At 69.2% G+C, this 57,671-nt stretch carries 45 protein-coding genes and 3 pseudogenes (1 of these 48 running past the window's edge); 32 read left to right on the top strand and 16 right to left on the bottom strand.

Annotation, left to right across the window (positions count from 1 at the left end; all coding sequences use genetic code 11):
• The 4 genes and pseudogenes from NFU81_RS41205 to NFU81_RS06140 form a co-directional block, all read left to right on the top strand.
• Positions 1 to 272, top strand: a pseudogene (locus NFU81_RS41205) (replication-relaxation family protein); its annotated part reaches 124 nt to the left of the window's first position; the annotation flags it as partial.
• Between the two features lie 274 nt (positions 273 to 546).
• Positions 547 to 1,185 (top strand): hypothetical protein, encoded by a 639-nt coding sequence (locus NFU81_RS06150; RefSeq protein ID WP_251485799.1) that lies wholly within the window; start codon positions 547 to 549, stop codon positions 1,183 to 1,185.
• 257 nt (positions 1,186 to 1,442) lie between these two features.
• On the top strand, positions 1,443 to 2,384 hold the full coding sequence (locus tag NFU81_RS06145) for an undecaprenyl-diphosphate phosphatase (protein ID WP_251485798.1): 942 nt from the start codon (positions 1,443 to 1,445) through the stop codon (positions 2,382 to 2,384).
• A 296-nt stretch (positions 2,385 to 2,680) separates the two neighbouring features.
• Positions 2,681 to 3,259, top strand: a complete 579-nt coding sequence (locus NFU81_RS06140) for a hypothetical protein (RefSeq protein WP_251485796.1) — start codon at positions 2,681 to 2,683, stop codon at positions 3,257 to 3,259.
• Between the two features lie 397 nt (positions 3,260 to 3,656).
• Here NFU81_RS06140 and NFU81_RS06135 read toward each other — a convergent pair whose 3' ends face one another.
• Complete coding sequence (locus NFU81_RS06135; RefSeq protein ID WP_251485794.1) at positions 3,657 to 4,448, bottom strand: alpha/beta fold hydrolase; 792 nt, start codon at positions 4,446 to 4,448, stop codon at positions 3,657 to 3,659.
• A gap of 328 nt (positions 4,449 to 4,776) precedes the next feature.
• On the opposite strand from NFU81_RS06135, the gene NFU81_RS06130 reads away from it, so the two are divergent.
• The 6 genes from NFU81_RS06130 to NFU81_RS06105 all read left to right on the top strand — a co-directional run bounded on the left by NFU81_RS06130 (position 4,777) and on the right by NFU81_RS06105 (position 9,949).
• A complete protein-coding gene (locus tag NFU81_RS06130) occupies positions 4,777 to 5,367 on the top strand; it encodes a hypothetical protein (protein ID WP_251485793.1) in 591 nt (196 codons plus the stop codon).
• A gap of 759 nt (positions 5,368 to 6,126) precedes the next feature.
• Positions 6,127 to 6,489 (top strand): DUF6415 family natural product biosynthesis protein, encoded by a 363-nt coding sequence (locus tag NFU81_RS06125; RefSeq protein ID WP_251485792.1) that lies wholly within the window; start codon positions 6,127 to 6,129, stop codon positions 6,487 to 6,489.
• 288 nt (positions 6,490 to 6,777) lie between these two features.
• Positions 6,778 to 7,107, top strand: a complete 330-nt coding sequence (locus NFU81_RS06120) for a hypothetical protein (RefSeq protein ID WP_251485791.1) — start codon at positions 6,778 to 6,780, stop codon at positions 7,105 to 7,107.
• 10 nt (positions 7,108 to 7,117) lie between these two features.
• Complete coding sequence (locus NFU81_RS06115; protein WP_251485789.1) at positions 7,118 to 8,974, top strand: alpha/beta hydrolase; 1,857 nt, start codon at positions 7,118 to 7,120, stop codon at positions 8,972 to 8,974.
• Positions 8,975 to 8,987: 13 nt separating this feature from the next.
• Complete coding sequence (locus tag NFU81_RS06110) at positions 8,988 to 9,437, top strand: hypothetical protein (RefSeq protein ID WP_251485788.1); 450 nt, start codon at positions 8,988 to 8,990, stop codon at positions 9,435 to 9,437.
• A complete protein-coding gene (locus tag NFU81_RS06105) occupies positions 9,437 to 9,949 on the top strand; it encodes a hypothetical protein (RefSeq protein ID WP_251485787.1) in 513 nt (170 codons plus the stop codon). The genes NFU81_RS06110 and NFU81_RS06105 overlap by 1 nt, the downstream gene beginning before the upstream one ends.
• Positions 9,950 to 10,138: 189 nt before the next feature.
• Here the strand turns inward: NFU81_RS06105 and NFU81_RS41200 are convergent, their stop codons facing one another.
• Positions 10,139 to 10,360, bottom strand: a complete 222-nt coding sequence (locus NFU81_RS41200; RefSeq protein ID WP_422665151.1) for a DUF6233 domain-containing protein — start codon at positions 10,358 to 10,360, stop codon at positions 10,139 to 10,141.
• A gap of 265 nt (positions 10,361 to 10,625) precedes the next feature.
• Between NFU81_RS41200 and NFU81_RS06100 the strand changes: the two genes are divergently transcribed.
• The 3 genes from NFU81_RS06100 (at position 10,626) to NFU81_RS06090 (ending at position 13,104) form a co-directional block, all read left to right on the top strand.
• Positions 10,626 to 10,889, top strand: coding sequence for a hypothetical protein (locus tag NFU81_RS06100; RefSeq protein ID WP_251485786.1), 264 nt, complete (start codon positions 10,626 to 10,628; stop codon positions 10,887 to 10,889).
• 2 nt (positions 10,890 to 10,891) lie between these two features.
• The gene (locus NFU81_RS06095) at positions 10,892 to 12,514 is read left to right on the top strand and encodes an alpha/beta hydrolase (RefSeq protein WP_251485784.1); all 1,623 of its coding nucleotides are present in this window, start codon (positions 10,892 to 10,894) and stop codon (positions 12,512 to 12,514) included.
• 128 nt (positions 12,515 to 12,642) lie between these two features.
• Positions 12,643 to 13,104 (top strand): hypothetical protein, encoded by a 462-nt coding sequence (locus tag NFU81_RS06090; RefSeq protein WP_251485783.1) that lies wholly within the window; start codon positions 12,643 to 12,645, stop codon positions 13,102 to 13,104.
• 1,290 nt (positions 13,105 to 14,394) lie between these two features.
• Here NFU81_RS06090 and NFU81_RS06085 read toward each other — a convergent pair.
• Positions 14,395 to 15,486 (bottom strand): PP2C family protein-serine/threonine phosphatase, encoded by a 1,092-nt coding sequence (locus NFU81_RS06085; protein ID WP_251485781.1) that lies wholly within the window; start codon positions 15,484 to 15,486, stop codon positions 14,395 to 14,397.
• Between the two features lie 339 nt (positions 15,487 to 15,825).
• Between NFU81_RS06085 and NFU81_RS06080 the strand changes: the two genes are divergently transcribed.
• The gene (locus tag NFU81_RS06080; RefSeq protein ID WP_251485779.1) at positions 15,826 to 16,263 is read left to right on the top strand and encodes a BP74-related protein; all 438 of its coding nucleotides are present in this window, start codon (positions 15,826 to 15,828) and stop codon (positions 16,261 to 16,263) included.
• Positions 16,264 to 16,920: 657 nt separating this feature from the next.
• Positions 16,921 to 17,562: a hypothetical protein gene (locus tag NFU81_RS06075; protein WP_251485776.1), complete on the top strand. Its 642-nt coding sequence runs from the start codon at positions 16,921 to 16,923 to the stop codon at positions 17,560 to 17,562.
• A 32-nt stretch (positions 17,563 to 17,594) separates the two neighbouring features.
• Here NFU81_RS06075 and NFU81_RS41195 read toward each other — a convergent pair whose 3' ends face one another.
• Positions 17,595 to 17,843 carry a transposase gene (locus NFU81_RS41195; RefSeq protein WP_422665155.1) on the bottom strand — a complete coding sequence of 83 codons (249 nt, stop codon included), beginning with the start codon at positions 17,841 to 17,843 and terminating at the stop codon, positions 17,595 to 17,597.
• 392 nt (positions 17,844 to 18,235) lie between these two features.
• Complete coding sequence (locus NFU81_RS06065; protein WP_422665154.1) at positions 18,236 to 19,036, bottom strand: ISL3 family transposase; 801 nt, start codon at positions 19,034 to 19,036, stop codon at positions 18,236 to 18,238.
• Between the two features lie 412 nt (positions 19,037 to 19,448).
• Here NFU81_RS06065 and NFU81_RS06060 point away from each other — a divergent pair, with 412 nt between their 5' ends.
• Both NFU81_RS06060 and NFU81_RS06055 read left to right on the top strand, forming a co-directional pair.
• A complete protein-coding gene (locus NFU81_RS06060) occupies positions 19,449 to 20,477 on the top strand; it encodes a hypothetical protein (protein WP_251485771.1) in 1,029 nt (342 codons plus the stop codon).
• Positions 20,478 to 20,876: 399 nt separating this feature from the next.
• Positions 20,877 to 21,920, top strand: a complete 1,044-nt coding sequence (locus tag NFU81_RS06055; protein ID WP_251485769.1) for a pentapeptide repeat-containing protein — start codon at positions 20,877 to 20,879, stop codon at positions 21,918 to 21,920.
• Between the two features lie 197 nt (positions 21,921 to 22,117).
• Here NFU81_RS06055 and NFU81_RS06050 read toward each other — a convergent pair whose 3' ends face one another.
• Positions 22,118 to 22,624: a DUF6233 domain-containing protein gene (locus NFU81_RS06050; RefSeq protein WP_251485767.1), complete on the bottom strand. Its 507-nt coding sequence runs from the start codon at positions 22,622 to 22,624 to the stop codon at positions 22,118 to 22,120.
• A gap of 639 nt (positions 22,625 to 23,263) precedes the next feature.
• Positions 23,264 to 25,291 carry a SpoIIE family protein phosphatase gene (locus NFU81_RS06045; RefSeq protein ID WP_251485766.1) on the bottom strand — a complete coding sequence of 676 codons (2,028 nt, stop codon included), beginning with the start codon at positions 25,289 to 25,291 and terminating at the stop codon, positions 23,264 to 23,266.
• 1,086 nt (positions 25,292 to 26,377) lie between these two features.
• Here NFU81_RS06045 and NFU81_RS06040 point away from each other — a divergent pair.
• A complete protein-coding gene (locus NFU81_RS06040; protein ID WP_251485765.1) occupies positions 26,378 to 27,667 on the top strand; it encodes a replication-relaxation family protein in 1,290 nt (429 codons plus the stop codon).
• Positions 27,668 to 27,989: 322 nt separating this feature from the next.
• Here NFU81_RS06040 and NFU81_RS06035 read toward each other — a convergent pair whose 3' ends face one another.
• Positions 27,990 to 30,902, bottom strand: coding sequence for an NACHT domain-containing protein (locus NFU81_RS06035; RefSeq protein ID WP_251485764.1), 2,913 nt, complete (start codon positions 30,900 to 30,902; stop codon positions 27,990 to 27,992).
• An 83-nt stretch (positions 30,903 to 30,985) separates the two neighbouring features.
• Between NFU81_RS06035 and NFU81_RS06030 the strand changes: the two genes are divergently transcribed.
• Positions 30,986 to 31,195, top strand: coding sequence for a hypothetical protein (locus NFU81_RS06030; protein WP_251485763.1), 210 nt, complete (start codon positions 30,986 to 30,988; stop codon positions 31,193 to 31,195).
• Positions 31,196 to 31,231: 36 nt separating this feature from the next.
• On the opposite strand, the pseudogene NFU81_RS41085 reads toward NFU81_RS06030, so the two are convergent.
• A pseudogene (locus NFU81_RS41085) lies at positions 31,232 to 32,113 on the bottom strand (helicase associated domain-containing protein); the annotation flags it as partial.
• 819 nt (positions 32,114 to 32,932) lie between these two features.
• Here NFU81_RS41085 and NFU81_RS06020 point away from each other — a divergent pair.
• From NFU81_RS06020 to NFU81_RS05980, 8 genes are all read left to right on the top strand, one after another.
• Positions 32,933 to 35,785, top strand: coding sequence for an HD domain-containing protein (locus NFU81_RS06020; RefSeq protein WP_308208269.1), 2,853 nt, complete (start codon positions 32,933 to 32,935; stop codon positions 35,783 to 35,785).
• A gap of 364 nt (positions 35,786 to 36,149) precedes the next feature.
• On the top strand, positions 36,150 to 37,688 hold the full coding sequence (gene casA / locus NFU81_RS06015) for a type I-E CRISPR-associated protein Cse1/CasA (protein WP_274038196.1): 1,539 nt from the start codon (positions 36,150 to 36,152) through the stop codon (positions 37,686 to 37,688).
• The gene (locus NFU81_RS06010; protein WP_251485754.1) at positions 37,685 to 38,455 is read left to right on the top strand and encodes a type I-E CRISPR-associated protein Cse2/CasB; all 771 of its coding nucleotides are present in this window, start codon (positions 37,685 to 37,687) and stop codon (positions 38,453 to 38,455) included. Before casA ends, NFU81_RS06010 begins: the two co-directional genes overlap by 4 nt.
• Positions 38,452 to 39,714, top strand: a complete 1,263-nt coding sequence (cas7e, locus tag NFU81_RS06005; protein ID WP_274038195.1) for a type I-E CRISPR-associated protein Cas7/Cse4/CasC — start codon at positions 38,452 to 38,454, stop codon at positions 39,712 to 39,714. Before NFU81_RS06010 ends, cas7e begins: the two co-directional genes overlap by 4 nt.
• Entirely contained in the window at positions 39,711 to 40,574 is an 864-nt protein-coding gene (gene cas5e / locus NFU81_RS05995) for a type I-E CRISPR-associated protein Cas5/CasD (protein WP_251485751.1), read from the top strand. Before cas7e ends, cas5e begins: the two co-directional genes overlap by 4 nt.
• Entirely contained in the window at positions 40,541 to 41,194 is a 654-nt protein-coding gene (gene cas6e, locus NFU81_RS05990) for a type I-E CRISPR-associated protein Cas6/Cse3/CasE (RefSeq protein ID WP_251485749.1), read from the top strand. Before cas5e ends, cas6e begins: the two co-directional genes overlap by 34 nt.
• 41 nt (positions 41,195 to 41,235) lie before the next feature.
• A complete protein-coding gene (locus NFU81_RS05985) occupies positions 41,236 to 42,918 on the top strand; it encodes a Mu transposase C-terminal domain-containing protein (RefSeq protein ID WP_251485746.1) in 1,683 nt (560 codons plus the stop codon).
• Positions 42,918 to 43,691, top strand: coding sequence for an AAA family ATPase (locus NFU81_RS05980; RefSeq protein ID WP_251485743.1), 774 nt, complete (start codon positions 42,918 to 42,920; stop codon positions 43,689 to 43,691). Before NFU81_RS05985 ends, NFU81_RS05980 begins: the two co-directional genes overlap by 1 nt.
• 1,038 nt (positions 43,692 to 44,729) lie before the next feature.
• Here NFU81_RS05980 and NFU81_RS05975 read toward each other — a convergent pair.
• From NFU81_RS05975 to NFU81_RS05955, 5 genes are all read right to left on the bottom strand, one after another.
• A complete protein-coding gene (locus NFU81_RS05975; protein ID WP_274038194.1) occupies positions 44,730 to 45,872 on the bottom strand; it encodes a caspase, EACC1-associated type in 1,143 nt (380 codons plus the stop codon).
• Positions 45,869 to 46,303: an effector-associated constant component EACC1 gene (locus NFU81_RS05970; protein WP_251485739.1), complete on the bottom strand. Its 435-nt coding sequence runs from the start codon at positions 46,301 to 46,303 to the stop codon at positions 45,869 to 45,871. Before NFU81_RS05970 ends, NFU81_RS05975 begins: the two co-directional genes overlap by 4 nt.
• Positions 46,304 to 46,435: 132 nt before the next feature.
• The gene (locus NFU81_RS05965) at positions 46,436 to 47,176 is read right to left on the bottom strand and encodes a hypothetical protein (RefSeq protein WP_251485736.1); all 741 of its coding nucleotides are present in this window, start codon (positions 47,174 to 47,176) and stop codon (positions 46,436 to 46,438) included.
• Positions 47,177 to 47,449: 273 nt separating this feature from the next.
• Positions 47,450 to 48,340, bottom strand: a complete 891-nt coding sequence (locus NFU81_RS05960; RefSeq protein ID WP_251485734.1) for a hypothetical protein — start codon at positions 48,338 to 48,340, stop codon at positions 47,450 to 47,452.
• Entirely contained in the window at positions 48,330 to 49,067 is a 738-nt protein-coding gene (locus tag NFU81_RS05955) for an RNA polymerase sigma factor (RefSeq protein WP_251485732.1), read from the bottom strand. Before NFU81_RS05955 ends, NFU81_RS05960 begins: the two co-directional genes overlap by 11 nt.
• A 470-nt stretch (positions 49,068 to 49,537) precedes the next feature.
• On the opposite strand from NFU81_RS05955, the gene NFU81_RS05950 reads away from it, so the two are divergent.
• Positions 49,538 to 50,389: a helix-turn-helix domain-containing protein gene (locus NFU81_RS05950; RefSeq protein WP_251485730.1), complete on the top strand. Its 852-nt coding sequence runs from the start codon at positions 49,538 to 49,540 to the stop codon at positions 50,387 to 50,389.
• 186 nt (positions 50,390 to 50,575) lie between these two features.
• Positions 50,576 to 51,049: a hypothetical protein gene (locus NFU81_RS05945; protein ID WP_251485727.1), complete on the top strand. Its 474-nt coding sequence runs from the start codon at positions 50,576 to 50,578 to the stop codon at positions 51,047 to 51,049.
• 257 nt (positions 51,050 to 51,306) lie between these two features.
• On the opposite strand, the gene NFU81_RS05940 is transcribed toward NFU81_RS05945, so the two are convergent.
• Entirely contained in the window at positions 51,307 to 51,504 is a 198-nt protein-coding gene (locus tag NFU81_RS05940; protein WP_251485724.1) for a DUF397 domain-containing protein, read from the bottom strand.
• Between the two features lie 2,019 nt (positions 51,505 to 53,523).
• Between NFU81_RS05940 and NFU81_RS05935 the strand changes: the two genes are divergently transcribed.
• The 3 genes from NFU81_RS05935 (at position 53,524) to NFU81_RS05925 (ending at position 56,428) form a co-directional block, all read left to right on the top strand.
• Positions 53,524 to 53,787 carry a helix-turn-helix transcriptional regulator gene (locus tag NFU81_RS05935; RefSeq protein ID WP_251485722.1) on the top strand — a complete coding sequence of 88 codons (264 nt, stop codon included), beginning with the start codon at positions 53,524 to 53,526 and terminating at the stop codon, positions 53,785 to 53,787.
• Positions 53,788 to 53,948: 161 nt separating this feature from the next.
• Positions 53,949 to 54,824, top strand: coding sequence for a DUF6083 domain-containing protein (locus tag NFU81_RS05930; RefSeq protein WP_251485721.1), 876 nt, complete (start codon positions 53,949 to 53,951; stop codon positions 54,822 to 54,824).
• 68 nt (positions 54,825 to 54,892) lie between these two features.
• Positions 54,893 to 56,428, top strand: a complete 1,536-nt coding sequence (locus tag NFU81_RS05925) for a UvrD-helicase domain-containing protein (RefSeq protein ID WP_251485720.1) — start codon at positions 54,893 to 54,895, stop codon at positions 56,426 to 56,428.
• A gap of 23 nt (positions 56,429 to 56,451) precedes the next feature.
• On the opposite strand, the pseudogene NFU81_RS05920 reads toward NFU81_RS05925, so the two are convergent.
• Positions 56,452 to 57,573, bottom strand: a pseudogene (locus tag NFU81_RS05920) (ISL3 family transposase); the annotation flags it as partial.
• Positions 57,574 to 57,671 lie beyond the last annotated feature (98 nt).

Here is a 57,671-nt window from a genome sequence, read left to right as displayed (position 1 = left end):
ACGCGGCCAGGCGGCTGCTGGAGCGCGATGCCGATCAGATGGGCGGCAGCGCCCGGGGCGTCGGCCGCGGCGGGGCGCCGCACGCGATGGCCGTCAATGCCACGATCATCGCCATCATCCGGGGCGGCATCGGCGGCATCACCTCCTGGCGCACCGAGGTACCGCACCCGCTCAGCAGCACGGGCAAGCGCAACGTCCGCGCCGACGCGGTCCTGTGCGCCCCCGACGACGGGCTGCCTCTGCTGATGCTCGAGGTCGACCGCGGCACCGAGCCGGTCTCACGCGTCGCCGCCAAGCTCGCCTCCTACGTCGCGTTCTACCGGCGCAGCGTCAACGACCCCGGGGAGCCAAGCGACTGGACGGCGCGCATGACGGGAACCGGCCAGGTGCCGTTCTGGGAGACGCTCTACCCCGATACCGGCCTGCCCGGCTGGCCGCCGCTGGCCATGGTCTTCACCGGCGCCGGCCCCCGCGCGCTGGCCAACCGGATGCGGGATGTCGCCCACCTGTCCCGGGAGCGCTGGGCAGCCGAGGAACGCGCCGACCGTGACGGCAGCGACGGCTACCCTCGATTTCACCGAGCGGGTGCCGCTGGTGCTCACCACCCTGGAGCGGTTGCAGCAGCACGGACCGTACGGACCGGCCTGGTGGCGCGTCGCACAGCACCTCACCGGGTTCGAGCCGCTGCTCCAGGCGCTCACCGACGCCCACACACCGGCGGCCTACCGGGAGCGCCAGGAGCAGCGGGATGCCGAGCGCTGGCAGCGCGGGGAAGTCGAGCGGGCAGCGGCCAACGCCGCAATGCAGCGCATGTGGGACGACGATCCGGACGACGACGAAGACGAGCTGGAAGAGGCGCTGTGCGCGACGCCGGACTGCGGATGGCCCCTGAGCGTGCTGCCCACCATGGACGACGAAGCCACCGCCCCTGTCCCCATCCCGCCCGAGGACGGGGCGTACTGCTGGGTGTGCCGGTTGAGCCGGGACTACTGGGAGAAGCCCGGCCTGCGCGGCGCGCTGCGCAGGATGTGGAACGCACCCAGCTATCCGCCGTTTATTAGACACTCCCGGTGGCGGCTGACCAGCTCCGGTCGGCCGCTGGCCTGCAGGCCGTGCCGCCCTGACGGCCATCACCGTCCATATCGATCCCCCCGCTGTCGAGGACCTGCACGCCGTACTCGCTGACCAGGGCGCTCTCTGAACGGCCTGCTGCGTGCCGCTTCCTGACGAGTGCGCAGGGTGGGGGCTGGGCTACTCACAGAGACTGAGGCCATGTGGCCGCCATGCGCCATTCGGTGGGAATTCACCCGCTCTCTCTTGCTTTCCTCCTTGCCCTCTCTTACGTTCACCTGGACTGTCTACAGCGATGTAGACACTAGTGGTTCTGTGTCACCGCGCCCATGGCAACTCCGCCTGCCACCCCTTGCCCTTGAGGACGTCCAGTGTCTGATCTGTCCTATCTCCAAGCGGTCACTATCGGCGCCCTGCAGGGCGTGACGGAGCTGTTCCCGGTGTCCAGCCTGGGCCATTCCGTGCTGGTGCCGGCCTGGATCGGCGGCTCCTGGCAGCATCTGGTGACCGAGAACGCCAGCAAGGATTCGGGTTCCTCCCCGTACCTGGCGTTCATCGTCGCGCTGCACGTGGCGACCGCCCTGGCCCTGCTGACGTACTTCCGCAAGGACTGGGTGGCCATCATCAAGGCGCTGTTCACGACCTTGCGCACCCGTACAGTGACCACGTCCACCGAACGGCTCGCCTGGCTCCTGGTCGTGGGCACCATCCCGGTCGGCCTGACCGGCCTGGCCCTGGAGCACACCTTCCGTACGCTGTTCGCCAAGCCGGAGGTCGCCGCGGCCTTCCTGACCGTCAACGGCGTGATCTTGTACGTCGGCGAACGCCTCCGCCGCGGCGCCGTGGCCCGCGCCGCTGCCCCCGAGCCGGCCTTGAGCGCCGGGCCGGGCGCGGCCACCAAGGGCGACATCCAGGCGCGCGCGCCGAAGCGCCGGCTGGATACCCTCAGCTACCGCGAGGCCGGGGTCATCGGCCTGTTCCAGACGCTGGCGCTGTTCGCGGGCATCAGCCGGTCAGGCATCACGATGGTCGGCGGGCTGCTGCGCGGGCTGGACCACGAGGACGCGGCGAAGTTCTCGTTCCTGCTGGCCACCCCGGTCATCTTCGCGGCCGGCGTCCTCAAACTGCCCACCCTGGCGGGATCGGCCGGCGACCACATCCACGGCCAGGTCGCCGTGGGCTTCCTCACCGCCGGCGTCTGCGCGTACGCCGCCGTGCGGTTCTTGTCCCGCTGGTTCACCACCCGCACGCTGACCCCGTTCGCGATCTACTCCCTCGTGGCCGGCATCGGCAGCATGATCTGGTTCGCATGACGTGTCGGGCGTCGTGTCCGGCGCCGCAGCCTCGATCGCCTCGCCTACCCGCGGCGCGCGCTTCCCACCGGTTGGGCGGACGAGCGTGTCACTGGGCACGGTGTCTGTGCATGGCACACACCAGCCGGGACCAAAAGGTGCCGCTGCCGGTCGTCCTGGAGTTGGCGGGATGCCGGCGGGGGAGTGGAGCGGGCGCGGGGCGCGGTTGCTGGGGTTGTCTGGTGAGGTGTCCGAGGCGGAGATGGAGGCGCCGCCGGCACCTGCTTGCCGAAGCCCGCCGGCGCATCGCCCGCGAGTTGCGCGGCCGCCGCGCCGAACCCGGCCTGGACGACCAGATCACCGACGCGGCGATCGGCGCGCACTGCGTCGACATCACCCCGACCCCGGTGGCGGGTCGCCGGTCGCGGCCGCCCGGGCACACCGCCTACACCGCCACCTGGCACCCGCCGCTGCCCGCCCGGCCAAGCGGCACCGAGGCGGGGGAGGACGCCGTGCCGCAGCTGAGCGTCCACGCCCGGGCGGTGGCCACCAGCATCAGCCTCCAGGCCCTCCTGCGGACCTCAAGGACCCCGGCCGGACCCGTCCGACCGGCCCCCGCCGCACCCGCGGGCAAGCCGTTGCCGACCGACCAGGCGACCGCCGTGGCGCTGTATGAGCAGCTGGTCTTCGCCGACCCGGCCGGAGCGGACGACGACGGCCAGGAGGGCCAGGAGCAGCAGCTGGTGCTCTTCCCGGAGCGGCTGGAGTGGCTGCGGGAGCTCCAGCGGCGGGTCGGTGAGCTCGCGCGGGATGTGCCTAAGGCGAAGGCGAAAGTGCGACGTGGCGGGACCGGCAGCACTCCGCTGCACCGGCCGGGCTGCCGGCCGCGTCGCTGAACCGGCTGGAAGCCCACGTGGCCGTGGCCGGCCGCCGGGACCGTGGGGAGTTCTCCGTATGGGCTGAGCAGTTCTATAGGGGAGTTGTCGGGCGTTCGCTCCACCCTTGCCGGACAGGCTCTGGTCCAGCTCAGAGGGTGGATGCGCCCACCGCCGGCGAAGGGGCTGAGGCAACCCCAGAAGCAACCTCAGAGGCAACCGCAGCAGCAACCCCTGGCGGGCCTACGTCGCGATGCGCAGCGGCCGGTCCGGTCGGCAAGAGGGGCACGGGGCGGCTCGTCGCGCTCGAGAACGGCGCGGGCCTGCTCGGTGCTGGCGGGCCGGGCGAGGCCGCGGGCCGTGTGGCAGTCGCCGCGCGCACGATGCGGGCCGGGCTGCGCGGGCGGCCCTGGCGCTTCTACGGCTGGTGCGAGGTGGTGGTGAGGAAGTCCAGGACGAGGGGGCTGGCGTGGGTGCGGCCTTCCTCGAAGTAGGCGTGGCGGGCTCCGGGGATCAGGTGGAGTCGGGCGTCGGGGATGCGGTCGGCGAGCAGGGGGGCGTTGGCGGTGGGGTTGAGCAGGTCGTCGGTTCCGTGGATGACCAGGGTGGGGGCGCTGATGCCGGGCAGGAGGTCCCAGGCGTTGTGCCGGCTGCTGGCTGCGAGGTGGCGGCGCCGGGAGTGGGCGGGCATGCGGGGGTCGCCGAGGGTGTGGTGCGGGCCGGGGTGGTCGGCGAGCCAGCGGGGTGTGTACATGAGCTCCAGCAGGGCTTGTCTTGCGGCTTCGGGTTGAGGCTGGGCCAGGGCCTGGCGGACGTCGTTGTCGCGTTCGATGCTGTGTGGGCCGCCGGGTGAGGTGCAGCCGAGGATCAGGGCGCTGACTCGGTGCGGGTGGCGGGCGGCGAGTTGCTGGGCTACACGGCCGCCCATGGATGTGCCGTAGATGGCGGCCCGGTCGATGCGGAGGTCGTCGAGGACCGCGATGACGTCCTGGGCGAACAGCTCGGTGCTGTGGGGGGTATCGGGCTTGTCGCTGTCGCCGGTGCCGCGGTAGTCGAGGGTGAGGGTGCTGCGGACGGGGTGGAAGTCGGCGCGGACCGGGTCCCACCAGTGGTGGTTGTTGGCCTGGCCCGCCAGCAGGACCAGCGGCGCCCCTTGGCCTTGGAGCTGGTAGGCGATGCGGGTCCTGTCGGGCGTCGTCGTGTACTTCATCGGCTGGTTCCCTCAACTCCGGTGTGGGCGGGAACGCTACTCCGCTCGGGTCTTCGAGTGGCCGTGAACCTCTGGTGGTCACGGCCGCCGGAGAAGTGGCGGCAGCAGATCGCTGCCGCTGGCCACGGCCCGGCAGGCACCGGGTGTCAGTGGAATGCTGACATCCATGACGATGGATCACGCGGACCGTCCGGAAGACGCTGGAGGCTGCCGAGCGCCTTCTTCGGGCTCGCTTCGGCGGCGGGGAGTACCTGGATCCGGTGGCGGTGATGTCCGCGGTGCGGACGCGGGCGAATGCGGCCCCATCCAGCGGGCAGGTTCGGAGGAGGTGCTGGCGGCGCTGACGCAGATCGAGGATGCCCAGGCCGATCTGGACGCGCTGGAACGGGATCTGATCCGGGCCGCCCGGCGCCGCCGTGCCTCCTGGCAGCGGATCGCCGACGCGCTGGGGCTGGCCACCCGTCAGTCCGCGGAGACCCGCGCGCTGCGACTGGAGCGGGCCACCACCCGCACCGGCGGCAGGGACGTCGGAGCCCAGCGCCTGGAACACGCGCGTCAGCGTTCCGCTGACACGTGGTGTGAGCTGCACCAGGACCGGTTCCGGGAGGTCGGCGAGCGCCTTGTCGGCATCTCAACGGCGTGGCCGGCCTTGCGGGACGACCCGATGCTGCACATGCTGGCGGCCATGCTGGCCGCGGGCGCCACCGGGCCCCAGCTCGCCAGAGCACTGGACAACCTGCGCCCGGTCCTGGCCCCACACGGCCAGGACCGCCTGGAGCCGACCGGGCCGGGAGCCGCCGAAGCGGCCGATGCCCTCGAGGCGGTGCTCGCCCTGCTCGCCGAGGTCGCTGCCAGGCGGGAGGCGGTCCGCACGACCCGCGATGCTCCCGGCAGCAGGCCTGCAAGCAGGCGCCGCTGAGGATGGCGGCCGGGGCCAGCCTGCTCGCCGACCCCGGCGTCGGCCAAGGCGACCCGGTAGGAGCGCCACGTCCTCATCAGCGTGCGGCGCGGAAGCCCCGGCGGACGAACTGCAGGGAGAAAGCGGCCCGCCACCAGGGAGCGGCGGTGCACGCCTTCCGGCTGTGGTCGCGCCTGTACCCGGGGACCGGCCGGGAGGGGTACGTGCCCGTCGCGTTCGTGTTCACGGGCAGGACCGCGGCGCAGCGGGAGAGCCGGATGCGGCGTCTGGAGCAGGCCGCCCGCGCCTGCTTCGCCGGCACCCGCTACCCGGGGCGGGACGCGGGCATCACGGCCGTGAACTACCACCAGGCGGTGCCCGTGGTCGTCACCGAGCTGGAGCGGATCATCGCCGACCCGGCCGGGGCCGGCGGCGCGGTGTGGCGCAGGCTCGGGCTCGATGAGTGGCAGACACTGCCCGATGCCCTGGACAACCCCGACGGCGACCGGCTGTACGCCGTCCAGTACGAGCGGGCTCGCCGCCGTGAGGCGGAGCGCGAGGCCGCGGAGCGGGAGGCGCAGCGGCTGGTGTGCCGCCGGTGCGGGGCGAAGTTCACCGACGACCGCTGGCAGATGGTCCGGCAGTCCTCCTGGGCCGGCGAACAGGACCGCCTGTGCGGGCCGTGCGCGAAGGACGACGCCGACCGCGGACTCGCCCGGTTCCTCCACGGCGCAGGCCCGGAGGAGGCCACCACCGGCGCCCCGGTGCGGACAGCACCCGATGGCCACCCCCCTGCACGACCCCATGGGACTGATCGAGGCCGCCCTGCCGTTCGACCGCGCCCCGCACGAGGCGCTCATCACGGCCGTGCTCGCGTGGACGGCGCCGGGCCTCCCCCCGCGCGACTACGAGCAGATCGCCCTGCAGCTGACCGGGCACGCACGCGGGGTTGCCGCCGACGTCGCCCGCCGCGCCGCTCGCCTTCCCCCGGACGACGGCCGCCGGATCCTGGCCGAGGTCGTCCTGGGGGAGGCGAGCCATCGGCTGTCCGTGCCGGTGAAGGGCGCCGCCGGCGTCCAGGGCCGCGCACACCTGCTCCGCGCGCTGTATGAGCGGCTGGACGGCCTTGCGGGGTCGCGGTGATGGACGTGGGGGTTCAGGGGCCTTCGGGTGGCGGCGCGGGTGGCGGACGATATGAGTATGACTACTCATATCGCAGGAATGAAAACTCACAGTAGTGTGTGGCTGATGTTCCATCAGGGGTCACAAGTGACCGGGGAGGGGTGGGTGCTATGTCGTTCGAAACGGAATGGGCCCAGATCAAGCAGGAGGTATCCGGCGGGCCGGTGTTGACGCTGGCGCACGCCGACGCCGGAGGCGGCGGGGGCACGCCGGACGTCACGGGGGGTGACGCGGGGGGTGGCGTCGAGCATGGCGGCGTGGAAGGCGGCGGCACAGGGCGTGGGGACCCTGGCCGACAACCTGACGAAGGCGGGCCACGAGTTGCTGAAGGCCCGCCAGGGCATGGACACCAGCTTGCAGTTCTACGACACGACCTTCGACATGCTGATGGCCCAGGACGAACTGCACGCCACGTGGAGCGGGTACGTCCAGAACCTGATGAGCCGGTGCGACGCCCTTAAGGGGCAGTTGACGGCCGCGGGCGGAGCCCTTTGCGTCAGCGACAAGATCACCGAGGCCGAGTTCGACAAGCTGGACGACGGCTACAAGGACACGCCGGCCGCCTGCGGTCAGGACTAGGGGCCGGCCGGTGGACTTACCAGCTCTGAAGTTCCTCAAGACCTCGCAGCTCGAGGACCTGGCCGACGGCTATCACGCGCTGAGCGCCGGGGCCGGCCAGGGCAAGGACGACATCGAGAACAGCATCAGCGCGAAGATGCGCGTCGCGAAACTCGCGGGCCTCGGCGCAGACGCCGCACACAAGCAGCTCAGCGAGGTGGCGGAGAACTTCCACTACATACAGGTGGAATGCGGCCTGGTCAGTACCGCGCTGCGGGCGTTCGTCTCGGACATATCCCCGGCCAAGGCCAAGTTCGACGCGGCTATCGCGGACGCTGCGGCCCACAAGTTCACGGTGGCGGACAGCGGCTTCATCACCTACCCCGCAGGGGGCGGAGAGGAGGGCGAGCCGGCCACGGGCGGCACGGCGATGGGTCTCGCGGATCCTTCGAACCGCGCGGTGGCCCGCCAGAACGCGGACTTCGACCCCAACCCCCACCACGCCGTGGCCCAGGACATCGCCGACCGGATCTGTGACGCCCTGCGGGAGGCCACGGCGGCCGACGACAGGTGGGCGCCGCAGTTGCGCAAGCTGATGGCCGACGACGACCTGACGGTCTCCCCGGAGGACTGGGCCGACGCCCAGAAGGACATGGCAGGCGTCGACAAGGACGCCAAGACTTATCTCAGCCACCTCAAGCCCCCGCCCAAGGGCGGTCGGCCCGAGGACAACGCGGACTGGTGGAAGAGCCTGTCACCGCAGGACCAGGCCGACTACCTGGCGGCCTACCCGGGCAGGATCGGCGCACTGGACGGCCTGCCCGCCGACGTCCGCGATGAGGCCAACCGCACGGTCTTATCCGAGACCCGCGGCGACTACCAGGCCAAACTTGACGCGATCGGTCCGGAGCCGACGGAGTACGAGAACATCATGGACCCCTCCGGGCGTGGGGTGAAAACCGCCGAGTGGCTGTACTGGAAATCGCAGTACGACGCGTTACAGCCCGTGCCGAACCGGTTGAAGGGAATGGATGCCATCCAGGACCGTTTCGATGCGACCGGCACTTCAGGCGCCAACGGCACTGTCGGCCTGCCCGAGGCGTACCTCCTCGGTTTCGACCCGGAGGGAAAGGGCGACGGCAAGGTCATCCTCGCCAACGGGAACCCGGACACCGCCGAACACACCGCCATATACGTACCCGGCACGACGACGAAGATCGACAAGATCGGCGGCGACATCAACCGGGGGGTGAGCCTCTGGCAGGCGAGCAGCGAGACCGATCCGAACGCCAAGATCTCCACCATCACCTGGTTCGACTACAACGCTCCGAACAACATCCCGGCCGCCATCCACGACTCCTACGCGCACGACGGAGCGCCCGCGCTGCGAGGCTTCCTCGACGGCAACGCCGCGGCCCACGAAGCAGCCACCGGAGGCAGAGCGCACACCACCCTCATCGGCCACAGCTACGGAAGCACGCTCATCGGCGACACCGCCAAGTACAGCTACCCGCACCACGACGGGGCCGTCGACCCGCTGCCCGTCGACGACGTGGTCGCGGTCGGCAGTCCGGGCATGCAGGCCAAGCACCCCGGAGACCTCGGCCTCGATCCCACGCACATGTGGGCCGAGGGCGGCGGCGGCCTGGACCACCTCGTTCGCGACGGCGGACGCTTCACGGGACTCGGCGGCGGCGGGAACATCCCCACAGACCCGGCCTTCGGCGGCAACGTGATGTGGTCCGACGCGGACAACCACAGCGCGTACTGGGACTCGCACAACGGCCAGCCGTCGGTCAGCCTGCAGAACCAAGCGGACGTCATCGTGGGCCAGTACGACCACGTCCAGATCATGTATGCGTCGCCGTACGGACCACCGCGGCAATGAGGAGAGGAGCGATGTGTCCGACACACTCGGGTACGAACCGCGAGTTCGTCCCACCGGTGAAGTGGCAGCGGAGATCGCCGCACTGTCGAGCTCCGTCCTCGACATAGTGCACGTCCAGGGAAGGATCACCGAGGGCGCTCCCATGGAACTGCCCTGGGACGAAGGGGACGACCCCGCCAGATACTGCAACATCACGCATTTGTGGTCACTGTACGGCGTGGACGACACGGTACTGGAGGCGGGAATGACCGCTCTCGCCGACCGCCTGCCGGAAAACGGCTGGACCGTGGCGAAGAACGGCCCCGACTCCAGCAGGAGCAGGAATCATCAGATCCTGGCCGTCCATATGGCGACCCGCGCCCAACTCGAAGCCACCAAGAGGAAAGGCATCAACGGGCGGGAGCCGCTGATCCTCTTCTCCGTCTACTCCCGCTTCTTCATCCCCGTACAGGAGCCACTTTGATGCAGACCACAACCGGCGCACGGTACGCCTGGCGGAGCGCGGCGCTCGTGTGTGTCCTCGTGGCGGCCGCTGGCTGCGGCGGGAACGGCACACCGGTCCGCGACGCGCAGGCCGTCACGGACGAGGTCGCCACGCAGTCCGACGCGGTCCTCACCATGACGCAGGTCAAGGGCAAGGTCTCCGGAAGCGGCGCCACCGAGGTCTCCTGCAACTACGACAACGACGACGACCCGAACCGCGAGATGCTGAACATGTGGTCGCTGCACGGGCTGGACAACACCGTCCTCGGCAAGGCGATGGCCAACCTGGCTGCGGGACTCCCCGAAAAGGGCTGGAAGGTCGTGAAGAACGGCCCGGACAGAAGCATGAGCAGGAGCCAGGAAATACAGGCCGTCCACCTGGCCACGAAGACGCAGCTCGACGCCACCTGGCAGAAGAACCTCCAACGCGGCGATCCGATGATCGTCTTCCACGTCTACTCGCGCTGCTTCCGCAAACCGAGCGACAACTGACAGCAGGCGTAGCCGACTCTCAGGCGATGCCTGGTCGCCCCAGGGCGACCCGAACGGGCCGCCCGCGCCGTCGGTGTGCGGGTGATGCGCACTGCGGTCGGCGGAGCTGTGACTGAGCGCTGTCCCCCCACATCGTGCTCGCGGTGAACCTGGTATCCGCCAACCTTCGTTGATCCGGTCCCTCGCCATCTACGCGGCCCTTCTCAGCGGCAGGTCGGGTCGGCACGTCGGGCATGGTGCGGCGTCGTCGCGCGTCAGGACGGCGCGGGCCTGCTCGGTGCTCGCCGGGCGGGCGAGATCGCGGGCGGGCCGGCAGGGGCGTGCCGGGCCGGTGGGTCGCCGGGCGGTGCAACCGGCAATGCCGGGGCCGGCAGCCCACTTGTCCGGGCCGAGGCCGTCTACGAGGACCATCAGCGGATCTTGAACGGCGAGCACGACTTGGGACCTGCCGCAGCCACCTACCACCAGCGCGTCGTGGTGGGGCGCACTGCCGCCACCGCGGCTCTGAGCAACGCGGATATCAGTCCAGACGGGTCATCGCCTGCCCGCCAAGGCGAGCAAATATCGGTGACTGGCAGTGCGCGATCTCTCACATACGTACGATCGTTGCGATTGTTGGTACTGGTGGGGGGATTGGGTCATGACTGATCTAAATGTGAAACCAGACGAGTTACGCGTGTCCGCACAGATGGCCGACGCCATCAACAGCCAGGCCATGCACGCCCAGATCAACCAGGCCGTCACTGACACGGACACCGCCGCGGACTTGCTGAGCAGCTGGTCGATCCATGCAGAGCTGGACGAGTTGGCCAACACCTGGCGACCAGCGCTGAAGGGCCTCCAGGACCGGATGTCCGCAGGCGCCGACGCGCTTCGCGGCTGCGCCACCACGCACGAGTGGGACGACACCCTCCTCGGCCGCGACTTCGAGGGGCTCTAGACATGCCGGAGCTGTACTCGCAATTGTGGAACCTGGACCTCGACGGCATCTCGCAGGCCGCGAAGAACTGGCACAACCTCTCCGCGGAGCTGGAGAGCGCACACACGCAGCACCACAGGCAGGTGACGCTCCCGCTGAAGAAGGCCGGCTGGTCGGGTGAAGCCGCCACCTCCGCCTTCCTCTTCCTGAACGGGGTAGAGACCCGACTCGAGATCGGCCGAGTCGAGGCGGAGCTGATAAGCACCGTGCTCAGCACGGTCCACCAACGCATGGCGAAGGCCAAGAGCGACCTCCGGGCCGTGATCACGGAGGCAGAGGGCTACGGCTACACCGTCACCGGCGACGGCACCGTCTACCCCCCGCCACACACCTCCCGGTACGAGGCCGAGGAAGGCGCCGGGCAGCTCACCGCATACCGCGACCGGGTCGAGTCCGCAATCGCCGCCGCCCGGCAAGCTTCGGACGACGGGCGGAGCGCACTGACGGCCCTGCATGGCGACGTCATGGCCCAGTACCGCCCGCACGCACTCAACGAGGCGTCCCTCGATGCCCAGGCCGCCCTGATGTACTTGGGCATCGATCCGCCGAAGCCCCCGAAGGACCCGAAGTCCGCGGCCGCGTGGTGGAAGGGCCTCACCGCTGAGCAGCAGCGCGACTACACCCTCTACTACCCCCAGCTCATCGGCAACGTCGACGGGCTGCCATCGACAGTACGGGACAATGCCAACCGGCTGTCGCTGGACGAGCAGCTCGACGACCCCGAGCTACTGACCGGACACGACTACGGAGTCGGGACCAGCGCCGTCATCGACCCCCGGTACACGGCGATGATGAAGCTCAAGGACGCGCTGGACGCCAACGACGGCGCGGCGCCGGGCAAGGAGCTGTACCTCCTCAGCGTCAAGGGCGCGGGCGACGGGCAGGTGGTCATCGCCCAGGGCAACCCCGACACGGCAACCCACACGGGCGTCTACGTTCCCGGTACGTCGACGACGCTCAGTGGCGTCAGTGGATCGCTGAACCGCATCAACCTTCTGCAGCAGGCAGCCGAGGGCGCCCACCCGGACGGCAGCGTGTCCACCGTGTTCTGGCTGGGCTACGACGCACCCGAACTAGACCAGACCGTCACCACCCGCACGCGAGCCGAGGCCGGCGCACCGGACCTGCAGCACTTCATCGCCGGCACACGCGCGGCCCAGGGCCCCGACCACCACCACATCACGGTGATCGGACACAGCTACGGCTCGACGGTCGTGGGCACCGCCGCCAATACCGGACAGCTGGGCGCAGACGACATCGTCGCGGTGGGCAGCCCCGGAATGAACGGTTACGCCCACGACTTCGGCATACCCCGGGACCACGTCTACGTCGGAAAATCCGACAACGACCCCATAGCCCACTACCTCTCCGGACTCTCCCTCGGCGAGGACCCGGCCTCACCGAAGTTCGGCGCCAGCCAATTCCAGGTGGCACAGGGCGACCACAGCAGCTACTTCGACAGAGGAAGCATCGGCTTGGAGAACATGGGCGCGATCATCGCCGGCAAGGAACCCACCCTCGTGCACCCGGCCCCGGTCCGCGATCCCATGGACCCCCTGCACCCTATGTACCCCGCGGTGCCCTGACCCCCGCCCCCGCTCGTACATCCCGCACGTACATCAGGAAAGACGAAAGCAGGTGCCCCGCCATGAGGGGAATCCGTTGGTCCCGGCTCGCCCTCGCTTTCGCCTCACTCATACTCCTCGAGGGTTGCATGACATCGAACGACGGTGACACGAACGCCCCGCTGCCCCGGATGAGCCGACAGGACGCTCAGACCTGGGCCGCGCACTTCGCCGAATCCATGGCTCGCAGTGCTGGAGCGCCGATCGACGCCACCAGCGTCAAGCCACAGTTCTCGGACTGTGTGGGCAAAAACGATGAAGTCGCCCACGATGGACGCTTTTACCTCACATACCGGGCGGAAGTGCCGCTGCCAGCACACAAACAGGGCAGCGCCGGCGCGAGAATCCGGGACGACCTCCAGAAACGAGGCTACGAGATCACCAGCTTCCGCGACGACGACACCGTGGACCCCGCGGTCGTACTCGAGGCTTACAACCCGGACCAGGACTTTTCCATAAGAGTCGCGGGCTACAAAGCCCCCGAAGTTCTCAACCTCGGAGTCTTCACGCCCTGTCTCCTCCCCCCAGGAGTCAAGCAGGAACAGCTGTGACCGCCAGCCCAGCCCAGGGCGGGATCGGGCGGGTTGGGTCTCCTGCTGGCTCGCACCGGTTCGTGCGGTGCGAGCGGTGGGGGCGGGCAGGCCACAGGGGCGGCCAGGGCGGCTGCGGTGACCACCGCCACCGCCACCCATGATCCGAGCGGCCGTGGTCGTCGCGGTGCCACTGGCCGGGGGAGGCCAGGGGGGCCGATCCCCTGCCGCGCCCCCATGGATGGACTCCCCCGGGCAGGCCCTGGGGGAGGTGTCGGTACGGGGTCGGCGGTTGCACTCCGGGCGCGGCCTGGGGGAACTGCGCCGGTCCCGGCCGGGCCGGTTGAACCCGCCGCGCAACGCCCGCCGGCACTTCCGGGGAACCCGGCCGCGGACCTTGCGGCGAACCCCGCAGCGCAGCGTCTGTCGGCCGGATGCCGGGGGTGGCGGCTCTTCCCCCGGCGCCGGGAGGGGTCCACAGGGAAGTAGTCGGCGCCCGCCGTCCCGCCGATCCCGGCGCTGACCTGCTGTTACGCCCGCTTCGCAAACGGATCCGACGCGACCAGGGGCGCGACCAGCCGGGGTGCGGCGACCACCGGGAGCGGCACCGGAACCGGCTGCAGTGGCGGCTGCCGGGGTCCCCGATCTGCCGCTAGGCGCTAGATCCCAGGTCAGAGCGTTGGGCCTAGCGGCATGGGGTGCTAGGTCTAGCGGCACCGCTAGCGGCAGGACCGGCCGTGGTGAAGATGATGGTCGGCAGCTCCGTGCGACCGCGAGCAACCGCCAGCTCGGGCACGGCCGGCGGCGCGGCCGGGCCAGGCGACCCCGGCCGCGCCCCCTTGTCTGGTCGCAGGGTCGCAGGACCGGCCCCCTTGTCCACCCGCACCATCCAAGGCCGGGCCGGGCTGCCTGTGCCGGGTGTCGGTGGGGTGGGAAGCGGAATGCGGCGGAAGCGTGCGGCAGCTAGATGCGCAACTAGAGGGGCGACTAGGGGCGCAACTAGCGCCAACCCCCAGGTACACAACCCCCTGGGAAAGGGAGTCTGACCTGCGGCGGGAATGTGCAGGGGCCGCGGACTTCCCCCAGGCCTCCGCTCTCCCCACGCCGAACAGGACAAGGAAGACGGCGAAGTGGAAGCGCGGAGGCCTGGGGGAACAGGGCGCAATCGGCCGCGTGGGCCGCCCGGCCGGTCCGGTCTGGGGGCGGCCTGGGCGCGAGGCAGGACGGGTTCTGGGGCCTGGACCGGTTGCCCCGTTGCGTGATGCCTGGGGGTGGGAAGCTGTCGAGGGCGTGGATGGGCAAGGCTCTGCCTCATGTCGTGTGATGCGGGCGGGTGATGGCCAGCAGGGCCATGTCGTCGGTTCTCCTGCCCCCGGTGTGCCGGTGGACATCGGCAACCACGGTCCGCAAGAGGACGTCGGGGTCGGTGAAGCGACGCCCCCTGAGCCTGGTGAGGGGGTCGTAGAACAGGCCTGCTGCGTCACGGCTCTCGCTGAGTCCGTCGGTGTAGAGCAACAGGGCGGCCCCTTGCGGGAAGGGCAGCGTGTCCACGTGCTCGGGGCTGGAGACGAGGGCGGCCAGCCCCAGGGGCAGGCCTGGCTCGCTGAGTTCGAGGTAGCTCGCCGTGTCCCCGTCCAGTAGCAGAGGCGCCGGATGTCCGCGGTTGAGCAGCTGGACCTTGGTGCCGCTGTCTCGGAACTCCGCGAGTACCCCGGTGACGAATCCTTCGAGCTCGATCAGGTGCCCTGACTGCTCGGCTTCGAGGGCGACGGCCCGCTCGAGCCGCTCCACCAGCCCGGCCAGGGAGGGTTCCTCCAGGGCGGCCTCTCGAAATGTTCCGACGCCGACCGCGACGGACCGGACGGCGTCCATGCCCTTGCCGCGCACGTCCCCGATCATGCATCGCACCCCGTACGGGCTGTCGACGACCGCGTAGAGGTCGCCGCCGATCTGCGCGTCGGTCTGGGCCGCCTCGTAGTACGCGGCGAAGTGGAGTGAGCCGATGACGCCGGGTGGGCTGGGCAGCACGGCACGCTGGACGGCGGCGGCGATGTCGCGCACGGACTCCAGCTGTTCCCTCTGGTGGTACAGGAGGCGGTTGAGGAAGGCCGCGAGCACGGTCACGGCCGCGACCATGGCCAGTTCGCTGATCTCGACGGGGTCCCGGCGGTAGCCGAAGTACCGGAACATCGCCCAGTCGGCGAGCAGGGCACACGCACCGGTGACGATCGTCCCCCGCTGCGACAGCAGCGGGGCGGCAGACAGAACGGCGGCCGCGTAGAGGGCCGCCGCGCTCACGGTGCGGGGCGTGCCCAGGTCGATCACCACGGCGAAAAGCAGCAGGAAGGCCGGCAGAAGGCGTTTCCGCTTCCCTACCCATGCCCACACCCCCAGCCTTGCCATATGGTGCTCCCCGTGCCGACCGGGCTGTTTGATCACAGCTAACTACGCCGTCGTGAGCGGCACGCTCCCACGTCGCCCGAGCCAGGGCATCCAGGCGGGCACGGCCACTCGGATGGCCTCTTCGGAACCGCCCTCATGGCGTCAGGATGCGGGCGATTGGGCAGCCCCACGCAGCGCCCGGTGCGTCCGGCTCGACCAGCTCGAGCTCCTGATGCCCCCGCCGCATCGCGGCACGAGGTGGCGTCGCCGCGCATGATGATCAACCTTAAGTGATAATTTTGTTACGTTGCGTCACGGACGGCTGTGATCAGGAACAGCCCGAGGCACGGAGCTGCCTTCATGCGACGCATCGCCACCAAGATCTGCACCATCGCGGCCACCACACTGCTCGCCCTGGCCGCAGGGCAGACCGGCCAGGCCGGAGCCGCCAACGCCGCGTACTTCAACCTCCAGGACACACGCGGCTCCAACTTCACCATCGAGATCACCAGGCCGGAAGTGATCCAGGAAGCCCGCGACATCATCGCGAACGAGAACGCGGAGAGAAAGACCGTCATCGGCAGGATCATCAAGACCCAAGCCAGCTACAACCCCCAGTGGGACTTCCACTACAACCCCGACACCGTCTCCTTCACCGACAACCCCCCCGAGGTCTGCGACGGGTACAACATCAGCTACGTCGAGGACCACCTCGACGAAGCCGGTGGGCCCTTCCTCCCGGGCCTCTACTGGTGCCCGTGGAACGCGCGCCTCACCGCCGAAATCCCCGCACCGTAGGGCGGGCACACACCCGCCGGACACGTGTCCGGACAAAGAAGGGCCGACCGCCGCGCCGCTGGATCGTCTGGGCCCGTCGACATGGATGGATCGGCGGGGCCCGTCCATGCGCGGTTACGAATAACGGTCACGCCTGGTGCACCCTCTACCAGCGCATCCCGAGCGCGTCGAGTTCCGCCCGCCGCTCCGGCGACAGCTTGTGTGAGTTGGCGTCCTGGTAGCAGCGGGTGGGCGTCAGCGGTAGGAAGCGCTGTTGGCCTGGTGGCGGGCAGTTGTGTGGGCCGGTCTGCTGTTACGAGGTGACCAAGCGGCTGCCGTGGTCCGGCCAGGGCTGGTTCTGCGGGCTGTCACAGAGGTGCCTACTCACAGCGGGGTCCGGGGCGGCACCAGGTACGGCATCAGCGTCTCCTGCTCGTTGGCGGCCGCCATGCCGGTCACGGCGACCTCCCCGACAGGCTCCAGCCGCTGGCCTGTGGATAGTCGCCGCCGGATCGCTGGCGCTTGTCCACAGGCCGGCGGCCCGAACGTGTCCGTATGACGACTGATGACGACGACAGCGTGGCTCTGTACGCGAGAACGGGCTCTGGTCCAACTTCTGTGGACCGGTGACGCTCAGTACCGACGGGGGGGTCGGTACGAGGGTCGATAATGCCGGTCATGGCAGATCGCAGTCCGGTTCTTCGGGTCATCACCTCGGCGGCGCGGGAGTCCCTGAAGCCGCTCGGCGTGGCCCAGCGTGGGCGGTCGCGGCTGTGGATTGATGATCACGCGTGGTGGCTGGGGGTTGTGGAGTTCACCCCGCCACGGACTGCTGGCAGCGGTCTGCACGTCGGTGCGATGTGGCTGTGGCACGACGTGGACCACCTGGCTTTCCATGTGGATGCAGTCCGGGTTGGCTCCGAGTCGTTCCGCGCTGAGGACCAGTTCACACCGCTGGCACTCGAACTCAGCCGACAGGCGGCTGCGAACGTGACCGCGCTGAGGGAGAAGTTCCCAGCTCTGCCGGACGTCGCTCGATACCTGGCATCCCGACCGGTGCGCCGGGGATTCCTCTGGGACGGCTTCGACGCCGGCATCGCGGCCGCCCTGGCCGGTGACCCGGACAGGGCTCGCGATCACTTCGAGCGAGTCCTTCGAGAGGACCCGCTGGCCCCGTGGATGGTCGACGCCCAGGAGAAGACACGTGAGCTGCACGCGCTCGCGGCAGATCGCGACGCCGTGACTGCCTGGGTCGCCCGGGCCGTCCATTCATGCCGGAGCAAGCTGGGCCTGGATCCCGTGCCGCTCTCGATGAGCTGAACCGACCCGTTCGTCGAGCGACAGCTCTGCGGTCAGGCCAGCAAGACACGCTTCCGCAGCAGGTCGAAGCCGGCCCGGCCATACATCTGGCGCTTGATCATTTTGATCCGGTTGACGTGGCCTTCGACGACGCCGGAGCTCCACGGCAGTGTCAGGCCGGCGGTGACTGCGGCAAGATCGCGTTCGAGGCCGTTGACGAAGGTGTGGAGGCTGGGCAGGTCGTCGGCGCGGACCGCCTTGATCCATTGCGGGAGCTGGTCGCCCTGGAGCTGGGTGAGCATCTTTCCGAACACGCGGACGTGCCCGGTGAGAGCATCCAGTTCGGGGCAGCCTACGAGGACGACTTTGAGCTTCAGGCGCTCGCTCTCCCGCAGGGTGTCGGGGTGAGTCAGGATCCAGCTGGTGACCGTGCGTGGGGACGACGGACGGGCTGCCGGTGCCGTCGGGGATGTGCGGAACGGCTGGAGGTGGGCGCGGACGGCGCCGTAGCCGCCGGTGTAACCGTGCGTCTTGATCTCCTTCCAGAGGGTCCAGGCGTTCGTGCAGCCCTCGGCCCACCGCTCGTGCAGATAGGGCTTGAAGTCGTCGAGCTTGGTCCTGCGGTTCTGCCACTGTCCCTGGAACAGGTCTTCTGGCCTCGCGGCGTCGGCCAGCCGGTGGACGGTGCGGTAGGTCATGCTGAGCTGTCGCTGGATCGAGCGTCGGCTGTGGCCGGCAGGCAGCAACGCGTGGACGGTGGCGTGCTTGGCGCGGGTGCGGTCGGCGAACCGGTGCCCGGTGGGCCACGGCGTCCCGCTCTCGGCCGGTGCCGGCACCTTCTCCGGCACCGGCTCGGCGGAGGTTGCGCGGAGGTTGCGCGGAGGCACGGGCGGTGGCGGGAGACGCACCGCTCGGCCGCTTCGCCGAGGTTGCGCCAGAGGTGAAACCGGTCCGCGACCTGGACCGCGGTGGGTGCCCCGACCCTGGCGCCCTCGGCGAAGAACGGCGCTCGGTCACGGCACACGACCTCGATCCCCGGGTGCTCGGCCAGCCAGGCCGCGACAGTGCCTGCCTCACGATCCGGCAGGAGGTCCACCGGTCTGCGGGCCTCAACGTCGACCAGCACGGTCCCGTAGACACGGCCCTTGCGCATCGCGTACTCGTCGACGCCGACCACACGCGGGACCTGTAGCTGGGGTTCCGGGAGAGCGTGGACCAGCCGCAAGATCGTGTTCCGACTGACCCTCGCCCCGAAGACATCGGCCAGCCGGGCACCGGCGCGGCCAGCCAGGGAGAGGCCGACCTCGGCCAGGGCTGACCGCATTCGCTCCGTCCGCTGGCTGTACCGCCGGGTCAGGCCCGCGACCTGCTCGACGAAGGTCCGCCGCCCGCAGGAGGCGTCTTGGCACGTGAAGCGCCGGACGCGAAGTCGCAGCATCACCTGCCGTCCCGCCACGGGGAGGTCAGCGGGAAACCGCAGGTAGGAGCCGTGCACCCGCCCCGACCAGCTCCCGCAGCCCGGGCACCGAGCCCCAGCCGTCCGGCATCTGACACCGACTCCGATCACCTCGCCATCGTCCTGGACCGTCTCCACCCTGATCCCCGGATCCGCCAGGAAGAGCAGCTCTTCCAGCCGGAGCAGTACCTCGCGCACAGCCCAGAACCATCAGCCCGAACGCGGTCGGCCACGGCAGTTTCCAGACGATCTCGCGGGACGCTTCATCAAGATCAACAGTCACAGGGAGTAGGCACACCATAGAAGTTGGACCAGAACCCCGGTTTGGGAGGCATCTGACTCTGCGAGCGATTCGAAATGTTCACAGATTTCGATAGCAGCACTGGCACTGCGAAGCTGCTGACGGGGGTGCTCGATGGCTGAGGTCGTCGAGTGACTAGCGTCGCTTTCCATGACGAGGACCACGCCCCCGCGCCCAGTCGATGTCGAGGTGCTCTTCCCGGAACTGGCTGCCTACCGGGGCACGACGACGCGGCTCCACCCGCGGCCGGGCAGCCCGCAGACATCGGCCAGCTCGGTGGGCGGTCCGATGCTGTGGCCAGCGGACGAGCCGTGGCCGGTGTGCGGTGAGGCGCACGGCCGCGGGCGAGGTCGGCGCCCGGTCGACATCCACCGGTACCGGCGGGTGCTGGCCACCGCGTGGGCCCGCAACCAGGTCGCCGGCCCGACAGAGGAGGAACGGGAGCTGCTGAACGAGCTGCACCGAGAGCACCGGATCCCTGGGTCATCGGAGACGGATCCGCTGCCGATGATCGGCCTGGCGCAGCTGTACCGGCGGGATGTCCCCGACCTCCCGAACGGGCCGGACGGCTGCGACCTGCTCCAGGTGTTCTGGTGCCCCTTCAACGCCCACGGCCCGGGCGGTTACGGCCTGGAGTTGCGGCTGTGCTGGCGGCGGTCGGCGGAGGTTGGCGAGGTGCTGACACCGCAGCCGCAGCCTGTGGTCGTCGGATCGGACGGGTTCGTTCCCGAGCCCTGCGTCTTGCACCCGGAGCAGGTGGTCACCTACCCGTTCGCCGGCCTCCTGCCCGAGGACCTGTGCGCCCGGATCGACGCTTGGGACGAAGCCCAGGAGGAGGCCGGGCCATCGACGGACGGGAACGCCGCCGAGCCGATTGGCTACCAGTACGACCTGTCCATCCCGCCCGGTTGGCGCGTCGGCGGCTTCGCCTCCTGGCACGCCACCGACCCGTACCCCATGGACTGCCAGACCTGCAGGACGCCGATGCGCCTCCTGCTGACCATCGACAGCTCGGAGTGGGACGGAGGCAGCGGCAGCTGGAAGCCTCGGGAAGACCAAGACCTGCCCACCCACCGGTGCGCCACCCCCACCGAAGTCACTGTGGGCCGATTCGACGAACTCAACCTCTTCGCCTGCCCAACCGATCCCAGCCATCCGCACCGCTGGAGCATCCAGTAGCTCTCGGGTGCCGCCCGCGCATGGTTCGACACTCCGCGCATCGGCGAGCACGGGTGCTGTCGCTTCTCGTGAACAAAGCCACGGCTGACGACGGAGAGGCCCCGGCCTTGTTCATCATCGGGATCTGCCCGCTGTAGCTTCGGCAGGTTGAAGTCCTCATCGGCGGCTTCGATGAGCAGCTTCCCGACGCGCATCATGCGTACGGTTCTGTAACGCTGTCAGCGTGCCTGCTCGCTGGTCGTGTCCAATTGTCGTATGACTACCGGAACGCCCCGTGCCGGGGCGCGCAGCGCGCAACTGCGCCGCATAGCTCAGCGTTTGGCCCGACCTACCCGACGGCGCCCTTCCGCACCCGTAGGTGCCCGACGACCGGGTCAGCGCGGTCGGGCCGCCGGACGGTTGCGGTTAATCGTTGCCGGTGCGGCGCCATCGTCGAATGCAGCCAGCGAACGCCCCGACACGTGGGCACGACTGCAGCAGGCTGCTGGACTGCTGGCCACCGTCGCGACCCTCGCAGTAGCTGGCTTCACCTGGGTCTCCATCCGGCAGGTCAGCGAAGGGCAGATCACCGATAGATACAACAACGCCGTGGCCGATCTCGGCAGCGACTCCCCCGACGTGCGCATCGGCAGCATCTACGCCCTGCAACGGATCATGCAGGACTCCAAACGCGACCAGCCCGCCGTCGTCAGTGTTCTTTCCGCCTACGTCCGCACCCACGCCCCACAACCAAAGAAGGGCGAACAAGGACCGCAGCAGCCACCCGATGACGTATCCGTCGCGCTCGCCACGCTTGTCACCCGAAACACGCACTACGACGGCACGGCAATGATGGACCTGCACGACGCCTACTTAGCCAACATGGACTTGCACGACTTGGATCTGCACCACGCCGTACTGATCGACGCCAGCTTGCGTGGCACGAACCTCACCTACGCGAACCTGAGCGGCGCGGATCTGCTCGGTGCGGACCTTACCGACGCCAAATTGGACGACGCGAACATGACTAACGCATCCCTGGACAAGGCGAACCTGCACGGTGCGAGCCTGGACAAGACGAATCTGCACGGTGCGAGCCTGCGGAAAGCCTCCTTGTACGGCGCGACGCTTGTGGACATAGACCTGAGAACCGACATGTTCCTGTTCTTCGATACGTCCCTGGCCGGCGCGAGCCTGATAAGCGTGAACCTGCATGGCGCCTACCTGCGCGGGATAGATCTGCACGGTGCGTTCTTGGCCGATCAGGACCTGTCCGGGTTGGACCTGTCTGGTGCGAACCTGTCCGGTGCACGCCTGGAGCATGTCAAGCTGCGCAGCACGGACCTGACCGACGCCAACTTGAGTGGTGCGAATCTGCTCGGTGCGGACCTCACCGGCGCCTTCCTGGTCGACACCAACCTGGAGGGGGCGGAGAACGCGAACCTTACGGGCGCAATCCGGTGACGCTAGGCCCGCCCGGGAGGGTGCCCGCCCGCCGATAGACCGACACCAGGCCGAGGTCCAGGCAGCCAGGAAAAGACGTTTCGTGCTGGGGCGTGCCGAGGACTGGGGCCTCAGACACCGCCCCGAAGATGACCACTCCGAAGACGCTGAGACTGTGAGCGCCCCTCAGGAGCGGTGAATACCCGCCTGCCCCCGAGCTACGCGGCGGTGCGCAGTGGCCGGTCGGGTCGGCACGTTGGGCAGGGGGCGGCGTCCTCGCGTGTCAGGACTGCGCGGGCCTGCTCGGTGGTGGCTGGGCGGGTGAGGTCGCGGGCGGCGCGGCAGTCGCCGCGGTGCACGATGCGGGCCGGGCCACGTTCTGGACCGAAGGAGACCGGCTCTTCGACCTTCCAGGCCGGGGTGACCCCGGGCCGCTCGGTCGGCACCTGGTCGTACGGCTGGCCGTCGATCGGCTCGCACAGGGCGGCCGGGACGCGGAAGTCGACCGGGGCAGGCAGGACCAGGAGCCGGCCCCGGTCGCTGCCCTGACTGGGCAGGTGGATTTGCAGGTAGTACCACCAGCCGTCGGGTTCCCGGCGGCGGGATTTCACCACGGCGAACAGGTGCTGCCCGTCCGGGAGGGTCACGTCGACCAGAGGCCCATCGGCCTGCGGCAGCGCAGCCAGATGCCGCTCGCCGCGCTCCGGGTCCTGGTCGTCGCTCATCCCTCCAACCTAGTTCGATTCCCCGTTCGATTCCACGTGCGGAACACCCGGCCCCGCTGCACCCGGCAGGCGTTCCACGGACATCACTACCGCAGGTCACAGCCGTGGAACGGCGGTAGGCGGCGCGGCGGCGCAAGCGGGTGAGCAACCGGTGCGGTCCCCCACCCGCCGCACTCCTGCCGGAACTTAACAGAGGGGAATCGCTGATAAGGGCGGGGAACGGCGGGGAACGGGGCAATCGCGGCGCGATGGAACTCCGCCGCTCCCCGGTGGGCTACCGGCGGGCGTTCGGCCGCCGGTGGGCACGGCGGCCGCGGCGGCCGCGCTGGAGTTCTCACAGGGCCGCGCGGATCTGGGGTGCGGTCGGTGCCGGGCGGCCGTGCGCGGCCAGGCCGTCCAGCAGGTTGTCCACCAGCCGTGCCAGGTGGTCGATCCTCGGGGTGCGCCTCATGTCCGTCCCTTCGTCGGGTGGCGGGGGGCTTTCGCTGCAGGTCCCGCCTTCTGGCGTTTCGGCCGCCCCGACCTCCAGCCGTTGGACGACGCGGTCGGCAACCCCCGCGTAGCCGGGGTGTCAAGGCCCCTCCAGGCCTGCGGACGCTTGCCCGCGATGGCGGTCGCTGGATGCCGTGAGGCAAGTCGTCATGGGAGTGTCTGCTCGGTCCAGGTGGTTTTGCCGGTGGCGGTGTAGCGGGTGCCCCAGGCCCGGGCGAGTTCGGCGATGATGAACAGCCCGCGCCCGCCCTCGTCGACCACACCGGCATGGCGCAGGCGCGGTGAGGCGGGGCTGGTGTCGTGGACTTCGCAGGTGAGCGTGCGGTCGTTGAGCAGGCGCAGCCGCAAAGGCGGGCTGCCGTAGCGGACGGCGTTGGTGACCAGTTCACTGACGATGATCTCGGTGTTGAAGGCGGTCTCCGGCGCCACGTTCCATGTAGTGAGCTGTTCGCGGGCATGGCGTCTGGCGGTGGCGGCGGCAGCGGGGGTGTCGTCGAGTTGCCAGGTGGCGACGCGTTCGGCCGGGAAGGAGTGCGTGCGGGCGAGCAGGAGCAGATTGGGGCTCGCGCCGGCATCGGCCGCAAGCGCGTACAGGATGTCGTCGCGCAGCTCCTCAAGGGAGCGACCGGCCTGTGTCAGCACGCGTCGGACGGCGCCGAAACCGCCGGACGGTTGCGCAGGCGGCATCGAGGAGTCGCAGAGGACCAGCAGGCTGCCCGCGGGGATCGCGAAGTTCGCCGCGGCGAACAGTGCCCCTTCGGCGCTGCCCAGGGAGGGCCCGGACGGCACCTCGAGGATGTCGGTGGTCCCGTCGGGGCGAACGACGACGAAGGACGGGGCACCGGCACCGGCAACGGTGCAGGTGCTGGTCAACGGATCGAAGACGGCGTATACGCAGTCGGCGGCGAACGCCTCGCGGTGCAGGGGGTCGCCGGGCGGCAGGGCTGCGCGTTCAGCGGCCAGGTGTGTCGCGGTTTCGTTCAGGCGTGCCAGGAGTTCGTCGGGCGCCATGTCGAACGTGGCCAGGGAGTGGATGACCGTACGCAGCTGCCCCATGGTCGCGGTGGCGTGGATCCCCCTTCCGGCGACGTTGCCGACCACCAGTGCGGTACGGGCCCCGGGCAAGGCGATGGTGTCGTACCACTCCCCTTCGCCGTTGGACGACACGAACAAGTGCGCTGTGGTCACTGCGGTGTGAGAGGCGGGACGGGGAGGAAGCAGATGCCGCTGGACCGTCGCCGCGATGGCGTGCTCGCGTGTGTAGCGGCGGGCGTTGTCGATGCACAAGGCGGTGTGGTCGGCCAGTTGGAGGACGAGATTGACGTCGTCCTCGTCGTACGGTTCCGGCTGCCCGCTGCGATAGAAGCTGATCAGTCCGAGCACGGTGCCCCGCAGGGCCAGAGGGGCCGTGATGAGGGTGTGCGACCCGGATGCGCGGATCGCCTCGGCCCGTTCGGGATCGGTCGCCAGCCAGGGCAGGTCGGGGCCCAGGGTGATCGCTCGGGGTCTCAGATCGGACAGCACCTGTGTGTACGGGGTCGGGGTGGGGAGGCTGCGCACGTCTCCCACCGGATGGGCCTGAGGCTGGCCCGCGCCTTCGCTGCTGCCGAACGCGGCGCGGCGCAGGGGGACGTCTCGGGGAAGCGGAGACAGAGGCGGGTCCTCTCCGCGCACCACGGCGTCCACCACCTCGACGACCGCAATATCGGCGAAGCGCGGAACTGTGGTGTCGACGAGTTCCTGGCAGGTCACCATCACGTCGAGGGTGCGCCCCACGCGCTCGCGGGCGGCGTCCAGGACGAGCATGCGGGCACGGGCCTTTTCCCGGTCGGTGACGTCGACCACGGTGAGCGCAAGGCCGAGCACCTCACCTGAGGGCGCCTGGAGACGGGAAGCGGAGACCTCGTGGAGGCGCTCGCGCGAGGGATCGGACTTGTGCCGGGCCCCCACAATGCGCCCGGTCACAGGCACGCCGCTGTCCAGCACGCCGCGAGCCAGCGCCTCGACCGGGTCGGGGTCCACCAAGCCGTAGACGTCGGTGAAGGAGCGTCCAAAGAGGTCCTCCACCCGCACGCCCTGCATAGCGGGCGTGGCGGGGTTGACCCGCACGACACGCAGATCGGTGTCCAGCAGGTGCAAGCCCACTGCGGACTGGTCGAACAGCGCCTCGAACATCGCTGCCTCTGACCCCGCCGGAGGAAGCCTCGGCTCTCCCTGGTCCACTGGAACCACCTTCGCTTTCGTCGGTCCGAACCCGCAGGCAGCCCCTGCCTTGACGGACCGTCGAATGCTGCCTCTTCTCACATGTAGAGCAAAGCCTCACATACGGCGAGTCGGGCCCGGACCCACACCGATATCGTGTGCCCGAGGCGCTCCGCTGCACCGGCACTGGGATCACCGGCGGTGCTGCTGCCCGCGCAGGACCGCCGTCGTGCCGCATCGCGGCGGTCCCTTCGCCGCCGTTCCCGGCGCATGACGCGGCTGCAAGGCGGCACGTGGCGATCAGTGTCCCGAAGCGGCCTTTGTCCTGGACAGCGGGGGTTGTCCGGTGGGAGCAGCCCGCGGACAAGGGGGGCGTGTGCAGGCTGCGACCTGACTCGCCAGCGGCGGGCGCCGGTGGGCGGAAGGGAGTTGCGGTGGCAGGCGCGGAATCGTGTGCGTGGCGGTGGCCGGCGGTGCCGGTGCGGGGTGCATCCTGGAGGGACCTGTGGAGCGGCGCGGGAGTGCACTGCTGCGGCGAGGTAAAGTACATGGACGCGGCGCGGACCGGGGTTCGGGCAGGTCAGCGGGTTGGGCAAAGTGCACTGCTGTCGGTTCGAACGGCATGGCGGGCACCGGCCGGTGGTCGCCGGCGGAGTTCGGGTGCACTGTCGGCCGGTCTCGGGGCAGGCCGCATGGGATCTGCTACCGCCGCTTCCCCGAGGGTGTCCCCAAGCCAGCACCCAAGGATGCACCCGACCCCCTCCCTCCTGACGGGATCGTTTCCCCTGGTCAGGCCCCTTGTCCCGACATCACCGGGGATGCCGACAACCCCTCTGACCTCCACCCTCCTTGGCCGTACCTGGGGGAAGGGGACGGTGCGGCGTAGGCGGGTGGCAGGGTGCGAGGGGTCCAGCGCCGGTTTCGGCCTCCGGCGGGCCGCTGGCCGGGCCGCTGGCCGCCGCTGATGCGCCGGCCGACCAAAGGGGGCGGCGCCGGGTTGTCGGTGGCTGCGGTGACCATGGACAGCCTCCACAGCAGAACGTCGCAGGGGAGGCGCACGTGGCGGACACGGCAGGCTCGGTGACCGGGCCGAGGGTGAAGGTGGGGAAGCAGGCGCGGCGGCCGCGGTCGGCGGTGCGCGATCGGGAGGACGTGCTGCGGGTGCTGGGGGTGCTGAAGGTGGCGACCGCGACGCAGATCATGGAACTGGTCCGGCCGCACCTGTCGGACAACAAGCAGATCCGCAACGCCCTGCTGGTGCTTCAGACAGAGAAAAAGGTGATCTCGGAGGGCAGCACCGCGGGGCCTGCGGGGAAGTTCGGTGCGCCGGACCGGCGCGGCGAGCCGTCGCAGAAGCTGTGGGGCCTGACGAAGGCCGGCCTGGACTCCGCCGCCATCAAGCTGAAGCGTGAGCCAGACGTGATGGGCGGCCACGCCCGCGGCGCCGGTACGGGAGGTGCACCGCACGCCATGGCCGTGAACGCCACGGTCGTGGCGTTCACCCGTGGCGGCACGTTGCCGGGCTCCCCTGCCGGGATCGGCGGCATCGAGTCCTGGCGCACCGAGGTCGCGCACCCGCTGTCGTCTTCGGGTAAGCGCAACGTCCGCGCGGACGCGGTGTTCCAGGACAAGGACGCAGGTGTGCCGCTGCTGATGGTGGAGGTCGACCGGGCCACGGAGTCCGCGCACGTCCTGGCGGACAAGGTCGGCGCGTACGCCGACTTCTACGCCCGCCGGGTCCGCGACCCGGGGCTGCCTGCGAGCACCGGGCGCGGCACGATCGGCGAGATGAACACGGTGCCGTTCTGGGAGACGCTCTACCGCCGCACCGGCCTGCCCGGTCTGCCGCCGTTGGCGATCGTGCTGACCGGGGCCGGCCCCACCGCGCTGGACAGCCGGATGCGCGCGGTCGGCCAGTTGTCCCGCGAGTTCTGGGCCGGGCAGGAGCACGCCGACTACCGCTACGGATCGACCGCCGCCGACGACGGCGACTTCTACCTCGACTTCACCGGCAAGGTCCCTCTGGTGATGACGACCCTGGACCGCCTGCAGCAGCACGGCCCGATGGGACCGGTGTGGTTCCGCGTCGCACAGGAGCGCGGCCGGGAGCCTGAACCGTTGCTCCAGGCGCTCACCGACACCCACACGGCAGCCGAGTACCGCCAGCGCCGCACGCAACGCGAACGCGCGGCAGAGGCTGCCGAAGCCCAGAAGCAGCGCCGCAAGGCAGCCGAGCAGCAGCGTCTGGATGAGGAGTGGGAGCGCTCGGAGTGGTTCGAGAAGCGGAAGAGGAAGGTGAAGAAGCTCGCCCGCCTGTGGGACGAGCCCAAGACCGAAGACGAGCGGTGAAGCCCTGGCCCGCGCATGTCGGCCCGGCGGCAGTGGCCGGGGCCGGATGTGTCACCGCTGCGACAGTGCCGCTGCGCTGCTCGCTCCAGCCCTTCGCGTTCGCTCGGGGGAGGTCCTGGAGCGTAACGGGGTGCCAGAGTAAAGCCGCGTCCCTGGACGGCTCTGCAGGGCCTATGTAGGCCAAGGCGCTGCTCTGGGTGCGCGTGATGGATTTGCTGGATGACCTGACCGACCACGGCCTCCGAGGCGTCCACTCGACGCCGGGAAGGGTTCGTGTGAAGAGCTCCGTCACGATCGCTGACTTCACTGGCGACCAGTTCGGTCAGGCTCTCCAGGAATCGTCGCGCGGGCGGGGCTTGATTGTGAGACGTTCTGCGGGAAATCCTCCCAGTTTTACTTTCTCTCCGGATCGGTTGAGTGTCACGCGCAGGTCTCTCATGGTGCGAAGTCGGCTGAGGTCGATCACGGCACGACTTGCTTGCCTGTGAATTGTTAAGTTCTTTAGGCGAGGAAAATTGATGGCGATAACTTGGAGCGACTCGTCCGTGGCTTCGTCTAGGGTCAATGTTTTCACGGTCGTCATCAAAGGGGCTCCCGCTACGTTCGGCAGCCCTTGCACAAGCTCCAAATTCTTGAGTTGCGATATTTCGTCCCATTCTTCCGCCGTGAGACTTCTATTCGCGACAAAGTTCTTCAACTGCTGCCATCTGCTTATTCCGACAGTGCTGGCCTTGACTTCAGGGCCTAGCCATAGAAGTTTCAGGTTTTCTGTGCATGGAAGTTCCGCCAGAGTCTCGTAGGGAACCTTCGAGTAGAGGAACAGATCCGTGAGCGCGGGGAGGCGGGACAGGCTGGCGAACGAGAAATGTTCGGGGCAGTGGCTCAGGCGGATGCTGGTCAGGGAGAGTCCGGACAGTGCGCCAAGGTTCGTTATTTTTTCACAACCCCTTAGTGAAATTTCCCGTAAATGTGGAAATGACCTCATGAATTCAAGATCGTTGACATTCTTCCCCGAGATGCCAATACTTTTGACATGTTCGGGGTCTAGGCATCCTAATATTTCCTCGGCGGTCAGGTCGAGGTCGAGTTGCACATCTTGAACCGGCAAAAGCAAATGAAGAGCGGCGACTTGCTCCCGTGTTTCTATGTGCAGCATCGGTTTCCCGGAGAGGTGAGGTAGAAAATCTCGGACAAACTGCATGACGTCGAAGTTGCGCCACGCGTTATTTAGTTCCCATCCTCTGTATTTTTCGGGTAATTGATTGAAGAATCCCTGGAGGAAGGCGTACGCCTGGTCGCCGCCGATGGCGCCGGCCGTGCGGACAATGGCTTCGAGTTCGTCAACCTCAAGGTTTTCGGGGCTGCTGGGCAGTAGGTCTAGGACACCGGCCCCCAAACCGGCGAGGGTGTCTGCTTCCTCTGGCGAACGGGGCGGCATGAGGGCGCGTGCGCGCTGTTCGGTCAACTGGCGGGCGGCGGGTTCGATTTCGGTGGCGTAGCGCAGGCTTGCCTGGGCCAGGAGGTGGAGTCTGGGGCGGTGTTTTGGTTCGTTGTCGCCGCGGGCGATGAGACGGCGGAGCAGGGTGGTGCTTTCGGCGGGGCGGGCGTGTGCGACGGCCATGCGGATGACGTCTTCCCACTGGTCGTCCTGGGCGTTGTTGATGAGCAGGTGGAAGTCGTGGGCTTCGATGGCGGCTTTGGCGCCGAGGTAGTCCTGGAAGGTGCGGTGGACGAAGTCGACAGTGTCGGTGGTGGGCTGGCGCAGGAGCCCGCTGCGGCCGATCAGGTGGGCCAGGACTTGCTCGGGCGGGCCCTGCTCGGCAACGGTCGGCATGGCGGGTAGGGCGTCGCTGATCAGAGCCAGGGCAGTGGGGTAGTCCATTTCGGTCTGGCGGTTGCGGATCAGCCAGTACGCCAAGCGCTGGAGGAGCTTGACGCTCTGGTGCTCGGTGAGCTGGATCCCTTCAGGGATGTCGATGCTGCGTTCGCGGTCGCGGCGCACCAGTAGCATCGACAGCGCGGCCTGGTAGAGCTCCATGCGGCTGTGCGGGAGATGACCGCGGCGGTCTCGGTGCAGCGCGCAGACCAGCGCACACATCAGTGGTGTGCTGGACAGTTGTGCTAGATCTCGTTGAGCACGCACCGTCATCCGCAGGGCGGATTCCAGTTCGTGCAAGTGCCTTTGTTCCTCCGCGGACTCGGTGCCGCGACGAGCTGCAGCGTGCCAGCGGCCCACGAACACTCCGATGTCGGCAGCACTCATGGGCCGTACCGTCAGTTCGGTGAAGCGCGAAGCTCCCAGCCATCCCTCGGGGACAGCCGAAGGGCGCGTGGTGACCACAAAAACCGAGTCCTGGTAAGCCGCCAGAAGTTCCTCGAGCCAGTCCCTCGTGACACTGCGCTGCCCTTGCGGCACCTCGTCGATGCCATCGACCAGCACAAGACCCTCACCACGGGCCAACACCCCCTCAGCCCAGCCTTCGGGCTGGGAGGACGCCAGAGGAGTGCCGACTGCCGCCAGGAACTCCTGTGGCGCCGGGAGAGGGCCGCGTCTGACCAAGGAACGCAGCGGCAGGACGAACGGGATCCGGCCCCGCCAGTCCGCCAATTCTTCGGGCAGTTCCTCCCGGGCCGCGGCCACCGCAAGCCACTGCAGCAGGGTGGACTTCCCACTGCCGGCCAGTCCCCGCAGAAGTACCCGCCGGCGCTCGGACAGCGCATGCTCGGCGCGTTTGACGACCAACCTCGGCTGGTCCGCTTCGTCACCGCCCGGCCAGCCCTCAGTTCTTTCTGCCAGCTCCAGGCTCAGGTACGCCGCGTCCAGCGGCCAGTGAGCACGCTCCGGGCGGCTGAGATCCAGTCCCACGACAGTCAGCCGGGAATGCCGCAGCTCCACGTACGCGCGGTACCGCTGCTCGAACGAAAGCGGTCCTACAGCTCGCGACGCCCTGGACACGGGGGGGCGGGCGGCAGCCGAGCGCAGAGCCAGCAATGGCTCGGGATCAGCTCCCAGCGCCTTAGCAAGCAGAACCAACGTCGTTTCGGACGGGGCCCTGTGGCCGCTCAGCGCCTGACTGAGCGTGGTCCGTCCCAGTCCAGTCCGCTGCTGCAGGCCGCCCGTCTGCAGTCCTCGCTGTGCCTTCAGCGTCCGTAACTGCCGTGCGAGCTCCGCCAGCGGATCCGCTGGTAACTCTGCCATGTCCCGATGCTCCGTCGCCCCGATGACCGTTTCCATTCATCTTCGTTCGCGCCGAACCCCGGTGAACACCAAACCGGCGAACTTCTCCTCAGCGACCCACCAACCCCTTGGGAGAAGGAATGAACACCGCACCCACTCACCTGATGCTTCTCCTTCTGCTCCTGGCCATCGTCGTACTCTTCTGCACCCTCGTAGGCACGGCCGCCGGCCTGCTCGCCCGCCTCGACGGGGCCACGTACGCCACGGCGCTCATGCGCGGAGCCGTTGCCTTCGCCGGCTGCGCCACACTCTCACTGGCGTTCCTGACTTTCGTGATCGCAGCGCTGTGAGTGCTCCAGGTCTCACGATGCGGCCCACGCCCCCGTCTACCAGCGCATCCCCAGCGCATCGAGTTCCGCGCGCCGTTCCGCGCTCAGCTTGTCGGCCCGCCTGCGGGCGTTGTCCACGAACAGCCCGAGCTTGTGTTCGACCCCGTCCACGACTTCGACGGCCTTCCTGGACGGCTGCAGGTGGCCCTCACGGGCGTGGAACTGCCGGGCGGCTGCGAGGTTCGCCGCCCACTTGTCGGCCTGCGTACGGGGTGCCGGCGGCCGCTCCGACGCCTCTGCGGGGGACAGGTGGAGCATGTGCCCGAGCATCCACTGCTGCGCGGGCAGCAGCTGCTCCCAGTCCAGGCGCTGCGCCAGCGCCCACGCTCCGAGGTCTTCGCCCTGCGCCGTGGCCTCTCCCGGCCCGGGCAGTGGGGCGCCGGCCTCGATGAGGTTGCGGCAGAGTTTGTAGCAGCGCTGCCAGGCCACCGGCCAGGCCGGGCACCAGGACGGGTCGATCGCCTCCAGGGCGTCGCGGCGCTCTTCGGTCAGCGCCCCCACGGTAGAGCCGACCGGCAGGCCGGCCTCACGCCGCGCCTCGATCTCCGCCAACTTCCTGCCCGCCGTCCTCAGATTCTTGGCCCATACCCCTACTGGGTGTCCGTTCCACACGGCCGTGGTGGGCGGGAGGAAGTGCCCGTGAGCGGCTGCCCACCCCTGCGCCGCTGACAGCCCCTCAGCAAAAGCGACGTCCCAATGCGACCAGACCATCCCCAGATTTTCGAGTTCCTGGACGCGCGTGGGCTTCATCTCACCCGCGTTGTAAAACCGCCTCTGATCAGCGATCCACGTTCCAAGAGGAAAGTCAGCGGGAGTCCAGTCCTCCGGCGTGAGATAGGCGTAGGGAACTTTCAGATCCCCGTTCTCTTTCACGTACCGCGTCGCGGCCTGGTGTGAACTACAGGCTCGATGTCCAGGTTATTCCGATGGTCTGCCGCCTGATTTCTAACGACGTGTCCGGGCCGTGGGGCTTGTCGCCGCAGCTCAGGCATGTGGTTTTTCCTGGCAGTTGATCTTTCACGAATTTGGCACTGAGGCTGGAACTCCAGAAGACGTCGCGCGGGCTGCGGCGTACCCCCACGGGTAGGGGGAGCAGCTCGAACCTGCGGAGGACGTCCGTCGGGTCACTGCGGTACCCCCAGGTAGGGGAGCCGGCGCGGTGATCGACCAGTCCTCACAAGCCCTGCGCGGTACCCCCGCGTGTAGGGGGAACAGGCCAGGAACACCGGGACCACCAGCGACGCTACCGTGGTACCCCCTCGCCCAGGGGAGCAGTCCTCGACTCGGTGGTGGAACGTCATCGCCGACGCGGTACCCCCACATGCAGGGGGAGCAGGTCCTGGTGGGCGTCGCTGAGGTGTCGACGGGCGCGGTACCCCCACGTGCAGGGGGAGCAGGCTTTCTGACCTGGGCGGTTGTGTGGGCTTGGCTTTTTCTTTACTTGGTTTCTGGGTGAACTGTCGCTGCGTTTTGGTGGGTTTGTGTCCCGTGTGGTTCATGGTGTGGTTTTTGTTGGCGCGTTGTCCAGCGGTTTGCGGCGGGGGTGTTGGGGTCGGTCGGGTGTCGACGGAGTCGTGACCCAGACGGGTCTGTTGTGGTCGTATTCAAGTGTTTTTCTGTCGGTGTTGTTCGGGTGGGTGTGCTTGGTTGTGCGGGCTTCATCGTGGGTGGTGGTCGTGGTGATGCTTGTGGAGGTGGGTGCTGGTGGGTGTGGTGGAGGATGTAGGGCGCGGGGGGATCCCTTTGGGTCCCTGGGGGAAGTTCGATAGCGCTTCCGGGGAGTCGTATGCATTGTTGTTCCATTTGCTGGATGCGGGTGCGGTGGCGGAGGTGTTGTGGCGTTGTTTTCTAACAGCGCGGCAGCGGCAGGTCGTTGCTGATGGGTTGGGGGTGTCGCTGGAGCAGGCGGCCCGGCTGGTGGCGTTTTGTGCGGCCTGTCATGACGTCGGGAAAGCGAGTGCTTTTCAGGCGTGTGAGCCGGTGGCGTGGGCGCGTGTGGGGGAGGCGCTGCGGGCTGATGTGGGCGGGTGGGTGTGGATGCCGCACGGTCGGGCGTCGATGGTGGCGCTGTTGCCGGTGTTGGCGGAGCTGGGCTTTGAGGTGGCGGGCAATGCGAGTGCCGGTGTGCGGGTGGCGCAGGTCGCCGGTGGCCATCACGGCCGGTATCTGGCGTTGGACGTGGCCGGTGAGTTGAGGCAGGACGGCAGGCTGGGTGGCCCACTGTGGGCGGACCTGCGGCGTCGGTATGTGCGGGTCGTGCACCATCTGCTGGGTGTGGACGTGGTGCCGTCGCGGATGTCGGCGCAGGCGGCTGTGCTGATCACGGGTGTGGTGATGCTCGCGGACCGGCTGGTGAGTCAGCGCGGGTACTGGACGCGGCGGGCATCGGCGCCGGCGGTGGGTGCGGCCGAGCATATGGCCGGTTCTCGGGCGCATGCTCCACGGTTGGTGGACCGTGCGGGGCTGACCCGGGTGGTGCTGCCGGAGGTGTCATTCGCCCGGGCACACGGCCTGCCCGAGCCCAATGCGATGCAGGCGTCGCTGATGACGGGCCTGGGGAAGGCGGGGGTGGGAGGTGGGGGTGCGATGGTGCTGGTCACGGACGGTACAGGCGGTGGTAAGTCTGCGGCGGGTCTGGAAGCGGCGCGGTTGCTGAATGCGGCCTGCGGGACGGCGGGCTGGTGCTGGCTGCTGCCGACGACGGCGACTGCGGATGCCGCCTACGACGTGGCGGCGAGGTATGTGGAGGCGCACGGCGCGGACAGGTCGCCGCTGGGTCTGGTGCACCACCACCCGTGGCTGAACCGGGCCTATACCGACCAGCGGATCGCGGCGGACCTCCAGGGCTCGACGAGGGACGCCCCGTGGAACGACACGGTGTGGGACGAGGGCGAGGGGGAGGAGCGGGAGCGGCCGCAGGAGGCGGTCACGGTCCCGGATCGGTGGCTGCGCGGGTGGGACAGGGCGCTGCTGGCGCAGTTCGTGGTGGCCACGGTGGACCAGGCGCTGATGGCGGCCCTGCCGGTGCGGCACAGCCCGTTGCGGATGCTGGCCCTGTCGGGGAAGACGGTGATCATCGACGAGGCGCACGTCCTGGACACTTTCACTTTCAGGCAGTTGGAGCGGCTGCTGGTGTGGCTGGGCGGGTTCGGTACGCCGGTGGTGGTGCTGTCTGCGACCCTGCCTGCCCGGGTGGGGGAGCGGCTGGTGCGCGCCTACCTGCGCGGGGCTGGCACCGCCACCCCGGCCGGGCCGCTGGCGGCCCCGTATCCGGGGTGGCTGATCACGGACGGCGGCACGGGCGCCACCACGGTGATGGCAGCTGCCGACCGCGAACGGCACCGCGGGCGGCAGCGCCGCAGCGTCCTGCTCGCCCGGGCGGACGTGGTGTACCGGCCGCTGGGGCCTGCGCCGCGGCAGGTTCAGGCCGGGGAGCGACTGGCGGTGATCAGAGAACTGGTCGCCCCGGTGGCGGCCGGCGGGGGATATGCAGCGGTGACGGCCGCGACCGTCACCGACGCGCAGGAGACCTACCGGTACCTGCGCGACACCCTGGATTTCGGCGGCGGGCAGGCCGCTGATCTGGTGCTGCTCCACGCCCGGTTCCCCGGCCGGCAGCGCGAGCGGCTGATGCGCCGGATACGGCAGGCCCTCGGCCGCAACCGGCCCTATCCCGGGCGGATGGTCGTGGTTACCACGAGCGTCCTGGACGTCAGCCTCGACATCGACGTTGACCTGATGATCAGCGACCTGGCCCCGATCAGCTGGCTGCTGCAGCGCCTGGGCCGGCTGTGGCGGTTCCAGCACGCCTGGACCGGGCAGGAACGACGCCCCGCGTGGGCGCGCGAGAGCGGAGCGTGCCTGACGGTGTGCCACCCCGTCGGCCCGGACGGCGCACTGGACGTGCCCAGGCACTGGTCACACATCCCCGCGTTCACCCTCCACGCCACCGCCGCGGCCCTCGACGCCCGCACCGCCGGGCAGACCCTGCTCCTGCCCGACGCCGTGCCCGCCTTGGTGGAGGAAGTACAGGCCGCCCTGGACACCGAGAAGGGCGCCGCCGTCGACGCCGCACTGCACCGCGCCTACACCGCGACAGTGAGGGCGCAAGAGCACCTCAGCGCCGCCCAGCTGATCCCGCCGCCGCACCGCGTGGCGTCGCTGTTCGACCTGCACCGCCAGCCGCTGACTGCCGCGACGGCCGCCACCCGCCTGGGGATGCTGCCCCGCCCGCTGCTGCCCTGCTACCGCACGCCGCGCGGTCGGCTGGCCCTGGACGCGGCCGGCCGTTTCGAACTGCCCGAAGGGAATCTGCGGCCCGCGCACGTGCGGGCACTCCTCGGCCGGAGCGTGCCGGTTCCCGCGGCGTGGGTGGCCCGCCCGGGCGCCGGCCACCCGCGGCCGCCCAGCGCCTGGAGGGGCCACCCTCTGCTGGGCGACCTGGTCCTGCTGCCCCTGAGCGCCGAGCGGGCGCCGACAGCGTTCGGTGACCACCTGCTGCACCTCGACCCCGAACTCGGCCTGGTGCATCAGCGCACCCCCGCCGTCTGACCCCGCGCGCCGCCGCGCAGCGGCCCCCTACGGGCTCCGCTGCGCGGCGCCTCCGCCAGGGCGCGGGGGACCCCCACGACGGGTGCGCTTAGCAGACCAGGGGTGAAGAATTCTCATTTATACAGTGATTCGCGGGGATCTGTACTGATGTGGCTAACGTGACAGGGTGCGACTTTCGGCTCTGCTGTCGTACTGGCCACACCCGAACCATCGCCTCTTGGGCTGCAGTTCGGGAGCGGTCGAGCGCGCGACGCCGGGCCCGTCGGGTCGCGCACCGGTTCCCGCATGACGGAGGTGACCAATTCCTCCCCGCCCTTCAGCCCCCGCCGACCGCCCCCGATATTCCGTCGACACCCGCCCGTGGGTGCCGGTCCGCACCGGCAAGCACATAGAGCCTGTGGGATTGCGGGAACTGTTCGGCCGCGCCCACCAGATCCATGATCTTGCGCTTCCCCTCGCCCCGGCCATCGCAGGCCTGCAGCGGATCCTCGTCGTGATCCTCGCCCGCCTGACCGGGCTGGACCAGCCCGGTACCAGCGTGCAGGAGTGGAACCAGCGTCGCACCGACCTGCTCAACACCCGGAGCGGCCTGGACCCGGCCGGCATCGACGCCTACTTCGACCAGTACACCTGGGACGCTTTCGACGTTGAGCGGCCCTGGATGCAGGACGCGTCGCTGGCCGACCAGTGCCGGACACCTTCCGGGATCAACGCGCTGATCATGGGGCGGCCCTCGGGCGACAGCCTGTGCTGGTTCGAACCGGACACCGACACCGACCCTGCACCGGCTCCCACCGACCAGGCCCTGTGGCACCTGATGATCAACCACTACTACGGCAACCCGGGCCGCCTGACACCACGCACCGCGGGCGGCACCGCGAGCGGCCAGGGCTCGGCCGGGCCGCTGCGCGGCACCCTGTCCTTCCACCCGCTGGGCCGCACTGTCCTGGAGACTCTGGCCCTGGGCCTGCCGCCGCTGACCGACGACGAGAACACCGCCGTCGACGCCTGCCCCTGGGAAGAGGCGGCCCCCCCCGATCCGCTGGCGCCGCTGCCACCGGTGACCTGGCCCGGCAGGCTGCTGACCGGCCGCTCCCGGCACGCTGTCCTACTGGTACCGGGAGCCGACGGCACGACCGTCACCGACGCCTACCTGACCTGGGCCACCCAGCAGCCACGGCTGGAAGCAACCGACCCCTACCTGGCCTACCGCACCGATCCCAAGGCACCGGTCGAAACGCGCCGTGTCCCGCGCTTGGCGGAGACCGGCCGCTCGGTCTGGCGTGACCTGGACGCGCTGCTCCTGGCCGGCGAGGAGAATTCCGCCGGCCCCCGCCCGACCGCCTTCACCACCCTCAACGACCTGCCCGCAGGCGTCCGGGACGCGCTGCGGGTCCGCGTGATCGGCTTCGACCAGGACGTCGGCATGGTCAAGAACCGCCTGTGGTACAGCGCGCTGACCCCGCCGATCTGGAACTGGGCGCAGGAGAACGACCCGGACACCGCTCGCAGGATCCGCGACTGCTGCACCATCGCCGAGCAGCTCGGCGACCTCCTGGGCAAGGTCGCCGGCCGCGCCTGGAAAGAGATCACCTCACCACCGGCCGCCACCGCCCGCCCGCACAAGCCCGGCGCGAAGAACCCCGCGTGGTCCGCCCGCGCCCGCGCCGCCTACTGGCCGCAGGCCGAAGCCACGTTCTGGCGCCTGATCCATGACACCCCCGACGCCCCCGTCCGACCCGCGTTCGCTGCCGACGCGGTGCGCGCCCTGCGCACCGTGTCCGCCGCGAGCCTGTCCCAGCACGCCCGCGCCGGCGAGGTCCTCGCCGCTGCTATCGCGACCCTGCTGCGGGACCCCACAATCACCCGCACCTCCCGGCGACCCCACAAGGCCCCCGTATGACGACAGCTGCTGAACACCGCGCCGACCACGACCTGTTCATCGACACCGTGCGCGGCCTGTGCCAGGACCCCGGTGCCCGCAGGGCGATCAGCCGCGGCCGCGGCCGCGGCCTGAGCCACTGCGCCGACGCCCACTCCTACCTGGCCGAGCACGTCTTCCGGCACCCCATCCGCAAGTACGCACCGCGCGCCCACTACACGGTGGCCGCCCTCATCGCCGCCACCAGCACCCCGCACACCCCCGACCAGCCACCACCGGACACCCCCCTGCATGCCGAGACCGCCGCAGGCACACCACCACCGCTCACCCCAGCGTCACCACCGGCCGCCGACCCGCACCCCCGCACCCCCACAGGCGCCGCAGGCGGCCCGGCAGACGCCACCGCCGGCACCACTGCTTCCGGACCGGCCGGTGGTACCGCCAGCGGGCACGAGGCAGCTCGCGTCGCATGGGATGCCTGGCACCGCCGCTCCGACCTGGGCCGCACCCTCGCCGAGGCCGTCCTGCGCCACGCCCTCGCACACGACAGCGCCACCCGCCGGCTGCGGGCACTGGGAAAGCTCAGCACCGACCTGCTCCACCCGCGCCTGCCAGCCCTGGCCAAGCTCCTCGACCAGGCCGGACTCGACACCGACTTCGCCGTCCTGCTTGACGACCTGGTCTGGTGGGACACCGACCGGGCCCGCATCACCAGCGCCTGGACGCTGTCGTTCCACCTCGCCGTGGGCGGCGACGCCCCAGCCCTCACCGACCTTGCGGAGACATGATGGCCTCCCGCTTCCTCGAACTGCACATCCTGCACAACGTGCCCGCCTCCCGCCTCAACAGCAACGAGGACGGCGAACCCAAATCCCTGACGTACGGGAACGTCGTGCGCGCGTGCGTGTCCTCCCAGTGCTGGAAACACGCCGTGCGCCACACCATCGAAGAGCAGGCCCAGGAGTACGCCACCCGCACCCGCAACCTGCCCTACCGCCTCACCGAGCACCTGACCGCCGACGGCTGGCCCCCCGACCTCGCGGCCTACGCCGCCGCAGAAGTCGCGCGCTGCGCCGGACCGAAAGGACTCTCCCCAGGCAAAGAACCGCAGTCCACGTCCACCATGCTCTATCTTCCTGCCGACGTCCTGACCGGCCTTGCCGCCCTGTGCCAGGCCCACCGCGACGTTCTGACCCAGGCCGCGAAGAAAGCAGCCGACCGCGCCTCGCAGGCGGCCCCGGACACGCCCCCGCCTGCCGCCCGCAAACCGGCCGGCAAGAAGCGCCGCACCGCCCCGGACACGCGCCTGCTGCCCACCGCCGACGTCAACGCCCTGCTGACCGACCGAACCGGCACCATCAACCTGCTCGGGCGGATGCTCACCGACATCCCCGGCGGCACCGTGTCCGGCGCCGTCGACCTCGCACCGGCCTTCAGCGTCCACGCCGCCGACTCGCAACCCGACTGGTTCACCGCCGTAGAGGACTGGCCCCGCCCCGGTACATCCGGCAGCGCCCACATGGACACCGCCTACTTCACCACCGCGACCCTGTACCGCTACGCCTGCCTGAACATCACCGACCTGCAGCGCAACACCGGAGACCTCGACCACGCCCGCCGTCTGACCGCACTGTTCACCGAGGCGTTCATCCTCAGCATGCCGCAGGCCAAACGCACCAGCACAGCCCCCCACACCCTGCCCCACCTGGTCCACTACACCATCCGTGACCGCCGACCCGTCTCCTACGCACCCGCCTTCGAACCGCCCGTCAAAGCCCCGCGCGCCGGCGGCTACACCACCCCCGCCATCCAGAGCCTGTGCGCCTACGCCGCCGCCACCGACCGGCTCCTGGGCACCACCCACCGCCATGCCCACGGCTACACCACCCTCGACGAAGACGAACTGCCGCTCGGCACCGCACACCGCGGCTATCACGACCTCATCACGGCGTGTACCGCCGCCGCCTTCACCCCCACCCCCCAGCCGGCCGCAGAAAGCGGCCTCGACACCCCCCTGCTGCCCGCGCAGGCAGCCGCCGCATCGTGAGCGCACTGCTGCTGCGGCTGGCCGGACCGCTCAGCTCCTACGGCAGCGCATCCTCCTTCCACCACCGACGCGGCACCCACCCCCATCCCACCCGCTCCGCCCTGATCGGCATGTTCGCCGCCGCCCAGGGCAGGCCTCGCCTGCGCGCCCTGGCCCCCCACCACGACCTGCCGGACGAGCCCAGCTACCACGACCTGACCTTCACCATCCGCATCGACCGTCCAGGCACTCTCCTCACCGACTTCCACACTGTCGGCGGCGGCCTCCCCCACGGCGAAGGCTTGCGCATGAGCAAAGGCGGCTATCGCAGCGCTGCCCGCTCCACCCTGGTCACCCGACGCGACTACCTCGCCGACGCGGTCTTCACCGTCGCCGTTCAAGGCCCCGAACCTCTGGTGGAGCGGATCGCCACCACCCTGGAACACCCCGTCTGGGCCCCCTACCTCGGGCGCCGATGCTGCATCCCCGACGAGCCCCTCCTCTTGGCCGCCTCGGTCCCTGACCCCGTCACAGCCCTGCGCGCCGCCGTGCCCCTCTGCCTGACCGCACCCCCGCCGCCAGGGGCGGCCACCACGCCCGTCGACTTCATCTGGGAACAGCAGCCGGACACCACCGTCGCCTGCCGCCACTACGAACTGCCCCACAGCCCCATCGACTTCACCCCCGGTCAGCGCACCTACACCACCTACTCGGTGTGGTCCACCACCGAACCCCTGCCGACCGACCTGTACGCAGGCCCCCAGCCCCTGCACACCCTGACGGCCTACCGGCACGCCCACCACCACACCGACCGCACACCCGATCACCTGCTCGACCAGGAGCCGCCATGCCGCCCGCCGTCCTCGACGCCGGCCCCCTGACCGCCACCCTCACCCACATCCGCCTGCGCCGCAGCAACCCCCACGCCCGCCGTGACCTGTTCGACACCGTCGCCCTCCACAAGACCGTCATGCGCCTGGCCCCCGACAACCTCGGACCCCACCCCCGCCAATCCTCCGGCCTGCTCTTCCGCCTCGAGCCCGGCCCCGCCCCCACGCTCATCGTCCAGACCACCCACCCCCCGCTGCTGCACCAGTTGCCGGGCGGCTACGGCACCGCCCACGTCCACGACCTCACCCCGATCCTGCGCCTGCTGACCTGCGGCATGACCGTCCGCTACCGCATCACCGCCAACCCCATCACTCTCCAACCCCACCCCACCGACCCCAGCAAGCCACCGCGCCGCATCGCTCTCAACGGCACCGACGCCACCGCCTGGTGGACCCGGCGGGCCGCCCGCGCAGGACTGGTCATCCACACCACCGACGCCACCATCCGCGCCTTCCATCGCCGCGACCCCACCGGCCCCTGCCACTCCCTCATCCAGTTCGACGGCCACGCCACGATCACCGACGCCGACCAGCTGCGCCACACCCTCACCCGCGGCATCGGCAAGGCCAAGGCCTACGGCGCCGGCCTGCTCACCCTCGCCCCGGCCTGACAACCCCGCCCCTGGCCCAGCCAGCGCAGGAGCTACCCCGCATGCCCGCACACATCCCCGCACAGGACATCGAACTACGCACCGAATCCGTCCGGCACCTGCTGGAACTGGAACAGCAGAACACCGACACCGCACCCCACCGCAAGACCGTCGCCAGGACCTACGGCGTCGACGAAAAGACCGTGAAACGGTGGATGGACAACGCCCGCGCCCACGGCGGCACCTACACCCCCGCCCAGCGCAAACGCTTCACCCTTACCGCCAACATGATCGACGAAGTCGCTATCCAGCGCGGAAACATCAACGCCACCTGGCAGCGCCTGACCACGCACCCCTACGAGGACGACCCTCCGCTGCCGTGCCTGGCCACCTTCTACAGCGCCGTCAACGCCGCCTTCGACAAGGCATTCCTCGAGGGCCTGCGCCACGGAGAGTGCGCGGCACGCCGCTACACCGTCCACGGCCGAGAGATTTTCGACCACCGCAACCAGGTCTGGGAAGGCGACCATGTCCAGGCAAGCGTGTGGGTCAACGTCGACGGCCAGCCCGCCAAGCCGTGGATCACCTGGTTCATCGACGGCTCCACCAAGGTAGTTCCCGGCAAATCCATCACCCCGGGATTTCCCAACAGCGGCTCGATCATGGCCGCCGCACGCGCCGCCCTGGCCCGCGGCGGCCCCTACGGACCCTTCGGAGGCCGGCCCCAGACCGTCCGCATCGACCGCGGCGCGGACTTCCTCAGCACTGTCGTCAGCCAGGCCTTCGGCAACCTCGCTGTTCCCCTGCACCCGCTGCCACCCCGCAGACCCGACCGCAAGGGAACCGTCGAGGGCCTCAACAGCGCCGTCAAATCGAACCTATTCCAAGGCCTGCCCGGCTTCATCGAAGACGCCCCGCCAGGCAAGCAGCCCCGAACCCGGCCCAGCGGATCGAAAAAGCCCACCAGCACCGACGGCCTGATGTCCTTCAAGGACTTCGTCACCAAGGTCGAACGCTGGATCGACGAATGGAACAACCGGTGGCCCAAACCCCACCTGGGCGACCGCACACCGGCACAGGCATGGGACAACGACCTCACCGTCATCTTCAACATCGACGCAGAAGCACTCCACACCTACACCCTCGCCGGCCCCGACAAACCACGGAAGATCACGAACAAGGGCGTTCAATGGAAGAACAACCGCTACACCGCGCCCTGGATGAACGACGACGCATCGGCCGGCACGATGGTCATGCTGCGGCACATGCCCAACCAGGACCGGGAAATCGAACTGTACGACGCGACCACCGGCAAGCACCTCGGCTCCGCTGTCGCCACCAACCAGGCGACCCCGCAAGAGCGCCGCGCAGTACGCCAGGCCGCCGACCGCAAAGCCAAGCAGATCAGCCGCAAGCGTGAACGCGCTGAAATGCTCCGCATCGAGCGTCACGCCCCGACCACCACCCCCCAACCACCCCGGTTCGCCGAGGCGATGTCCCATGACCAGGCCGCCCAGTACCTCGAAGATCTCGACGAGCCACCCGCCGAGCCCACCCCGTATCGCGACCTGCTGCCTCTGCCCGCCCCCACGCCGACCTGGGCACCCGACGAACAAGCCAAACCGGCACCGGGGCCACTACGGCAAGGCAGAGCCGAGCCCTTCCTGCTCCTGCCGCCCCCGACCGCCTCCTGGGCCGCTCCCCCCGAACCACCTCCCGCTGCCGACCCAAGGAGCAGCCACTGATGTCCCAAGCCCCGGCCGCACCGACCTTCGATTTGGCCGCATACCTGAAAGTCCCCGGCGCCAGACTCGTGCCCACCCAAGCCGTCCTGCGGACCCAAAAAGCCCTGAACGCAGCCGTCCAGGGCCACAAGGTCATGTGCGTATACGGCGACTACGGGACCGGCAAGACCCTCTCCGTCGGCGTGACCCTGCACGACCTCGCCCCGAACACCACCGTGCCCGTCCAGCCCCTGGGCATCGGCATCAAAGCCTTCAGACACGCCCTCGCCACGGGCCTCAACGTCCCAGCAGACCTGACCAGCGACACCGCACGCGATGCAGCGATCCTCGCGGTCCTCGCCCAGCACCCCCACACCCTGCTGTGCGACGAGGCTCAGCGGCTCGACAACCGGAGCCTGGACTACTTGCGCGCCCTATACGACAGACGGGACCTCCACCTGTCCATCGTCATGGTCGGCGCCCACGACTTCCGCCGCAGAATGCTCGCCCGCCCTGCTTGGAAGAGCCGTATCAAGCTGTGGACCAAGTTCACCCCGCTCACGCCCGACGAAGTCCTGGAGACCGTGTACAAGTTCCATCCTGTATGGGATGCGGCCTCAGTCGAGGACATCCCGGTTATCGATGACGCCGGCTGCCACGGAAATTTCCGGGCATGGGCCGGGCTCACCGACGAACTTAAGCAGGCGTTGGAGGAGAACCTCGAACTCACCTACAGCCTGGAACTAGTGCTCTGGCTCCTGCGGAAGATGAACGGCTTCGACGACCCGGCCTGAGACCAAGTCTGTGCGGCCTCGTCAAGTTAACCCTCGAGATGCAGCGACATCCCCGAGGTAGGCCACCGTTGTGGATGTTTGCCTGTCCGGGCTTCCTGCGCTACAGGGACCCGCTGCCGAGAGGAATCCAGCCGACTGGTCGGCGTTCTACTGGAGGAGCGCGTCGTTCTGAGGGCAGTGATTCACCGCTACACTCGCCTGCGATGTCGAGCGTCTAGAGTCCGGATGGCAATGGGGACGTTTGTGAAGGTCGACGACCAGCGCCCGCATTGTCCCCGGAAATGCCGCAGGGCCTTCAGCCCCGGCGCTAACCCAACAGTCCCGGACCGGGCCCCGCTCCTTTGCGACGATCACATGCACCATGCGACCGCTCGTTGTGTGCGTCTCCGCGCGACGCAGATGGAAGTCTCGTACGCGGATTTGTTCCGCTTCAGTGCTCGCGCGGTGAGGCGTGTGCATTTTCGTGGGGCAGTGTGCCGCGTCCGTCGGTGGACTCGGCTGTCAGCGCCTGCTGATAGACCTGAACCGACCCTGCCGTCCGGCGCCTTCCAGTCACCTCTTCCAGCCGCAGCCAAGAGCTCGGCACGCGGGTACCGCGGCGAGCAGCACTAATGTCACAGGGCGGCGCATCTGTCGCTTTAGGTAGTGCATGAATTTCTGCCAAACCGGGTGATCTTGTCGTGTTTCGATGGGGAACTTGCCACACTGTGTGACTGTGGTGGAGGGGTTCACCGCGGACAGACCGAAGGGGAGGCGTTGTGTCGCAGGGTTCTGGGCGCTATTACCGGGCGGGTCACTGGGTGAACAAGTCCGGGGGTACGCGTGGCGGCCGGTTGGGGAAGAAGCAGGCCTCGACGGCACTGGTGGTGGGCTTGCTGCTTGTCGGGGCGTGGTTGGGGCTGTTCTCGCATGGGTCGGCGCACGGTTCCACCCCGCGCCCGGCCCCAACGGCCTCTGCGGGCCGTTAGTCGCCCAGCGGGGCTGGTGTTCCAGGCCCGTTCTGGTGGCGGGTCCGTGCGGCAGTCAGATTCGCGGTGGCTAGCCGCGGCTGGTCTGACTGCGTCGCCACCAGCGCGGGCGAGCAGGGCCTGTGCTCGTCTCAACGGCTAAGGACCGAGACGAGGAAGCGGTAGGTGCGGTCGTTGTGGATTGGGCTCGTAGTTGCTGCCATGCCGTTTTCCACTCGGCTTCCTGCTCGGCGGTCAGGCCGCAGGCGAGTAGATAGGCGCCGGTCGTGGTCCACCGTGCAGGCAGTGTGGTGCGGTTGATCAGCGTGCTGATGGTGCTGGCTGAGACGCCGGCGCTGCCGGCGACGTGCTGCACGGGCAAGCCGGCGACAGCCCGAACCTGTCCGAGGGCATCAAGGAAGTCCTGGGCGGTGGTGAAGGAGGCGGGGTCGGGCCATGCTGGTGCAGTCGGAGGGTCGGGAACCGCCGAGCGAGCGGCCTGGGGGCGGTAGGCGCGGTTGCGGGCCAGTACCAGGGCGCCGGCGGTGTTCCGGTCGCGTTTGTGCGGGGCCGGTCGGGCCTTTGCTGCGAGTTGCTCGCGCAGGTGCCGGTACACGGTTTCCAGGTCGAGTTCGGCAGGGCCGCCTGGTATTCCGGATGTCAGGCAGGCCAGCAGTTCCCCGGTGAAGGCGGTGTAGGTCTCGCCGGGCGGGGCGAGTGCGAGGGCGTTCTCGCCGGCCGCGGCCAGAAGGTAGCTGCCGTCGATCTGCGCGCTGTCGACGAGATCGTTGGTTGTGCCCATGAGGCCCAGCGCCCGGCCGCTGAAGCAGCAGTCGAGGATCACCACGTAGCGCTGGGATCGGCCTTCCCCCATGGCCTCGCGCAGCCACTGGTAGGAGATCCCCGTGTGGCTGCGGCCATGACGCGAGCTTGCCAGGCCCAGCAGGAGCTCGCCGCGACTGTCGATGAGCCCGTGCCCGCCGAAGTAGAACAGCAGGGTGTCGGTAGCTTCCTGTGCCTGCTGCCAGAGGACGTCAGCGACCTCTTGGCCGCTCTGGGGCTCGGAAATGATCGTGCAATGGCCTTCGGGCAGCCCCCATGCGTTGGCTGCGGTGAGCAAGGATGCTAACGCGGGCAGGTTGTTGGCCACAGCTGGCAACGGCTCGAGGAAGGCGTAACGGCTCACACCGACGAGTACGGCCCGTGAAGCGATGGGATCCGGCCGGCTGCTCACGGCTGTTGCCCCACGTCCTCGGTGCTGGCATCGGTACCGGTGTCGTTGCCGTCCGCACCGCCCTGGGAGCCGTGAACGTTGCGGTCCTCGGGGCCTGCGGCATCTGCGGTCCGCTGGAGAAGCTCAGCGATCCGGGCGGCTTCCTGCGGGTCACCAGAGGTCAGGACCACCTCGACATCTCCGCGGCGAATCGTCACCGGTGGACCGGTGGGCCTGGTCTGTCGCCACGTCATCAGCGACAAGACGAACGAAGCCGCCTGCCACCCGTTGTCTGTGACCATCTGGACGGCCTCCACCCAGCCGCCCATGCTCCCCGGCTGCGTGTCCGCCTGCCTGAGGGAGAGCTGGGCCATGCGCAGTGAAGGCTCGCGTCGTAACCAGTCGGCCAGCGAACGCAGATCGGCCTCCTGGCCTGTTCCGCTATCAATCATGATCTCCGTAAGCAGCGTGCCACCCCCCTTGGGCTCCTTCGAGTAGCTACCCAGTGTGGAGAACTCGTTCGCACGCCGCCAGTGCGCGCATCGAGTGGTGGTCGCACGGCCTCCACCCAGGGGCCGGTCATGTCAGCGGGGGCGTTTCCCGGTGAGCTCCTGCCACCGGTCGCGTGCGGCTTCGAGGTTCTGGTGGGCGTCGTGGTGCCGCGTGTCGTGTCGCTGGCGTTCTTCTACCTCAGAGATGTGCGCGCGTGCTGTGTCCTGGGCGGTGGTGTCCGCGCGAACCTCGGCGAGTTCCTTCTCAGCGACTTCTGCTTGTGCTGTGGCGCGGATGCGGTAGGCGTTCTCGTCGGCTATGGCGTTTTCCAGGCGGATGGCGAAGCGGCGGACGATGTCCTCTTCGTGGTCGCTGCGCGGGTAGCGGTGTAGGCAGACGTTGCCGTCGGCCGGGGTGAGGTACAGGAAGTGCTGGTGCTGGGCGTGATCGAGGCGCACGACCAGGTCGGCCAGCGGGATCTCCTTGTCGTCGACGAGGACGCTGTGCTCGTGCAGGCTGACGTCCCCGAGCTGGCTGATCATGCTTCCGCGTCCGGGGCGGAGCAGCCCGGCGATCCGCCGCTCGATGGCGCGCGCTTGCTCGCGCTGCTGGTGCTGTGCACGCTTCAAGTGGCCGTGGGCGGCGTTGAGTTCCTTGTCCGATTCCCGCTTGAGGGTGTCGGCTTGCCGGCGGGCGCGGTCGAGGTCGGCTCGGGCGCTGGCGTGGGCCGTGCCGAAGGCGAAGTCCCAGCCGCCGGGGTAGTGGAACAGGCGCCATCCGACATACACGGCGGCAGCCACCACGGCCACGGCCAGCCCGCTGACCAGATTCATCGATGCCCTCCCGGCATTGCTTGTCTTGACTGCCGCGCTCACCGGTGCGCGGCACCTGCCCGGCCCAGTGGCCCGCAGTAGGCCGCCGGCCCGCCCGGTCCTGCCCGAGTGCCGGCCCGGCATTGTCGCTGTGCGGGGCGGTGCCCCTCCCGCAGTTCATGCTGCCCGCGGCCCGGGTGTGGCATCCGAGCCGTGCGTGCTGCGTAACTCACCGTCGGCCTGCGCGGCCTCAGCTGCCTGGACGCTCACGCCGAGCGACCCGTCCGGAGGCGGTCAGATGGCCTGCATGCCCGATGCCCAGCCCAGGCCTCGGGCCGGTTGTGCGGCGCTGCCGGGGCTGTCGGCAAAGGCCGAAGGCATCGCGTCGTCCTCCAGGCGCACGTCGTGCGTGCCGGCGGGGGAGCGGGCCTCGTCGGTGCGATGCCCGCCGGGATCGCGGCCGGGTTCGATGAGGCCTTCGCGGGTGCGGGGCAGTGCCGCCAGTGCTTGTTCGGCGTCGGGGTGCCCGGCGGCCATCGCGGCGCGGAAGCACAGGTCGGCGCGGTGGTTGAAGTGCTGCCGCGCGTAGGAGTGCCCCATGCGCATCAGTGCGTGCGGGAGGTTGTGGGACTTCTCGATCCACCGTTCGAAGGCGTACTCGGCCGGCGGCGGTTCGGCTGGCGGCTGTCGCAGGGCGTGCAGGCGTTGCATGACGTCGGCGGCGTCTTCTTCGCTGGTACGCGCTGCTATGTCGGCCACGCCGGGTGTGCCCAGTGAGGAGCTGGCGATCAGCGCGTCGGCCTCGGCGGCGGTGAGCTCCTGGCCCCGGCCGACGGTCAGCGGCCGGTCGGCGGTATCCGGTGCCGGCGGCGGGCCGGCGGGCTGTGGAACGGTCCCGGTGCCGGCGGGCGGTGAAGAGGTGGCCTGGGTGGTGTGCCCGCCGAGCAGGAGCAGGTACTCGTGCAGAGCGAGGGGCTCGGCCTCATGCCCGGCCGGGTCGGTCCCGTGCGGGCCGTGCCACGCGTACGGGGGGCTGCCGGGGTCGTGTACAGGGTGGCCGGTGCGGGCTGGGGCCGCCTCGCAGCCTGGCGGTTGCTCGGGGGAGCCCATGGCGGTGGAGCCTGGCAGCCCGGCCCACATACCGGGTGCCGGGTGCCGGCCGTACGAGCCGTGCTCACTGCTCATCGAAGCCCCCCCTTTGGTTGCGCTCGTAGTAGCGGTGAAGGCGGCCCTCCACAGCTTTCTCCGTGATGCCGACCAGTTCCGCGATTTCCCGGTTCGTGTAGTCCTCGGCCCGCAGCTGGAGGATCATCTGCATCTCCCGCGGGAGCTGCGACAGCGCCTCGCGGGCGGTCTCCCGCGCCACCACCACGTCCTGGGGGTCGCTCGGGTGCGCCGTCGGCATCTCCTCCAGCGGCACCAGCACGATCTTCTTGGTGCGCAGCAGCTTCTTGTAGTTGTTGAGGAAGATCCACAGGCATCGGGTGGTGAAGAACGTCTTCAACCCCGCGCCCAGGGCGGGATCCCAGCTGCCGAGCACCATCTTCTCCAGCTCAAGAAGGCCCTGGGCGACGGTGTCCTTGCGTAGTTCCTCGCCTTCCTGCCTGGTCCACACGCTGCGCCCGCGGTAGGCGGCACCGGACTTGGCGTAGGTGAGGGTGGCGATCTTCTCCCAGATCAGGCCGCTGCTCATCCAGGAGTTGAGCGCCGCCAACTCGTAGCGCAGGAGCCGCTGGTACACCTTCTGTCCCAGCGGGGAGTCGAGGCCGAAGGCCCGCAGCATCTCCAGGAGCTGCTCGTCGGATATGCCCTCCGCCTCCAGTAGCGCCGTCGACGCGCGGCTGCCGGCTGCCGGTGCCTGCACGGCCGGGCCGTCGCCGGTCACCGCGCCCGGCGTGTGGATCCCGGTCACGGCGCTCCATGACGGGGCACGGCTATGCGGTGGTGCGGTGCGGGGACTTCCCGCGCGAGGCCCCTCGTTGATGACCACGCACTCCTCCTCGAAGCGCTACGCCTCATCGTCCGCCCGTGTGCTCCTAGTCGCCCCGGGCGGGCTTCCCCTCGGGGGACGGCACGAATATTTTTTTGCTTCCCCGCGAAGGGAGGCGGCCTGACGGTGACTAGGAAGCAGTGACGGGCGCTACCGCACCGGAGCACGTTCCCCGGGGCGTCCCGCCGTCTTGCGTCCCCCGGCGTGCGCTGTGGCGGCCGGGCGGCGCGTGGACGCCGCAGCCGACCGAGCCTCCCACACTCCGGGATGACAGGTGTCGGATAGGGTACTTCTAGATGACAGTGTCACAATGAACATAGCTGACAGGTAAGTTCGGCATGACGCACATCATATGGAAGTATGGCGACACTCTCCGCCCGTGAAGGAACACGATGCCCAGCACAGTCGATCCCAGCCTCAACCGCCGCAAACTGCGCATGGAGTTGCGGGTGGCCCGCGAGAAGGCCGGCCTCACCCAGCGCCTGGCCGCCCAGACCCTCGAGTGGTCACTGTCCAAGCTCATCCGGATCGAGACCGGCACGGTCAGCGTGTCCGTAACCGACCTGCGCGCCCTGCTCCAGCTGTACGGGATCGATGACCAGCAGGCGGTCGCCGCGCTGGAGGCAGCTGCCCGCGGCAGCAAGGGCCCCAGCTGGTGGGCGCCGTACAACGACGTCCTCACCACCACCTACGCCCAGTACCTGGGCTTCGAGAGCGCGGCGACCTCCATCCGCTCCTACCACCCGATCGTCATCCCCGGGCACCTGCACACGCAGGACTACGCGATGGCCCTACTCGAGCCCCGGGTCGAACCCGAGCGAGCCGAACGGGTCGTCGACCTGCGCATGGCCCAGCAGAAGCGGATCTTCGACGGTGGCCCGCAGGCTTCCTTCGTCCTGGACGAACTGGCCCTGCGCCGCACCATCGGCGGCGCGCACGTGATGAGCCAGCAGCTCGACCACCTGCTGGAGATGAGCGCCCGGTCGGCCGTCGACATCACCGTCCTGCCCGCCGACAGCGGCGCCCACTTCAGCACCCTGGGCAGCTTCGTCCTGCTCGGCTTCGCCGACGACGACGACCTTCTGTACCTCGAACACACCACCGGCAGCCTCACCAACCAGAACGACATGGACCTCATGGCCCGGTACCAGGAGTGCTTCGAGACGATCAGCTTGAGGGCTGTGAAGGGGGAGGCCGCAACCGAACTGATTACCCGTATCAAGGAGGAGTGCGGAAGGCGCTGAGGCCTGGTCACCGGCGCTCGCGGCGCAAGTCAGAGAGGCCTAGGTCTCACGATGTGGCGGCTCACCCGGCATCGCGCAGGCGATGTACCCCAAGGCGGACAGGAACCGCCCGCCCTACCGGCCCCCGATCCCCAGGAGGAAGCAACCGCTGCGTCGTTCCTCACGCCAGGTGTGGTCCGGGCTGCGATGGAAGACGACGCAAAGGCCGACCGACTCACTGCGGTGATCGAGGCGAAGAAGAACGCCGACATTGCCTACATGAAGGCCGAGACGGAACAGCGCAAGGACCTGCTCCGATCACAGACCGAGCAGATCAACAGCCGCTTCCAGAACAAGATGACCTGGGGGGTTGGAGGCGCGGTCGTCCTCGTCGCCGCGTTGTGGGCCTTCGGCGTCCCCCGCGCTATCAAGGGGATGCACCTTCCGGTGTCACCCGGCGTGGCGAAGGCCGCGGGCACGGCCGGCTTAGCCGCCATCGCCTGGGTGGCCACCGCTGTCTGGCGAAAGATACGCGCACGGATAGTCCGGCGCGCCGTCAGCGATGCGATGCGACGCGACGACCCGGTACGGACCGAAACCGTTTCTCCGCTTCCGGGCGGTCGGCAGACGCAACTACCGCCAGGGCAACAGGGCGGTCAGAGTCAGGCCGACGTCTCGTGAGGGGCTGGGCCACTGCGTGGACGATGCCCGCCGCCACGGAGAATCCCACTCCCGACACCAGCCACACCACGCGCTTGGCAGTAGTGCCGTCCGCCAGCAGCGACGCCCCCGCCGCGACCGCCATGGCAGCGGCACCGTACGACAGATACACCACGGCACTGCGTGCACGGCGTGAGATAAGCCGCCGCCCCTTGCCTGCCGGCGCCTCCACCGGTGTCAGCGCCTTCACCGCGCCCACGCTCCCGTACCGTGTGCGTTCACGAGACCTCTAACTCCCCGCACACCACGGCGGCGATGAACGCTCTCCACGCGGCGGCCGAGAAGGCAAGCTCGGCCCCTGCCTGATCCGTGGAATCGCGCGCCCTCACCCGGCCACCGCCCAGGGCGACCTCGACGCACTCGGTCTCGTTGCCGCAGAAGCTGCTCTTGCGCCACGCCTCTCGTGCCTCGGGCACTCGGACTACCTCCCCCGGCCGGCCATCCGGATGCCGGCTCTACTGCGGTCGCGCCCCGCAGACCCTTGCATCCGGCATATGCGATCCGGACCGAGTGCGCGGGGAGACTTCACGTTTCTGCAAGCCGTAAGCCCCAGAGGTACATCCGTGGCAGGCCTCCGGATATCTGGCATACCCACAAGATGTCGCCAGGGAACATGACGCAGTCTGCCGCATGCGACAACCGGCCAGTAGCCTGCGGGTAAGAATCATACTTGCGGAACTCTCAACGTCCAGCCAGAACCCGCCACCCTGCCTTTGCCTCCGCACGCCGGCGGACTGCTACCGCGTACCTGTCAACGCTGTGAGCCCGCGGAAATGAACGCGCCCACCCGGGAGATGCGAGACTACCAGGTCAGACGCGCCCTGCCTCCGAGGTCGGAAGCCTGCGCCCCGCCCTGCCTCGTAGTCATAATGGCGGACATTTGGAGCATCGGGAGAACCAGATCCGCGCAGGAATATTCACATTGATGGCAGAAACTGGCCAACGGGGCAGAGAAAACACCTGCACCAGAACTCCCTTTCCCCTGTGGCTTCTGCGAGGAAAGGGTGGCAAGTCGGTCCTTTCGTGGTCCTCGAAAGGGGCACCCATGCGCCCAGCGCATATGCCATTCAGGCATGCCGGAATAAGTCTGCGTATTGAAGTGGCACCAGACAGAAACATGCGACACGACTGTCTCAGCCGTCACGCTGGCGAGTTCCCAGCGGCCCGGAGTGCGGTTGGCCCGTGCCTCAGGCGATCGTCAGGGAGGAGCCTCGGGGGCGACTCCCCGGCCTTGATGTCGTTGCCGTCCCCGCGCGGCGCTGTCCAGATGGCGCTGCCTACCGGGAAGGAGGGCTGGCTCGCTGCGGCGGGCGTCGTGACCGTAACAGCTGCTGCTCCCGGCATCGGAGTGCAGTACCGGCGGCACGCGTCGGCCAGTTGCCAGGTTGGGAGCAGCGGGCCAAGGCGCAGCACGGATCTGTCGGCGCCCCTGAAGGGCTCACCCCAGGTTCCGGTAGTCGCCGTATGCGCTCCGCCGCAAATGGGAGGGGATTGTCCGGTGCCCTAGTGGTGTCAGCCTGCAGGAACTCACTCCCTCTCTCCACTGCCCGTCTGCCTCACGAGCGGTGGGACGGCGGATCTGCTGGCGGTCGAGCACCTCTTGTCGGCTGCGGACAGTGCCGTCGATGACCCACGGCTCTGGCTCGGCGAACATCATCATCTGATAGTTCTTTGGCGAGAGATGAGAACCTGATCAAGTCCCGGCCTGCATGGCAGAGCAACTGGCCTACCGGGTGAGGTCAAATCAGGCTCAGGAGCGCACGCGTCGGCGAACTGCCCCGCGGTCACTTCATGCGGTGTCCCAGACCAGTGGGTCTTCGTCTGCGAAGTCCGTAGAGGCGCTGGCAGCGGGGTCTGCTGCCGATGGGGGCCGGGCTGTGGAGGGCGGTGGGTGGGGGACGCTCGTCGTCCCAGCGGTTGCTTGGCAGCACTGGTTGCAGAGATCGGCCAAGCGCCACCTGCGTGAGGCTGCGTCAAAGGTCAGAGCGAGACGGATAGATCCGCTGCAGCCGCGGTGGGGCCGGTGCCAGGGGCAGCCGCGATGGCCGCACTGGCAGGTCCTGAGGTGGTCTGGGGTCAGGTCGCGGCGGGCGTGGCCGGCAAGATGGCTGATCACGGTGCGGCGTACGGCGGTTGTCCCCCCGCTGTGATCGCGTACTTGCCCGCAGGTGCGGCATTCCACAGCCGGCGTCCCATTGCGGGTGCGGATGTCGACGGTCCAGATCCGCGGCGGGTAGGGCGTAGGCCTGCCGGGCCCCATCGTGCGTGGCCTCCTGGTGTCGGTACGGAACGAACTGCGTATGGGCGGCCGGGGGAGTAGTGGCCCGGCGACACCGTAGTGCAGACCTCTGCCCTCTCGCGGTTCGCCCGTTCGCCCGCAGATAGGGCAGAGGTCTGCACTGACAGTGCAGGGGTCTGCACCGTCGGATGGACGGGTGACGATCTTCCTGCCCGACCCGGACTTCGACGCGCTCCGTCTGGAGCTGGCGCGTCTGCGGGCGGCCGCGGGATTGACCTATGAGCAGCTCGCTGAACGCGCCGGTCTGTCGCGGCGCACGGTCATCGAGATCGAGCAGGGCCGCACCATCGGCACCCTGAAGACCTGGCACGCGCTGGCCCACGCCTTGGGGGCCTCCTTCGACGACCTCCTCGGTGTCCTGTGCACCGACCACACCCCACCCGGCCGCCCCACCCCGTGATCGGCACCGGATAACCCGCAGGCAGGGTCTACCCGCACCGGTGATGCAGTGCGAACACCTTCTCGATGCGCGTGCTGCAGTACGAGGCGCGGCGTCCGGCCGGGGGACAGTGCCCGCCATGCTCCGGCGTGTCTGGCGTGTCGGCTGCGATCTTCACCGGCATGACCGCTGCACCTGACCACCCGAACCGCCGCTGGGACGGCTCCCGCAACACCGCCCACCGCTCCCGCAGCCTGCACCTGAGCCCGAGGGCCAGCACCCGGTTGCTGCGCTGCGGGCAGCCCGGACGCTGCCGCGACTGCGGCAACGCCATCGAGTGGTACTACCGCCCCGACCACCGCCCGGTACCGCTGCACCCCAGAGAACTGCCCGCCCATACCGTTCCTGAGCGCCGCCGCTGGCACGTGGCCGCCGGTCTCGCCTACCCCACCGCGGACGGCAGCGCCTGGTGCCGCCTCCCGCACGCCGCCCTGTGCCCAGCCCGCACCCCGATCGCGGAACTGCCGGAGCTGTCCGGGCTGCGCCGGGCGCTGGCCGCCCGTACCCGCCGCCTGATCGACACCGGAACCTTCACCCCCACCCCAGCAACCGCAGAACCGGCTGTGTGCCGTCCATCCCGCCCGGTCGTGCAGATCCTCGGGATCCGCTACCTGGCCGCCCGCCCCGTCGAGGAGATCGCCTGCCTGGCCCGCGCCACCACCACACGGGCACGCTGCCGCAGAACTCTTAGCGACACCGAACGGCCAGCCGGCATCTGGCGGCTCCTGCCGGCCACCGCGATGGTCGGGCAACTCGCCCTGCCGACAGGCCTACTGATGGCCGTCTACGACCTCTCCGCCCTGCCCGGGACCGAGCAACTGCGCTGGCGGGCACAGCGCTGCCCCCTCCACACCCACGCCACCGCCGAGATGGCCATGACCGACTGGGAACCCTTCGAACCGCTCACCCACCGCGAGCACATCCACACCCGACTACCGGACTCCCACCCCACCGCCCGCCCCGGAACCCGGCACCCCCGCCGGTGCACCCACACCTGACCCAGCCCGCCCATCCAGCGCTGTCCCAGCGACCTGCCCTTCACCGCGCCGCGTCCCGGAGAACCCCTGTGCACCAGCCCACCGACGAACAGACCGCCGCCGCCGAGGCCTTCCACGACGGCCAGCACCTGGCCATCCAAGCCGGAGCCGGCACCGGCAAGACCACCACCTTGACCCTCCTCGCCTCAGGCACCCCACGCCGCGGCCGCTACCTCGCCTACAACCGCGCGACCGCCACCGACGCATCCACCCGCTTCCCACCCACCGTCACCTGCACCACCGCCCACTCACTGGCCTACCGGGCGCTGGGCCACCGCTACCGCCACCGCCTGAACGCACCCCGCCGCCCCGCCTGGAAAACCGGCCAGGACCTCGGCATCACGACCACCGTCCGCATCGGCCCCCACGACATCACCCCCCGCACCCTCTCCCACACCGTGACAGGCACCATCTCCCGCTTCTGCCACTCCGCCGACCCGGTCATCACCCGCCGCCACGTCCCCGCCCTGCGCGGCCTGGACGACCCCGACCTCCACACAGAACTCGCCCACACCGTCCTGCCCTACGCCAACCTGGCCTGGAAAGACCTCCAAGACCCCGACCAAGGCCGGACACGCTTCGACCACGACCACTACCTCAAAATCTGGGCACTGACCCGCCCCCGCATCGACTGCGACTACCTCCTCCTCGACGAAGCCCAGGACACCAACCCCCTCGTCGAACAGGTCTTCCTCCACCAGAAAGACCACGCCCAACTCGTCATGGTCGGAGACTCCGCCCAGGCCATCTACGGATGGCGCGGCGCCCAAGACGTCATGACAGGCTTCAACGGCACCCACCTGACCCTGTCCCGCTCCTTCCGCTTCGGCCCCGCCCTCGCCCACGAAGCCAACCGCTGGCTGACCGCCGCCGGCACACCACTGCGCCTGACCGGCACTGACACCATCCCCACCACCCTCGACACTCCCGGCACCCCCAACGCGGTGCTGTGCCGCACCAACGTCGGCGCCATGACCGAGATCCTGGGCCTCCTCGGGACCGGCCACCGCACCGCCCTCGTCGGCGGCGGAGCACCCCTGCGCGCCATCGCCCTGGCCGCACGCGACCTCAAAGTCGGCCGCCGCACCACACACCCCGAACTCGTCCTGTTCCCCACCTGGGGCACCGTCCAGGACTACGCCGCCCACGACCCCTCAGGAGGCGACCTCCAGCCGTTCGTCGACCTCATCGACCGCCACGGCACCGACGACATCCTCGACGCTGTCGACCACCTCCACGACGAAGCTGGCGCCCAGGTCACCGTCTCCACCGCCCACAAGGCCAAAGGACGCGAATGGCCGAACGTGAAGATCGCCGACGACTTCCACCCGCCCAAAGACACCGACCAGCGGGACGAGAACGGCAACCCCGTACCCGGCCCCATCGACACCGCAGAAGCCCGACTCGCCTACGTCGCCATCACCCGCGCCCGCCACCACCTCAACCGCGGCAGCCTGAACTGGATCGACCATCACCCCGATACAGGAGCCCGACCCTCCCCGGTGGGTGCGGACCTGCCACGGCCTTGTTCACGGGTCTGTCCAGCCAACGGCTCTGTTTCGTAGTCGATGGTGACGGTCGGTGGCAGTCATTGCAGCAGGATGCGATGACGGAGGAGGTCGAAACCGGCGCGGCCGTGCATCTGCCGCATGATCTTCTTTGTTCGGGTGTTGACGCCTTCGGTGCGGCCGTTGCTCCAGGGCAGGGTGAGGCCGGCGTTGACGGCGGCGCGGTCGAGTTCGAGGCCGTTGCAGAAGCTGTGCAGGTGGGGCAGGTTGACGCTGCGGGCAGTGGTGATCCACTGGGTGAGCTTGTCGTTGTTGGCCTGGGCCGGGGTCAGGAGTGTGGCGAACTCGCCGGTGAGTCGCGCGAGTGCGGTCATCTCGGGGCAGGCTGCGGTGAGGAGGCCGAGCAGGGCGGTGTCCTTGGTCCGTAGGTGCTCGGGGTGGGTGAGCAGGAGCCGGGCGAGGTGGCGGGGGGTTGTCACGGGACGGTCGCCTTCGGCGCGGCCCTGGTTGAGGTAGCGGACCAGCAGGTTGGCGCTGCCGGTGTAGCCCAGCTTCCTGATCTCGTGCAGGAGGTGGGTGACGGGGACGGCCGGGGTCTCGGACCGGCGCCGGCGCAGGTGGTGGCGGTAGGGGTCGACCAGGGTGGGCCGGTAGCGGGGGGCGATGCGGTCGGCTGGCGGTTCGGGGCTGCGTGCGTAGCGTTTTACGGTGTTCAGGGCGAGGCTCAGTCTGCGGGCGCATTCGAGTAGGCCGACACCTTGGCCGAGGAGGGTGTGGACTTTGTGCCGGCGCTCGCGGGTGGTCTGCTCGCGGACGCCGCCGGGCCGGGGCGGGTTAATGGTGTCCCAGCACGGGGCGTGGGTACGGACCTCGGCCAGGACCTTGTCGCACGGGTTTTTCCACAGGTGCCAGCGGTCGCTGACCTGCACCGCATCAGGCAGGGCGCGTCGGATGGCCTCGGCGTAGGTGGCCGAGCCGTCCCGGCAAACGGCCTCGATCCCCTGTTTCCCGTGCAGCCAGGCCGTGAGGGTGGCGGCCTCGCGGCCGGGCAGAACATCGAGGCGTTCACCGGTCTCGGCGTCGATGATGATCGTGGCGTAGCGGTGTCGACGTTTGAGGGCGAAGTCGTCGACCCCGATCACCCTTGGGATCTGCGCTGTCGGCGGCGGGATGCCTCGAAGCAGCCGCAAGGCGGTGGCGTAGTCGCTGTTGTCGTTCCGGCTGTGTGGGGTGTGTCTCGAACTGAGGTTTCCGACCGGGTGATCGTGGAGGCGTCGCGGCATAGAGGTGGGGCCTTCTG

It is taken from the genome of Actinacidiphila cocklensis, from assembly GCF_907177275.1.
Taxonomy (GTDB): Bacteria; Actinomycetota; Actinomycetes; order Streptomycetales; family Streptomycetaceae; genus Actinacidiphila; species Actinacidiphila cocklensis.
Note: the sequence above shows the minus strand (reverse complement) of the source record. Positions and strands in the feature narration are given on the sequence as shown.

Coding starts and splice junctions, on each gene's coding strand:
- NFU81_RS06135 (WP_251485794.1), bottom strand. CDS start 4,448: ATGAAGTACACGACGACGCCCGACAGGACCCGCATCGCCTACCAGCTC.
- NFU81_RS06125 (WP_251485792.1), top strand. CDS start 6,127: ATGGCCACCCCCCTGCACGACCCCATGGGACTGATCGAGGCCGCCCTG.
- NFU81_RS06120 (WP_251485791.1), top strand. CDS start 6,778: ATGGCGGCGTGGAAGGCGGCGGCACAGGGCGTGGGGACCCTGGCCGAC.
- NFU81_RS06105 (WP_251485787.1), top strand. CDS start 9,437: ATGCAGACCACAACCGGCGCACGGTACGCCTGGCGGAGCGCGGCGCTC.
- NFU81_RS41200 (WP_422665151.1), bottom strand. CDS start 10,360: ATGGTCCTCGTAGACGGCCTCGGCCCGGACAAGTGGGCTGCCGGCCCC.
- NFU81_RS06095 (WP_251485784.1), top strand. CDS start 10,892: ATGCCGGAGCTGTACTCGCAATTGTGGAACCTGGACCTCGACGGCATC.
- NFU81_RS06090 (WP_251485783.1), top strand. CDS start 12,643: ATGACATCGAACGACGGTGACACGAACGCCCCGCTGCCCCGGATGAGC.
- NFU81_RS06085 (WP_251485781.1), bottom strand. CDS start 15,486: ATGGCAAGGCTGGGGGTGTGGGCATGGGTAGGGAAGCGGAAACGCCTT.
- NFU81_RS06080 (WP_251485779.1), top strand. CDS start 15,826: ATGCGACGCATCGCCACCAAGATCTGCACCATCGCGGCCACCACACTG.
- NFU81_RS06075 (WP_251485776.1), top strand. CDS start 16,921: ATGGCAGATCGCAGTCCGGTTCTTCGGGTCATCACCTCGGCGGCGCGG.
- NFU81_RS41195 (WP_422665155.1), bottom strand. CDS start 17,843: ATGCTCACCCAGCTCCAGGGCGACCAGCTCCCGCAATGGATCAAGGCG.
- NFU81_RS06060 (WP_251485771.1), top strand. CDS start 19,449: ATGACGAGGACCACGCCCCCGCGCCCAGTCGATGTCGAGGTGCTCTTC.
- NFU81_RS06050 (WP_251485767.1), bottom strand. CDS start 22,624: ATGAGCGACGACCAGGACCCGGAGCGCGGCGAGCGGCATCTGGCTGCG.
- NFU81_RS06045 (WP_251485766.1), bottom strand. CDS start 25,291: ATGTTCGAGGCGCTGTTCGACCAGTCCGCAGTGGGCTTGCACCTGCTG.
- NFU81_RS06035 (WP_251485764.1), bottom strand. CDS start 30,902: ATGGAAACGGTCATCGGGGCGACGGAGCATCGGGACATGGCAGAGTTA.
- NFU81_RS06030 (WP_251485763.1), top strand. CDS start 30,986: ATGAACACCGCACCCACTCACCTGATGCTTCTCCTTCTGCTCCTGGCC.
- NFU81_RS06010 (WP_251485754.1), top strand. CDS start 37,685: ATGACGACAGCTGCTGAACACCGCGCCGACCACGACCTGTTCATCGAC.
- cas7e (WP_274038195.1), top strand. CDS start 38,452: ATGATGGCCTCCCGCTTCCTCGAACTGCACATCCTGCACAACGTGCCC.
- cas6e (WP_251485749.1), top strand. CDS start 40,541: ATGCCGCCCGCCGTCCTCGACGCCGGCCCCCTGACCGCCACCCTCACC.
- NFU81_RS05985 (WP_251485746.1), top strand. CDS start 41,236: ATGCCCGCACACATCCCCGCACAGGACATCGAACTACGCACCGAATCC.
- NFU81_RS05980 (WP_251485743.1), top strand. CDS start 42,918: ATGTCCCAAGCCCCGGCCGCACCGACCTTCGATTTGGCCGCATACCTG.
- NFU81_RS05970 (WP_251485739.1), bottom strand. CDS start 46,303: ATGATTGATAGCGGAACAGGCCAGGAGGCCGATCTGCGTTCGCTGGCC.
- NFU81_RS05965 (WP_251485736.1), bottom strand. CDS start 47,176: ATGAATCTGGTCAGCGGGCTGGCCGTGGCCGTGGTGGCTGCCGCCGTG.
- NFU81_RS05960 (WP_251485734.1), bottom strand. CDS start 48,340: ATGAGCAGTGAGCACGGCTCGTACGGCCGGCACCCGGCACCCGGTATG.
- NFU81_RS05950 (WP_251485730.1), top strand. CDS start 49,538: ATGCCCAGCACAGTCGATCCCAGCCTCAACCGCCGCAAACTGCGCATG.
- NFU81_RS05945 (WP_251485727.1), top strand. CDS start 50,576: ATGGAAGACGACGCAAAGGCCGACCGACTCACTGCGGTGATCGAGGCG.
- NFU81_RS05930 (WP_251485721.1), top strand. CDS start 53,949: ATGACCGCTGCACCTGACCACCCGAACCGCCGCTGGGACGGCTCCCGC.